Annotated in this window: 21 protein-coding genes; 5 read left to right on the forward strand and 16 right to left on the reverse strand. The window is 75.7% G+C overall.

Annotated features, from left to right (window positions below; all coding sequences use genetic code 11):
- Window positions 1-80: 80 nt before the first annotated feature.
- The 6 genes from ACFXPX_RS28400 to ACFXPX_RS28425 form a co-directional block, all read right to left on the reverse strand.
- The gene (locus ACFXPX_RS28400; RefSeq protein ID WP_380643966.1) at window positions 81-776 is read right to left on the reverse strand and encodes a formyltransferase family protein; all 696 of its coding nucleotides are present in this window, start codon (window positions 774-776) and stop codon (window positions 81-83) included.
- A 63-nt stretch (window positions 777-839) separates the two neighbouring features.
- Window positions 840-2,117, reverse strand: coding sequence for a cytochrome P450 (locus ACFXPX_RS28405; protein ID WP_380643967.1), 1,278 nt, complete (start codon window positions 2,115-2,117; stop codon window positions 840-842).
- Entirely contained in the window at window positions 2,114-3,910 is a 1,797-nt protein-coding gene (locus tag ACFXPX_RS28410; RefSeq protein WP_380529168.1) for a beta-ketoacyl synthase N-terminal-like domain-containing protein, read from the reverse strand. Before ACFXPX_RS28410 ends, ACFXPX_RS28405 begins: the two co-directional genes overlap by 4 nt.
- A gap of 47 nt (window positions 3,911-3,957) precedes the next feature.
- Window positions 3,958-5,784, reverse strand: a complete 1,827-nt coding sequence (locus ACFXPX_RS28415) for an amino acid adenylation domain-containing protein (protein ID WP_380643968.1) — start codon at window positions 5,782-5,784, stop codon at window positions 3,958-3,960.
- Window positions 5,781-11,849 (reverse strand): acyltransferase domain-containing protein, encoded by a 6,069-nt coding sequence (locus tag ACFXPX_RS28420; RefSeq protein WP_380643969.1) that lies wholly within the window; start codon window positions 11,847-11,849, stop codon window positions 5,781-5,783. Before ACFXPX_RS28420 ends, ACFXPX_RS28415 begins: the two co-directional genes overlap by 4 nt.
- A gap of 140 nt (window positions 11,850-11,989) precedes the next feature.
- The gene (locus tag ACFXPX_RS28425) at window positions 11,990-12,274 is read right to left on the reverse strand and encodes a hypothetical protein (protein WP_380529173.1); all 285 of its coding nucleotides are present in this window, start codon (window positions 12,272-12,274) and stop codon (window positions 11,990-11,992) included.
- Window positions 12,275-12,679: 405 nt separating this feature from the next.
- On the opposite strand from ACFXPX_RS28425, the gene ACFXPX_RS28430 reads away from it, so the two are divergent.
- Together ACFXPX_RS28430 and ACFXPX_RS28435 are read left to right on the forward strand one after the other, a co-directional pair.
- Window positions 12,680-14,026 (forward strand): MFS transporter, encoded by a 1,347-nt coding sequence (locus tag ACFXPX_RS28430; protein WP_380643970.1) that lies wholly within the window; start codon window positions 12,680-12,682, stop codon window positions 14,024-14,026.
- Window positions 14,027-14,121: 95 nt separating this feature from the next.
- Window positions 14,122-15,972: an acyl-CoA dehydrogenase gene (locus ACFXPX_RS28435; RefSeq protein ID WP_380643971.1), complete on the forward strand. Its 1,851-nt coding sequence runs from the start codon at window positions 14,122-14,124 to the stop codon at window positions 15,970-15,972.
- Window positions 15,973-16,152: 180 nt separating this feature from the next.
- Here the strand turns inward: ACFXPX_RS28435 and ACFXPX_RS28440 are convergent, their stop codons facing one another.
- The 7 genes from ACFXPX_RS28440 to ACFXPX_RS28470 all read right to left on the reverse strand — a co-directional run bounded on the left by ACFXPX_RS28440 (window position 16,153) and on the right by ACFXPX_RS28470 (window position 25,332).
- Window positions 16,153-16,860: a hypothetical protein gene (locus tag ACFXPX_RS28440; protein WP_380643972.1), complete on the reverse strand. Its 708-nt coding sequence runs from the start codon at window positions 16,858-16,860 to the stop codon at window positions 16,153-16,155.
- Window positions 16,861-17,096: 236 nt separating this feature from the next.
- Window positions 17,097-20,012, reverse strand: coding sequence for an AAA family ATPase (locus tag ACFXPX_RS28445; RefSeq protein WP_380529181.1), 2,916 nt, complete (start codon window positions 20,010-20,012; stop codon window positions 17,097-17,099).
- 92 nt (window positions 20,013-20,104) lie between these two features.
- Window positions 20,105-20,539 (reverse strand): hypothetical protein, encoded by a 435-nt coding sequence (locus ACFXPX_RS28450; RefSeq protein ID WP_380529183.1) that lies wholly within the window; start codon window positions 20,537-20,539, stop codon window positions 20,105-20,107.
- Window positions 20,540-20,703: 164 nt separating this feature from the next.
- A complete protein-coding gene (locus ACFXPX_RS28455; protein WP_380643973.1) occupies window positions 20,704-21,984 on the reverse strand; it encodes an MFS transporter in 1,281 nt (426 codons plus the stop codon).
- A complete protein-coding gene (locus tag ACFXPX_RS28460; RefSeq protein ID WP_380643974.1) occupies window positions 21,981-23,216 on the reverse strand; it encodes a cytochrome P450 in 1,236 nt (411 codons plus the stop codon). Before ACFXPX_RS28460 ends, ACFXPX_RS28455 begins: the two co-directional genes overlap by 4 nt.
- A complete protein-coding gene (locus tag ACFXPX_RS28465; RefSeq protein ID WP_375893197.1) occupies window positions 23,213-24,013 on the reverse strand; it encodes a class I SAM-dependent methyltransferase in 801 nt (266 codons plus the stop codon). Before ACFXPX_RS28465 ends, ACFXPX_RS28460 begins: the two co-directional genes overlap by 4 nt.
- 278 nt (window positions 24,014-24,291) lie before the next feature.
- A complete protein-coding gene (locus ACFXPX_RS28470) occupies window positions 24,292-25,332 on the reverse strand; it encodes a hypothetical protein (protein WP_380643975.1) in 1,041 nt (346 codons plus the stop codon).
- Between the two features lie 449 nt (window positions 25,333-25,781).
- Here ACFXPX_RS28470 and ACFXPX_RS28475 point away from each other — a divergent pair, with 449 nt between their 5' ends.
- Entirely contained in the window at window positions 25,782-26,888 is a 1,107-nt protein-coding gene (locus tag ACFXPX_RS28475; RefSeq protein ID WP_380529190.1) for a LuxR C-terminal-related transcriptional regulator, read from the forward strand.
- Between the two features lie 42 nt (window positions 26,889-26,930).
- Here the strand turns inward: ACFXPX_RS28475 and ssuE are convergent, their stop codons facing one another.
- The 3 genes from ssuE to ACFXPX_RS28490 form a co-directional block, all read right to left on the reverse strand.
- Window positions 26,931-27,470, reverse strand: coding sequence for an NADPH-dependent FMN reductase (ssuE, locus tag ACFXPX_RS28480; RefSeq protein ID WP_375893191.1), 540 nt, complete (start codon window positions 27,468-27,470; stop codon window positions 26,931-26,933).
- A gap of 124 nt (window positions 27,471-27,594) precedes the next feature.
- Window positions 27,595-27,828: a phosphopantetheine-binding protein gene (locus ACFXPX_RS28485; RefSeq protein ID WP_380402165.1), complete on the reverse strand. Its 234-nt coding sequence runs from the start codon at window positions 27,826-27,828 to the stop codon at window positions 27,595-27,597.
- A complete protein-coding gene (locus ACFXPX_RS28490; RefSeq protein WP_380529193.1) occupies window positions 27,825-29,729 on the reverse strand; it encodes an HAD-IIIC family phosphatase in 1,905 nt (634 codons plus the stop codon). The genes ACFXPX_RS28485 and ACFXPX_RS28490 overlap by 4 nt, the downstream gene beginning before the upstream one ends.
- A 194-nt stretch (window positions 29,730-29,923) precedes the next feature.
- Here ACFXPX_RS28490 and ACFXPX_RS28495 point away from each other — a divergent pair, with 194 nt between their 5' ends.
- Complete coding sequence (locus ACFXPX_RS28495) at window positions 29,924-30,202, forward strand: DUF6059 family protein (protein ID WP_380529195.1); 279 nt, start codon at window positions 29,924-29,926, stop codon at window positions 30,200-30,202.
- A 333-nt stretch (window positions 30,203-30,535) separates the two neighbouring features.
- On the forward strand, window positions 30,536-43,895 hold a 13,360-nt coding region (locus ACFXPX_RS28500), incomplete at its 3' end, for an SDR family NAD(P)-dependent oxidoreductase (RefSeq protein ID WP_380643976.1).

Raw genomic sequence — 43,895 nt, forward strand, 5'->3', positions numbered from 1 at the left:
CAAAACCCCCCCCTCCACCCTCGCGGGCGCCGCCCCGGGGGGCGCGGGGGGGGGGGCCGACGGCACTTCGCCGTGCGGGCTCAGTGCTCGTGCAGCGCCCACCGGCTGCCGTCGACCCGCGCCGCGCCCGGCAGGGCGATCAGCTCGGGCTTGAACAACGGCGGCGCGCCCATCGCGGGCTCCCAGGTCGCCAGCGACTCGTCCTGGGGGACCTCGATCCGCCGGTCGGCGGCCAGGTCGGCGACCACCTTGAGCAGCAGCCGCACCCCGAGCGGCGCCAGGTGGTCGCGCCACAGGCTCTGCGCGGTCGAGCCCGGCGGTACGAACAGGTGCTGCTGGGCGGCGATCGGGCCGCCGTCGGTGCGCTCGGTCAGGTGGTAGACGCTTCCGCCGGTCACCTTGTCGCCGTCGCGGATCGTCCACCGGATCGCGTCCCGGCCGCGGTGCAGCGGCAGCAGGCTGGGGTGGTAGCCGATGGTGGCGACGGCGGCCCGGGCGCGGGTCTCCCGGCCGAGGAAGGCGTGCGAGTGCGCGGCGAGGATGACGTCCACCCCGTCGGGGACGTGCCGGGCCCGCAGTTCGGCCGAGTCCGTCCAGGGGATGTCCCTGGGGAACGCCCAGGCCCGTACGCGGTCCCAGCACATCGCGTCGGCCTCGTCGGACCGCCCTCTGCGCAGCCGGGGCGCGGCCGCACCGACGATCTTGTGTCCGCCGTCCAGCAGGGCCTCCGCGACCTGCACCGCGAACGCCCCTTGTCCCGATAGGTAGATGTTCAACCGTCCTCCTGCGCTCACTGGTCGGGTCGGGTCGGGTCGGGTCTCGGTTTCGGCGTCGGCGCGTCAGTCGGCCCCGTCCAGTCCGGCCCCGTCCAGCCCGGCGCGGTCGGGCTCGAAGCGCACCGGCAGGGTGGCGAACCCGGTCAGGAAGTTGGAGCGGATCGGCCGCGGCTCGGCGGTCAGGTCGAAGCCGGTGGTGAAGTCCCGCAGTGCCCCGAGCAGTTCGGCGATCTCCACCTTGGCCAGGTAGGAGCCCACGCAGAAGTGCGGGCCGTACCCGAAGGCCAGGTGCTTGTTGGGGGTGCGGCCGAGGTCGAAGTGCTCGGGCCGGTCGAAGACCCGCTCGTCCCGGTTGCCGGAGGCGTGCCAGAGCGTGACGATCTCGCCGGGCCGCAGCCGTACGCCGTGCACCTCGGTCTCCCGGACGACGCTGCGTCCGAAGTGCAGGGTGGGCGAGGCCCAGCGCAGCACCTCGTCCACGGCCGTCCCGAGCTCGACCTCGCCCCGCTTGAGCCGGTGCCACTGGTCGGGCCGGGCCGCCAGGGTCCGGACGCAGTCGATCATCGTCAGCCGGCTGGTCTCGTCGCCGCCGATGATCAGGCTGTAGCAGTTGAGCACCACGTCCTCGTCGGTCAGCGGCACGCCGTCGATCGAGCTGGCGACCAGCATGCTGATCACGTCCTCGCCGGGGTGCTCGCGGCGCTCCTCGACGACGTCCATGAAGTACATCAGGATCTCGTTGCGGGCCATCTCGGAGTCGACCTCGTCGACGTCCTCGTCGTCCGCCGAGAGCGCCGCCCTGGTGAGGCCGAGCAGGTGGTCCTGGTCCTGCTCGGGCACGCCCAGCAGGCTGCAGATGGTGGTCATCGGGATCCGGGCGGCGATCTGCTCGGCGAAGTCGCAGCCGCCGGAGGCGACCGCCGCGCGGATCCACCGCCGGGTGTTGGCCCGGACGGTGGTGGCCACCTCGTCCAGCACCCGTGGGGAGAGCACCCGTTGCAGGATCTTGCGCAGCTCGTGGTGGCGGTGCCCGTCGGTGACGGCCAGCATCCGGCCCGCCCCGGCGTCGCCGCCCTCCAGCAGGGTGACCAGGACGTTGCCGCGCTCGGAGGTGAAGTGCGCGTCGTCCCGGTAGGTGGCCAGGATGTCCTCGTGCCGGGAGAGCACCCAGAACCCGCGCCGGCCGTCGGCCGGGGGGTTCCAGTGCAGCGGCGCCTCGTCCCGCAGGGTGCGCCAGTACCCGACGAGGTCGAGGCCGGGATCGGCGAAGGTGGCCGGGTCGCCCAGGTCCACGGCGGCCGGGGCGCGGGTCGGGGTCGGGGCCGGGGTGCGCACGGTCACCAGTCCGTGCGCCAGAACCGGCGCGGCTGGAAGGGGTAGGTGGGCAGCGGCACCCGGTGGCTGGCCTCGCCGCGGTGCAGGGCGTCGAAGTCCACCGGCCGGCCGCCCACCCAGGCGGCGGCCAGCTCGGCCAGCGCCCCGGCGTCCCGGCCGGCCGGCACCAGGCCGTGGTCGGTGCGGGCGAACGCGCCCGCATCGACGGCCGGGGCGGCGGCGGTCGAGGTGACGACGCCGCCCGCGGGCTCCCCGGCGAGCGCCGCGATCAGCTCCTCCCGGCTGCGCACCACGGCCGCCCAACGGCGGGGCAGCACCTTGCGGCCGAGGTTGAGGCTGTAGCAGACGTCGTCCAGCCGCAGCGTCGGGTCGGCCGCCAGCCGCTCCCGGAGCCGGGTGCGCTGGCGGGCCAGGGTCTCGTCGTCCAGGGCGGACAGGGTGGCCAGCCGGGGCCGGCCCGCCTCCTCGGGCTCGCGCCGGGCCGGGGCCGGCGGCTCCTCCAGCAGCAGGTGGGCGTTGTAGCCGCCGCCGCCGATCGAGGTGATGCCCGCCCGGCGGATACCGGACTCCGGTTCCCAGTCGGCCCCTTCGAGCTGCGGCACGAACGGCGTGCCGGGCAGGTCGAGGTCCGGGTTGACCTCGGTCAGGTTGATCGTCGCCGGGAGCTGCCGGTGGTACAGCGCCAGCGCGGCCTTGACCGCCCCGAAGCCGCCGGAGACCACGCCGCCGTGGCCCACGTTGCCCTTGACCCCGCCGATCGAGGTGGTCGCGGTCTGCTTGCCGAACGCCATGGTCGCCGCGTGCACCTCGAGCTCGTCGGTCATCGGCAGACCGAGCCCGTTGGCCTCGTACATGCCCACCGTCTCGGGGGCGACGCCGCCGACCTCCATGGCGCTCGCGATGCAGGCGCTCAGCCGCTCGGGCTGGGCCAGGCCGTAGGCCATCGCGCTGACCCCGTTGTTGTTCACGGCCGAGCCCTTGACCACGGCGTAGACGTGGTCGCGGTCGGCGACGGCGTGCCCCAGCGGCTTGAGCAGCACGGTGACCACGCCGCTGGACAGCGCGGTGCCGGTGCCGTTGGCGTCGAAGGGGCGGCAGTGGCCGTCCCGGGACAGGATCCGGTTCTCCTCCCACAGGTGGCCGCGCGGGTGCGGCAGCCGCACCATCGCGCCGCCCGCGACCGCCAGGTCGGTCTGGCCGAGCAGCAGCGACTGACAGGCCAGGTGCACCGCGTAGTGGAAGCCCGCGCAGACGGCCGCGACGGTGACGGCCTCGCCGGTGAGCCCCAGGTAGTACAGGGCGTTGGAGGTCATGGTGTCCGGCGACCAGGCCAGGCTGGCCTCGATCGCCTCCGGGCCGACCGACACCCGGTCCGGCGGGGAGCTGTAGAGCGCGGCGGTCTGCGGGTTGTTGGCGCCGTACATCCCGATCTCGGCGTCCAGCCGCTCCGGGTCGTAGCCGCCGTCCTCCAGCGACTCCCAGGCGCTCTCCAGGAACAGCCGGTTCTCCGGGGTCATCGCGGCGGCCATCCGGTCGCTGATGCCGAACACCGAGGGGTCGAACCTGTCGTAGGTGTCCAGCACGCCGCAGGCGCGCACGTAGAAGGGGCTGTGGATCAGGGTCTCGTCGACGTGGATGTCGTCCTTGGCCAGGAAGGAGATCGACTCCCGGCCGTGGACGAGGTTGTCCCAGAACTGTTCCTTGGTACGGGCGCCGGGGGCCCGTAGCGACATGCCGATGACGGCCACGTCGCCCGGGTCGTAGTCCTGCTCGGGGGCCTGCTCGGGGTGGTCGGTCATGGAAGGCTCCTGCTCCGTGGTGGGGTGGGGCGGCTCGGGTCGCGGGCTCAGCGGTCGCCGGCCGGGCGTCCGCGCAGGGCCGCGCGGCGGGCGCCGGCCCGGCGGCGGGCCGACTGCACCACCTCGGGGGTCGCGCCCTCCTCCTCGTCGAGCCAGCGGGCGAGCGAGGCGATGTCGCGGAAGCTGAACAGGTCGGGCACCCGAACCCGCCGGTCGAAGCGACGGGTCATCAGCCGGGCCAGCCGGATCAGCAGCAGCGAGTCGCCGCCGAGGTCGTAGAAGGCGGCCTGGACGTCGATGCCGGACGGTTCGAGGTCGAGCAGCTGCCCCCAGATCTCGGCCAGGGCGAGCTCGGTGGGCGTGCTCGGCGCGGTCGTCGGCCCGCCGGTGCCGGCGGCCGGCGGCTCGGGGAGCGCGCTGCGGTCCAGCTTGCCGCCCGGCCCGAGCGGCAGCGCGGGCAGCACCACCAGGGTGGCGGGCACCAGGTAGTCGGGCAGTTCGGCGGCGAGCCGGGCGGTGACGGCGCCCTGGAGCGCCGCGTCCAGCCGGGGCCCGTCCGGGGCGGGGCCGTCGCCCGCGGGCACCAGGTAGCCGACCAGCCGGTTGCCGCGGACGGCGGCGGCGGCCTCCCGGACCTCGGGGCAGCCGGTCAGCCGGGCCTCGACCTCCTCCAGCTCGATCCGGTAGCCGCGCAGCTTGACCTGGTGGTCGGTGCGGCCGAGGAAGCGCAGCTCACCGTCCTCGGTGAACGCGACCAGGTCGCCGGTGCGGTACATCCGCCCGCCCGGGTGGAACGGGTCGGGCAGGAAGCGCTCGGCGGTGGTCTCCGGCCGGTTGACGTAGCCGTGCGCGACCCCGGCGCCGCCGAGGTACAGCTCGCCCGGGGCGCCGGTCGGGACGGGCCGGCGCTGCTCGTCCAGCACGTACACCAGGGCGCCCTCGGTCGGCGGGCCGATCGTCGGCTCCTCGGCCGACTCCTCGGGGACGAGGCCGAAGGAGCAGAACACGGTGCCCTCGGTGGGGCCGTAGGCGTTGAACACCCGGGTCGCGCCGGTCTCCCGGTACGTCCGGTCGACCAGCTTGCGGCGCAGCGCCTCGCCGCCGAACACCACGGTGCGCAGGTTGGGCGGCAGCGCCCCGGCGTCGAGCAGGCCGTTCATCACCGACGGCACGGCGTTGAGGTGGGTGATCCGGTCGGCGTACCGGCTCTCCGGCAGGTGCACGGCGCTCTCGACCAGCACCACGGCGCCGCCCCGGCACAGCGCGTTGAAGATCTCCATCACGGACATGTCGAAGCAGACCGAGCTGGCCGCCGCGACCCCGCTCAGGTCGCAGCCCTCCAGGACGCGGTCCATCGCGGCGAGCATCGCCACCGCGCCGCCGTGCCGCACCGCCACGCCCTTGGGCCGGCCGGTGGAGCCCGAGGTGTAGATGATGTACGCGGTGTCCCCGGGCACGACCGGGACGGGCCTCGCGCCCGGCTCGGTGCGCACCGCGGCGCCGTCCAGCACCAGCACGGTCGGGCCGGGCGGGCAACTCGCCCGGGAGGCGGGGGTGGTGAGCAGCAGCCGGGTGCCGCTGTCCTGCACCATGAGGCCCAGCCGGTCGGCGGGGTAGTTCGGGTCCAGCGGCAGGTAGCAGGCGCCGCTGCGCAGCGCGGCCAGGAGGGCGACCAGCAGGTCGGGGGTGCGTTCGACGCAAATCCCGACCGGGACGCCCGGGCCGGCCCCGGCGGCGGTCAGCCGTTCGGCCAACTCGGCCGATCGGCGGTCGAGTTCGCCGTAGCCGAGGACGCCGGCCTCGGCGTACACCGCGATCGCGTCGGGGTTCTTGGCGGCCAGTTCGACGAAGGCGGAGTGCAGGGTGTCGGTCACCGGTCCGCCTCCTCGGGCAGGCCGGCCGGGGCGACGGCGCCGAGGGCGAGGCCGGGCCGGGCGATCGACTCGAAGAGCACGGTGCGGTACAGCGCGAGCAGTGCGGTCACGGTGTGCCTTTCCAGGTAGCTCGGTTTGAACTGGACGTGGCCGGCCACTTCGCCGTCGATGTCGGCCATCGAGATCTCCAGGTCGAACTTGGCGAGGTGGCGGCGCACCTGGAGCGGTTCGAGCGGCAGGGCGCCGTCCGGGGTGAGGGTGGAGCCGACGCCGTGGAAGAGCTTGACCGAGCGGGGGAAGGCCTCCGAGGACAGCCAGTTGACCACCACGTCGAACCACGGGGAGCGGCCCTCGGCGCGCGGCGGCCGGAGCCGGGAGGCCAGCAGGTCGAGGGGGTAGTTCATGTGCTCCAGCAGGCCGAGCGAGAAGTCGTGCACCTCGCGCAGCAGGTCGCGGAAGCTGCGGTCGGCGGCCGGGTTGGCCCGGACCAGCACGGTGTTGAGGTAGTAGCCGACGGCGGACTCCCAGCCGGGCTCGGCCCGTTGGGCGATCGCGGTGGCCAGCACCGCGTCCTCGGTGCCGACCGCGCGGTTGAGGGTGGCGAAGAACCCGGCCAGCACCACGGTGCTGATCGACACGCCCTCGCGCAGCGCGAACTCCCGCAGCAGCCGGGTCTCCTCGGCGCTCCAGCGGAACGCCAGGTCGCGGCCCTCGTAGGTGACGCCCGGCGGCCGCTCCCGGTCGGACAGGTCGAGGTGGGCGGGCGGGTCGGCCAGCTTCGCCGACCACCAGTCCAGCGCCGCCGCGGCGGCCGGCCCGGCCAGCCACTGCCGCTCCCATGCGACGAACTCGGTGTACGGGGCGGCCGGTGCGTCGGCAACCGGGTCGGCGCCTTGGTCGGCGCCCTGGTAGGAGGCCTGGTAGAAGGCCTGGAGTTCGCGGATCATCACATCGGCGGAGGCCGCGTCCGAGGCGATGTGGTGGACCAGCACCAGCAGGTAGTGGTCGGCCGGGCCCCGGCCCAGCAGGACGACCCGCACCAGCGGCCCGTTGTCGAGGTCGAGCGGCCGGTGCCCCTGCCGGGCCAGCTCCTCGCGGGCCTGCTCCTCGTCCAGCGCGGAGCCGTCCAGCGCCAGGAACTCGTACACCGGTTCGTCCAGGACGACTTGGTACGGCCGCCCGCCCGCCTCGACGAAGAGGGTGCGCAGCGCCGGGTGGCGGGCCGTCACGGCCCGGACGGCGCGCTCCAGGGCCTTCTCATCGACCGTGCTGCGGATCCGGGCGGTCACCATGAAGTTGTAGGGGACGGCGTCCGGCGAGACCATCTGCATGAACCAGAGCGAGGCCTGGCCGTGCGAGGCGGGTGCCAGGGCGAGGCCCAGGTCGTCGGCGCGCAGCTGCTCCAGGGCCGGTGCGTCGGTGGCGTCCAGCAGGCCGCGGGCGTCCAGTTCGTCGAGCAGTTCCTCGGCGTCCAGCTCGGAGAGTTCGTCGAGGAAGGCGTGGTCCGCCGGGCGGGCGGGGGCCGGTACGGGAGTCGGCGCGGCAGTCGGTGCGGGGGCGGTTGCGGGCGTGCTCGCGGGGGCGCCGCCGCCGGTGAGCTCGACGAAGTGGCCGACCACCTCGGAGATCGGGCGGCCGTCCAGGAACACCACCGGCGACACCCGGTGCCCGAACAGCGCCTGCATCCGGTTGACCAGCCGGATCCCCACCATCGAGTCCAGGCCGAAGTCCCGCAGGCAGGCGTCGGTGTCGAAGCCGCTCACCGGCACGCCCAGCGCGTCGGCGAGTTCGGCGAGGACGACCTCCGCCACCGGCCGGGCCGCGGGCTCGGGCCCGGCCTGCACGACGGCCTGCACGTCGGCTTGTACGACGGTCGCCGCCGCGGGCGCGGTGGCGACCGGCGCAGCCGTCGGGGCGGCCGGGGCCCGTGGGGCCTGCGGCTCGGTGTCGATCCAGTAGCGCTCCTTCTGCCACGCCACCAGCGGGGTCTCCACCGGCTCGACGTCGTCGTCGAACAGCGGGTCGAAGGTCAGCGGCAGGCCCCGGACGTACAGCGAGGCGGCCGCGCCCAGCAGGCAGCGCAGGTCGCTCTCCTCGCGCCGCAGCGAGTTGACCGCGTGCACCCGCGCCCCGCGGGTGAGGGCGATCTCCTCGACCGCGCCGCGCAGCGTCTCGTGCGGGCCGATCTCGACGAAGGTGCCGACGCCCCGGTCGACCAGCGCCCCGATGGTCTCGGCGAAGCGGACCTGGTTGCGCAGGTTGTGCACCCAGTAGTCCACGTCGGTGGCCGGGTTGACCGCCTCGGCCAGCGCGGTGGAGTGGAAGTCGATGACGGGCGGCAGCGCGGTGATGCCCTCGATGCCCTCGCGCAGCGGCTGGAGCAGCGGGTCCATCCCCGGGCTGTGCACCGGCCGTTCGACCCGGATCCGGCGGACCGACACCCCCTCCCGCCGCAGGTCGGCCTCCAGGGCGTCGACGGCCTCGGGCGAGCCGGAGACCGCCGCGCTGGTGGGGCTGTTGACCACGGCGACGGCCGCGTGCGCGGCGTACGGGGCGAGCCGGGGCAGCAGCTCCGCCTCCGGCAGGTCGACCGAGATCATCGCGCCCGCGGCCGCCTTGCGTTCGAGCAGGTGCGAGCGGGTGACCACGACCCGGGCGGCGTCCTCCAGCGACAGCGCCCCGGCCACGCAGGCGGCCGCGACCTCGCCCAGGCTGTGCCCGACCACGGCGGCCGGCTCGACGCCGAGCCCGAGCCAGACCTTCGCCAGCGACACCTGGAGGGCGAACAGCACCGGCTGCTGGACGTCCATCTCCTCGTACCGGGCCCGCTCGGCCGGGGCGGCCAGCTGCTCCAGCACCGAGCAGCCGCCGGCCGCGCGCACGGCGGCGTCGCAGGCGGTCATCCACTCGCGGAACCCGGCGTGGGAGCGCAGGAGTTCCCGGCCCATGCCGACCCACTGGGTGCCGCCGCCGGAGAACACCAGCGCCACCCGGCGGTCGACGTTCCCGGAGACCGCCCCGGTGACGACCTCGGGGTGCGGCCGGCCGGACGCGACCCGGGCGAGGCCGTCCAGGACGTCCTGCCGGCTGCGGGCGAACAGCGCGATCCGGTGGTTGTGGTGGGTGCGCCGGGCGGCGAGGGTGTACGCGAGGTCGGCGACCCGCAGGCCGGGGTCGCGTTCGACGCGGTTGGACAGTTCGCGGCAGGTGTCGGCCAGCGCGCCCGCCGTGCGGGCCGTGACGGGCACCAGGTGCAGCCGGCCCGCCGGGGCGGGGTCGGCCTGGCCGGGGGCGGTGTGCCGGCCCCGGTCACCGGCCAGGAAGGGGTGCGCCGGGACGGCCAGCCCGGCCGCGTACAGCGCGCCGAGCGAGCCGAGCAGGGTGACGGCCTCGTCCTCGCCGCGCCGCAGCGAGGGCAGGGTGGCGGCGGGGAGCAGTTCCGACACCGACTTGAGCAGCAGCGGGTGCGGGCTGAGCTCGATCACCGCGTCGACGTCGTACCCGCGCAGGCCGGTCAGGGCGTCGACCACCCGGATCTCCCGGCGCAGGTTCTCCGCCCAGTAGTCCGGGCCGAGTTCGGCGCCGTCCACGGCCTCGCCGGTGACGGTGGAGATCATCGGGATCCGGGTGCTCCGGGGGCGGATGCCGTCGAGCTCCACCTTCAACGGGGCGAGCACGTGGTCGACCAGCGGGGAGTGCGGGGCGTGGCCCATCCGCACCCGGTGGTTGGTGACACCCGCGTCGGTGAGCCGCCGGACCAGGCCGTCGATCTCCTGCGGGGTGCCGGTGACCAGGGTGGAGCGCAGGCCGTTGCGGCCGGAGAGGGTGAGCCCGCCGGTCAGGTACGGCGCGACCTCGTCCGCGGCGGTCATCACCACGATGCCCTCGCCCCGCCCGACGGCCAACTGCTGGAGCAGCCGGCCGTGGTGGGCGGCCAGCCGGGAGGCGTCGTCGAAGTCGAGCGCGCCGGCCACGTGGGCGGCGGCGAACTCGCCGACGCTCTGCCCGACCACCACGTCCGGCTCCACGCCCAGCGCGCGCCAGGTCTCGGCCAGCGCGACCTGGAGGGAGAACAGCAGCGGCTGGAAGACGTCCATGTCGTCCAGTCGGCCGTCCGGGGAGAGCAGTTGCTCGACCAGGGAGAAGCCCAGCAGCTCCTTCATCCGCCGGTCGGAGCGCAGCATCGAGCGGCGGAACACCGGCATTCCGGCCAGTAGCTGGCGGCCCATGCCGACCCACTGGGAGCCGTTGCCGGAGAACAGGAACGCCACCCGCGGGCGGCGCCCGGCCGCCTCGCCGACGCTCAGCCCGCGGGCCGGCGCCCCGGCGCCGAAGGCGTCCAGCTGGGTGCGGAGTTCGGCCAGGTCCCGGGCGGCGGCCGCGAGCCGGAACGCCCCCTCGCCGGGTGCGCGGCGGCACAGTTCGCGCAGGTCGGTGGCGTCGCGCAGGGCGCGGGCCCGTTCCGCCAGCGCCTCCGGGGAGTCGGCGGCCAGCAGCAGCAGGGAGCCCTCGGGGCGCGGCAGTTCCTCCACCGCGACGTGGCAGATCGCGCCGCCGAAGCCGAAGGAGCTGACCCCGCCCCGGCGGGCGTCGGAGCGCCGCGGCCAGGGCGTCAACCGGTCCTGGACGGTCATCCGGTACTCGTCGAAGAGGATCTGCGGGTTCGGCGTGCTGTAGTGCAGGCTCGGCGGCAGCACGCCGTTGCGCATCGACAGCGCCAGCTTGACCAGCCCGACGATGCCCGCCGCCGCCTCCAGGTGGCCCACGTTGGACTTGACGGAGCCCAGCCGCAGCGGCTCGGTGCGGTCGCCGCCGAGGACGGCGCCGATCGCATTGGCCTCGATCGGGTCGCCGAGCGGCGTCGCCGAGCCGTGGCACTCGATGTAGTCCACCAGGTGCGGGTCGATGCCGGCCCGCCGGTACGCGGTGCGCAGCATCTTCTCCTGCGCCTGCGGGTTCGGCGCCGTCATCCCGTTGCTCAGGCCGTCGTTGTTGGAGGAGCTGCCCTTGATCAGGCAGTACACCGGCAGGTCGCGCTCCAGGGCCACGCTGAGCGGCGCGAGAACGACGACACCGGCGCCCTCGCCGCGGACGTAGCCGTCGGCCCGGGCGTCGAAGGACTTGCAGCGGCCGTCCGGGGCGAGCGCGCCCATCGCGTCCATCGCGGTGTAGTAGTCGGAGACGAAGCTCAGGTTGACGCCGCCGGCCAGCACGAGGTCGCTCTCGCCGAGCTGGATCGACTGGCAGCCGACGTGCACCGAGACCAGGGAGCCCGCGCAGGCGGCGTCGATGGCCATGCTCGGGCCCTGCAGCCCCAGGACGTAGGAGACCCGGTTGGCGATGATGCCGTCGTGCATGCCGGTCGCGGTGTGCGGGGTGATCTGGGCGTCGGGCCCGCGGTAGTGCGCCAGGGCGGCGTAGTCGCCCCAACAGGAGGCCATGAACACGCCGGTGTCGCTGCCGAGCAGGGTGTGCGGGGCGATGCCCGCGTCCTCCAGGGCCTCCCAGCACAGTTCCAGGACCAGCCGCTGCTGCGGGTCCATCTGGACGGCCTCGCGCGGCGAGATGCCGAAGAACAGCGGGTCGAACCGGTCGATGCCGTCGACGAACCCGCCCCAGCGGACCGCGTCGTTCATCAGCGCCCGGCGCGCGGCCGGGACCGGTCCGACGGCGTCACCGCCCTCCACCAGCAGCCGCCAGAACGCGGACGGGTCCGGACCGCCGGGGAAGCGGCAGCCGATGCCCACGACCGCGACCGGCTCGTGGGGACGGGCGCCGCGCTCGGCGCCCCGGGCGGGCTGCGCCTCGCGCGGACCCTCGACCAGGGCCCGGGCCAGCTCGCCGACGGTCGGGTACTGCCAGAGCCAGGTGGCGGGGACGGCGCGTCCGAGGAACGCGGACAGCTCGGCGGCGAGCGCCACCGACCGCGCGGAGTCCAGCCCGTACCGGTGCAGCGGGGCCCGGGGGTCCAGGGTGTTCGCGGACACGTCCAACAGTGCGGATACGCGGGAGAGCAGGAAGTCCGTGACGGCGGACGGGTCCGGCACCGTGCGTTCTTGGGGCATGGCGACTCCCTGGGCAGGGCGGAAGGAGGGAACGGGGAACGGGGGAATGGACGGGGGAACGGGCGGGGCAACGGGTGGGTCGGGACTGCCCGGCCGGACGGCTCGCGACAGCCTGGATCAGCCGCGTGCGGACGTGCGGATCAGCGGCTCGGATCGCTCGGATCGGCTCGGGTGATCGCGCAACAGCGGCCCACTGTGAAGTTCTCGCCGACGCGTGCGGCGCGGCGCCTGCCGGCCGGTCCGTCGGCGCTGTGGTCGCCGTGGACCGCGCGGAGCTGGTGTCCCGGTCCGCCCTGGATGCGGAGGTCGATCGGAAGGCCGATCGGACGGTCGATCGGGTCTGGCGCAACGAGTGTGCGAACTGTGCGAATCGATGTGCGGCGGATCACCGGGTCTTTACCGACCAGCGGGTACGAGAGTGCCACTTGGCGATTGGTGAGACAAGCGTCGTCTGCGAGCCGGTCCGGGCAGTGGCGGGATCCGATCGCCAAAGTGTCCGATTCGACCTGCTCGATCGAACGGCTCCGGCCGAACGGCGGCGACGGCGGGTGAACCACTGCACGGCGGGCTTTCGTTCGCGCGCGATACGGCTAACCTGCCTGAAAGGTAAGGGAGTTGGAGCACGGTCGGGATTCCCCGCGAGGGGTGAGGGGTGGACAGCGGACGATCAGCGCGGGCAAGCTGACCCCCATGCCAGTTGCGAGCCCTGAGACAGCGTCAGCCTGCGTCGACCGCTCCTTAGCCCCTCGGGGCCCCGCACGGTGCCCGGCGCTTGCACCGCCCGGTGCACCGGGCCGCACCGGCCGGGCCGACCGTTCCGGCGGCCGGGCATGACCGACGTCGCGGTGCAGCCGCTGACCCGACCGGGACTGGCCCTCGGGGTGCTGGCCGGGGCGCTCGCCCTGGACGTGAGCGGCCTCGGGGTGCTCAACGCCGCCCTGCCCTCCGTCGGCAGCCGCTTCGAGCTCGCCGACACCACCCTCCAGTGGGTGATGACCGCCTACGCCGTCACCTTCGCCGGCTTCCTGCTGGTCGGCGGCCGACTGGCCGACGTGCTCGGCCGGCGGCGGGTGTTCGAGGTCGGCGTCGCCGTGTTCACCGTCTCCGCGCTGGTCGGGGCGGTGGCGCCGAACATCGGGGTGCTGCTGGGGGCGCGCGCCGTCCAGGGCGTCGGCGCCGCGCTGTCGGGACCGGCCGCGCTGGCCCTGCTCTCCGAGGCGTTCCCGGCCGGTCCGGCCCGCAACCGGGCGTTCAGCGTCTACGCGGCGGTCGGCGCCGCGAGTTTCAGCGGCGGCGTGCTGCTCGGCGGCGTGCTGACCCAGTTCCTCGGCTGGCGTTCGGTGCTGTGGTTCTCGGTGCTGCTGGGGGCCGCCGTGCTCGCGGTGACCAGGATCGGCCTGCCCGACGGCCCCGGGCACCGCGGCCGGCTGGACCTGCCCGGCGCGGTCGCCGGCACCCTCGGCCTCACCCTGCTGGTGGTCGGGGTGAGCAGCTCCGGCGCCACGGCCTGGACGGTGCTGGCCGCCGCCGCGCTCTGCCTGGTGCTGTTCGTGGTGCGGGAGCACCGCACCGCCGACCCGGTCCTCCCGCTCGGCCTGTTCCGGCTCGGCTCCGTCCGGGCGGCGAGCCTGGCGGCGTTCCTCCAGTACACGGGCTCGGTCGGGATGCTGTTCTTCGCGCCGCTGTACCTCCAGGGGATGCTGGACTACTCCCCGTTCGAGTCCGGCCTGGCGCTGGTGCCGATGTCCGCCGCGGTGTTCCTCACCGCCAACTTCGCCACCGGCCGGCTGCTGGCCCGCTTCACCCCGCGCACCCTGATGTCCGTCGGCCTGGTGCTGATCGGCGTCGGCACCGGGCTCTGGCTGGGCACCCCGCACGAGGGCTCCTATCTGGTGCACGTGCTCCCCGGCCTGGTGCTCAGCGGCATCGGCCAGGGCCTGAACTTCCCCTCGATGACCACCGCCGGGCTGGCCGGCGTCCCGGCCGAACGGCAGGGCGTCGCCGGGGCGGTCAACGTGGTGACCCAGCAGATCGGCGCGAGCGTCGGCGTGGCGCTGCTGGTCCTGGTCGCCGGGACCGGTACGAACCGGCTCGACGGCTATCACCTCGCCTACGTCACCGCCGCCGCGGCCTGTCTCCTCGGCGCCGCCGCCGTCGCCGCGGGTCGCCGCACCTGACGGGCCCCGCAGCTGACGGGCCCCGCGCCTGACGCACCCCGCACCCGGCCCGCGGGCCCCGCTCGCGACGGTTGACGGCTCCGGTCCGGTGGAGCATGCTGCTGACGAAGCCAAGCAAGCGCTTAGTCACTCGCGAAAGGCGCCACCCCGTGCCGTCCCTGCTGCTCTCCCGCCGCGACCTCGACTTCCTGCTGTACGAGTGGCTGGACGTCCCCTCGCTCACGGCGCGCCCCCGGTACGCCGACCACTCGCGGGAGACCTTCGACGCCGCCCTGGACCTCGGCGAGCAGGTCGCCACCCGGCACTTCGCGCCGCACAACAAGCGGAACGACGCCGAGGAGCCGCGCTTCGACGGCGAGCGGGTGCACATCATCCCCGAGGTCCGGGAGGCGCTGGCCGTCTTCGCGGACACCGGGCTGCTCGGCAGCGCCATGGACCAGGAGGTCGGCGGCGCCCAGCTGCCGTCCGTGGTGGCCAGCGCCTGCTTCGCCTGGTTCCAGGCCGCCAACCCGGGGACCTCCGGCTACCCGTTCCTCACCGTGGGCAACGCCAACCTGCTGCTGGCGCACGGCAGTCGGGAACAGATCGACACCTACGTCCGGCCCATGGTCGAGGGGCGGTTCTTCGGCACCATGTGCCTGTCGGAACCGCAGGCCGGCTCCTCGCTCGCCGACCTGCGCACCCGGGCGGAGCCGCGCGCCGACGGCAGCTACCGGCTGTTCGGCAACAAGATGTGGATCTCCGGCGGCGACCACGAGCTGTCCGAGAACATCGTCCACCTGGTGCTGGCCAGGATCCCCGGCGGGCCGCCCGGGGTGAAGGGCCTCTCGCTGTTCATCGTGCCCAAGGTGCTGGTCGGTGCCGACGGCACGCTCGGCGAGCGCAACGACGTCGTACTGGCCGGGCTGAACCACAAGATGGGCTTCCGGGGGACGACCAACACCCTGCTCAACTTCGGCGAGGGCGTGCACCGGCCGGGCGGCGAGCCCGGCGCCGTCGGACACCTGGTCGGCGAGCCGCACCACGGCCTCGCCTACATGTTCCACATGATGAACGAGGCCCGGATCGGCGTCGGCCTCGGCGCCGCCGCGCTCGGCTACACCGGCTACCTGCACGCCCTGGACTACGCCCGCATCCGCCCCCAGGGCCGTCCGGTCGGGGCCAAGGACCCGGACGCGCCCCAGGTGCCGATCATCGCCCACGCCGACGTGCGCCGGATGCTGCTGGCCCAGAAGTCCTACGCGGAGGGCGCGTTGGCCCTGGTGCTGTACTGCGGCCGACTGCTCGACGAGGAGCGCACCGGCGCCTCCCCGGAGGACCGCGCCCGCGCCCACCTGCTGCTGGACGTCCTCACCCCGATCGCCAAGAGCTGGCCCTCCCAGTGGTGCCTGGAGGCCAACAGCCTCGCCATCCAGGTGCACGGCGGCTACGGCTACACCCGGGAGTACGACGTCGAGCAGTTCTACCGCGACAACCGGCTCAACCCCATCCACGAGGGCACCCACGGGATCCACGGCCTCGACCTGCTCGGCCGCAAGGTCGTCATGGACGGCGGCGCGGGCCTGCGCCTGCTCGTCGAGACGGTCTCGGCGACCACCGCCCGCGCCGCGAGCGCCGGGGGCGAGGCCGCCGAGTACGCGGGGCAGCTCGACGGGGCCGTCCGGCGCATCGTCCCGGTCACCCGGCGGCTGTGGGCGACGGGGGACCCGGAGACGGCGCTGGCCAATGCCACCGTCTACCTCGAAGCGGTCGGGCACACCGTCGTGGCCTGGCTGTGGCTGGAGCAGCTGCTCGCCGCCGACGGGGGCACCGAGCCCGTGCACGAGGGGAAGCGGCACGCCTGCCGGTACTTCTTCCGGCATGAACTGCCCAGGACCGAGGCCCAGTTCAGGCTGTTGGAGAGTCTGGACCGGACTGCCGTGGAGATTCCGGACGACGCGTTCTGAGGGTGGTCCTGCCGGGGCGGAGCCACGGCCGCGGGGCCCCCGCGGGCGGGGTGGGCGGGGCCCCGCGGGGCGGGGGGGGGACGCGCGGGGGGTCGGCGACGGCACCGGCGGGCCCGGTTCGTTACCGCTGTTCGTTACCGCTGTTCGCTACCGCTGTTCGTTGTTCTCGGTTCCGGTCGGTCAGTCGAGGGTGTAGCCGAGGACGCCCTCGGCGTTCTGGCCCTCGCAGTTGAGGTCGTTGGAGTCGAAGTGCTCGCCGTTGACGGTGCAGCGGCGCAGCACGCGGGTCGCCACACCGGCCGGCGGGGCAGTGTAGAGGTACCCGAGCGTGGTGACGAACTGCTGGCCCTCGCAGTTCGAGGCCAGCGAGCTGAACGTGTCCGTGCCGCCCCACGCGCGGCACTCGTACAGCGGGGTGGTGCCGGCGACCTGGCTGCCGGAGATCCAGCCGAGGCTGCCCTCCAGGTAGTAGCCCGCGGGCGCCGCCGAGGTGGTGCTCAGGTGCTCGGGGCCGTTGTACCGGTTGAGGTTGACGGTGCCGGGGGCGGGCTGGGTGGCGCACTGGAGCTGGGCGCTGCCCTCCCAGCTGGTGACCGGCCCGATGACGGCGGACTCGGCCGACTTCGCGCCGCGGGCCGTGAGTCGGTTGTTGTTCGGCCAGGCCTGGGCGGTGCCGACCTGGAGGCACTGGGTGCTGCTGAAACCGGCCGCCCGGGCCTGGGCGAGGGCGTCGTTGAGCGCGCTCTGCTTGGCCTGGGCGGACGTCGAACCGAAGCCGTCGCCCGTGTAATTGGCCTGGGACGGGGTCGCCGAGGCGGGGATCGCGGCGGCCAGCAGCATGGTGCCGGCGGCTGCGACGATGCCCAGTGCGCGGGGGATTGCCCTCATGGTGTGGCCTTTCGTCGTGGGATCCGGTCGGGCCGGCGCGGGTGGCGGGGCCCGGAGGCGGCGGCCCGGGCCGGGGGTCGAGTTGCGGGTCCCGGCGTCCGGCCCGGCGCCGGAAGGAAAGCTAGCGAGGTCCCGGCCCGTCGTGGATCGGGGGTTTCCGCAGGCTCCCCGAGGGGGTGCCGGCCCCGGGGACTGCGGGAATCCACGATGGGCACGGACGGCGTCCGGCCGCAGGATCAGCCGTGCCGGACCGGGTCCAGGGCGCGCGCCACGGCGGCCCGGCCGCTGATCCCCAACTTCCGGTAGACCGAGGTGAGATGGGACTCCACCGTGCGGACGCTGAGGAACAGCCGGGCGGCGATGGCCTGGTTGGTGAGCCCCTGGGCGGTCAGGTCCGCGATCTCGTGCTCGCGCGCGGAGAGCGACGGCCCCTCGGGCGGGGCCGGTCGGCCCGGCGGGACGGCCGCGTCGGGCACCGTCCTGGCGCCGCGGGCCTCGGCGGCGCACCGGCCGGCCCGCCAGGGCAGCTCCGCCCGGGCCAGCAGGGCGTGCGCCCCCGCCCGGCCGAACAGCCGCCGGGCCGCGTCGGTCGCGCCCTCGTACCCGGACCGGTCGCCGTGCTCGGCGGCGATCTCGGCGGCCACCAGCTGGGCCATCCCGGCCCTGACCACGAAGCCGGAGGCGGCCAGTCCGTCCGCGGCCCGGCGGGCCAGTGCCGTCGCCCGGTCCTGCTCCCCGCGCACCCGCAGCAGCCGGGCCGAGGCCAGCGACACCACGGCGCCGGCCGCCGGCAGCCCGGCGCTGCGGGCCGCCCGTCCGGCCAGTTCCACGTGCCGGGCCACCAGGGCGGTGTTGCCCTCCGCCGCGTGCACCGCGGCCATCAGGTCGTGGCCGTGGGCGGGCATCGGGTCGCGCCACCGTCCGTCGCCCAGGTTCAGCAGCCGGGCGGCCTCGGCCGCCGACGGCGGCTGCCCGCAGACCACCGAGGCCTCCACCACGGCGTGCCGGACGACCGCGCGCCACACCGCCGTCGGCGGCTCCGGCAGGCCGAGCAGCAGCTCCAGCGCGGGGCCCGCGGCGGCCGGTCCGCCCTGCCAGGCCAGCGCCCGGAGCCGGAGCGCCGCCGCGATCGCCAGGGTCTCGGTCGCGCCGAGCTCCCGCGCCAGCTCCAGGGCCCGGTCGGCGGCGGCCCGGGCCGCGTCCAGCGGTCCCGACATCAGCAGCAACGCCGCCCGCACCGCGTGCAGTTGCGGGATGACGTAGTGGTGCTGGTGGCGTTCGGCCAGGGCGATGCCCCGCTCGATGCGCTCGGCGGTGCGCTGCCGGCGCTCCAACAGCACACCGGCCCAGCCGAGTTCGGGCAGCGCGGCGAGGGCCCGGAGCTGCCCGCGGGCGTCCAGCGAGTCGGCGAGGCGCTCGGCCGCGTCCAGCGCCCGGCGGGCGGCGGGCACCGCCCCCTGGCCGATCGCGGCGAGGCTGGTCAGGCCGTGCGCGGTCAGCCGGGTACCGGCCGAGTCGTCGCGGCGTACGGCGGCCTCGATCCGGTGCAGGCTCCGCTCCGTCCGACCGTTCATCACATCCAGCCTGGCGAGCTGGAGTTGATCGCGGACCCGGCCGCCGCCGTCCCGCTCCAGCAGGCCGTACACCCTGTCCGTGCGGCCGCGCAGCCGTTCCGCGAGGGCGACCGGGCCGGCGGCCCGCTCCCGGTCCGGGGCCGGGCCCGACAGCAGCGGGCCCAGCGCCGCGGTGGCCTCGTCCAGCCGGCCGGTGAGGGTGAGCGCCCGGCCGAGCAGCAGCGTTGTCTCGGTGCGCAGTTCGGCGCAGTCCGCCCGCTCGGGCAGCGCCGCCAGGACGGCGCGCAGCCAGCGGGCGCTGGTCACCGGCTCGGGATCGAGGACGGTACGGGCGGCCGCGGTGAGCCTCGCCAGCAGCTCCCGGTCCGCGCCCGGCGTGGCGTAGGCGGCCTGCCCGGCCCACTCCGCGAGCGGGGCCCCGCAGCGGTCGAGGTGGTCGGCGGCCCGCCGGTGCGCCCCGGCCCGCCAGGCCGACCCGGCGAGCCGGTAGAGGGCGGCGGCCGGCAGCGGCCGGGTGAAGCGGTGGCGGCCGCCGGCCGGGGCGAGGAGGCCGTGCCCGGCCAGTTCGTCGAGTGCCCCGGCCACCGCCCCGGTGGGCAGTTCGGCCACGGCCGCCACCAGCGCCGGGTCGAACTCCGGTCCGGCCACGGCGGCGGCGCGCAGCACCGTGCGGGTCCGCTCCGCCAGGGTGGCCAGTTCCCCGCGCAGCTCCGGCCCGGGCTGCCAGTCGGCGGTGGCGGGTGCCGCGGGCTGCGGCCCGAGGACGCGCGGATCGCCCGCGGCCAGCCCGGCCAGCAGGTCGGTGGGCAGTTCCGTGGGCAGTTCGGGCGGCGGCCCGGTGCACGGCCCGGCCGACGGCTCCGTGAGGGCGCGCAGGTACCGGGGGTTGCCGCCACTGGCCCGCGCCAGTAATCGGAGCCGTTCCGGTGCCGCCCCCGGCACCAGCCGGGCGATCGCGGCCGGGCCCAGGGGTGCGAGCTCGATCCACACCGCGTCGGCGTCGGCGAGGGTCCGGGTCAGCCAGGGCGGACAGCCGCCGCTGCGACAGGCCAGGACGACGGTGAACCGCCCGGTCGGCGGGCTCGCGACCAGCCGGTCGAGCAGCAGCAGCGACTCCCGGTCGGCCCACTGGACGTCGTCCAGCAGGAGGACGGGCGGGGCCCCGGCGAGTGCCTCGCGCAGCTGCCGGTGCTGCCGGTGCCCGTGCTCGGGTCCGTCGGCGTTCCCGGTTCCGGTTCCGAGTCCGTGCCCGGCCCCGCTCCCGGTTCCGGCTTCGGCCTGGTCGGCGAAGGCTTCGAGCAGGCTCCGGGCGCCGGCGTCCCAGAGCGCGTCCAGCAGCAGCCCGTACGGCACCGGGCGGCCGTCCCCGGTGGCCCGGGCCCGCGCCGGGGCCACCGGTCGTCCCGATCCGGCTGCCGTGCGCCGCAGTTCGGCCAGCAGGCGGCTCTTGCCGATGCCCGGCGGCCCCTCCAGCACGCCGACCGCCGGCCGTCGGTGGCCGGTCGTCAGCAGCCCGGTGAGCAGGCCCAGTTCGTGGTCGCGCCCGGCCAGTACGTCGTCGTCCCGAGAAGTCAGCACGAGCTGGGATGAAACCACGTCCGGGCCGCAACGCCCAGGTGTCGCACACGGAAAGCCGCCGGAGACCGCCCTGGGTGGGCGGGGCCCGGCGGTCAGCAGTACGGGACGGGATCGGTCTCGCTGGTGATGTCGGTGTCCCGCACGAAGCCGACCGCGCCGTTGTCGGCCGTGGTCAGCAGCCAGCGGGTCGGGTGCGGTCCGCCGACCCAGGCCTGGTTGTCCTCCTTGCAGGAGAACCAGCTGGGGTCGGTGTTCAGGTAGCCGACGACGGTGTTCGGGTCCGGGTAGACGTGGTTGTCGCCGACGGTGCCGAAGACCGGGGCGCCGGGCACGTTGTGGCAGTACCACCGGTTGGCGTCCCCGGGCCAGCAGTTGTCGGCCGCCGAGGCGGACGGCGCGGCCACCACGCCCAGGCCCACGGCGAGGGCGGTGGCGGCGGTGGCGGCGGTGATCCTGGCGGTGATCCGGGCGGTGGCCCTGGCAGTGGCCCTGGCAGTGGTCCTGGCGGTGCGGAACGGGTTGGACATGGCGTGCTCCTGGTGCTGTGCGCGCGGGTCGGTTCGGCGCGCAGCATGCTCGGCGGCCCCGGCGTGTCACACCTCCGGTGGGCGGGGTGGCGGCAAGTGTCCGGTCTTCCGGTGTTCGTGTCCGAACCTCTCCGACTCCGATCGCGCACCCGGCCGTCGGTCGCTCAGTCCCGCCCGGTGGCGCTCCCCGGGAGCCCTGCGGCGAAGGCGGGCAGCCATCGGGAGAACAGCCCCGCGGTGGCCAGCACCAGGACGCCCATGACGGCGACGGAGCGACCGGTCGTCATCGCCTCGGCGATCAGCCCGGCCGCGACCGGGCTGAGGCCCTGGGCCGTCATCAGTCCGGTCGACTGCAGACCGAAGGCCTGCCCCCGGGAGTGCTCCGGAACCGCGGCCAGGAACGGCCGTTGCAGGCCCAGCGAGTAGCAGAACCCCACGCCCACCGCGACCAGCAGCACCCCGCCGAGCGCCACCGGGAGGCCGGGCACCGCGAAGGCCAGGAGCGGCGCGCCGAGCACGGCCAGCAACGGCAGCACCGAACGCTCCACCGTGCCGGCGCGGACGAACCGCCCCAGCACGGTGTTGCCCACCAGCATGCCGACCGGCAGGCAGGCGAGCAGCACCCCGCCGGTGCCGGTCGACAGCCCCCGGTCCCGTACGTACGGCAGGACCAGGCTCTCCGCCCCGGTGGCGAGGGCCGGCGGGAGCCAGCGCACCAGCAGCAGCCGCCGGACCCGCCGGTCCGCCAGCAGCCGCCGGCTCTCCGCCCAGCTGCCGCCCACGGTCGAGCTCCGCCCGCCCGCCGCGCGGGGCGCCGGATGCGGCAGCGGCAGCGGGCCGAGCCGGGCCGCCACCCACACCCCGGCCGCCAGGTGCGCGAGCGCGGTGACCAGCAGCGCGCGGCGCGCGCCCAGGCCCGCGACCGCCAGGCCGCCGCAGCCCAGCCCCAGCAACTGGGCGCCGGAGGACACCACGTTCAGCAGGGAGCGGCCGGGGACGTACGCGGTGCCCGGCAGCACCTCGGCCACCGCCCGGCCGGTGGCGCCCTGGCTCACCGGCGTGGTGGCGGCCACCGCCGCGACCAGGGCGAGCACGGCCCAGTACGGCATCGCGACCAGCACCAGGACGACGGCGGTGGCGCCCTCCAACAGGTAGCCGAGGCCGATCAGCCGGGCGGGCTGCACCCGGTCCGCGACGTTGCCGAGCAGTCCGGAGCCGATCACCTGGGGGATGAAGGAGATGCCGTAGGCGAGCGCACCGAGCACGGTGGAGCCGGTGGCCGTCAGCACCAGGACGGAGAGGGCGACCGCGCGCAGGCTCTCGGCCACCGTGCCCAGCCCGTAGCCGCACAGCAGCACCCGGTTCGGGGCCACCGCCAGCAGCTGCCGGTAGCCGACGCGCTCGGCGGCCGGTGCCGTCGGGGGCGCGCCCGCGGCACCGGTCACGGCCGCGCCCCCGGCCTCCGGCCGCCCGCAGGAGCCCGTTCACCCGCGAGCTGTCGTTCGCCCGCGGGAGCCCGGTCGGCGCCCGTGACCAGCAGTTGCTGGAGGCCGCGCAGGGTCGCGCTGGGCCGCCGCACCGGCTCCCCGACGATCCGCAGCTCCTCGTACCGGTCGCCGAGCGCGTGGAACAGCGCCTGCACGATCCGGACGGCCAGGTGGTTGCCCAGGCAGGCGTGCACGCCCCGGCCGAACCCGAGGTGCGGGTTGGGGTCGCGTCCGAAGTCGGCCCGGCCGGGCTCCGGGAAGACGGCCGGGTCGTGGTCGGCGGCGCCGAACACCGCGAGCACCACCTCGCCCCGGCGCAGGCGCCGGCTGCCCAGGTCGACGTCGGTGTGGACGGCCCGGCCGGTCGCCTGCACCGGACCGTCCAGCCGGAGCAGCTCGTTGACGGTGGCGGAGTCCGTCCTGCGCAGGTCCGCGCCGCTGAGCGCGCCGTGCCGGTCCAGCCCGAGCAGGGCGTTGCCGATCAGGCTGGTGGTGGAGGTGTAGCCGGCGTGGAACAGCGCCCGCGCCGTGTTGACCAGGTGTTCGGCGGGCACCTCGCGCCGGGCGGCGGTGAGCCCGGCCATCATGCCGTCGGTGTACTCGGCCCGGAACCAGCCGTCGACGAGGTCGTTGAGCAGCACGCGGGCGGCCAGGCCCGGTTCGATCCGCTCCGGCGCGAGGCCCCCGTCCATGCTGAGGACCAGGGCGCGGGAGGCCGCGCGGAACTCGGCGTCCTGGACCGGCGGCGGGGCGCCGAACAGCAGGCAGGTGGCGGACAGCGACAGCGGTTCGGCGAGCTCGGTGATCACGTCGGCCGGTTCGTCGCCGAGCCCGGCGACCAACTCCTCGGCCGTGCGCCGGACCTGCTCGGTCCAGCGGTCCAGGTCGACCGAGCGGAGCGCGGCGAGCACCGGCTTGCGCAGCTCGGTGTGCTCGGGCGGGTCGAGGGTCTGCATGCTGAGCCGCTGCCAGGGGACGTCCCGGCCGGCCTTGCGCAGGTCGGAGCCGAAGGTCCCGGTGTCCTTGACCACCCGGAGGCAGTCCTCGTGCCGGGTGAGCACCCACACGCCGAGCTGCTCGTGCCAGTGCACCGGGTCCTCGGCGCGCAGCCGGGCGTAGACCGGGCGCGGGTCGGCCAGCACGGCGGGGCTGAGCGGGGCGAAGAGTTCCCCGCCGGGCTCCGCGGTCACCGGGCCGCCCCCGTCGGCGGACGGTCGACGGCGCCCGGGCCGCCCGAGCGCCGGGCCAGCACGAAGTCCTCCGGCAGGCCGGGCGGCGGGTCCAGGAGCGCGAAGCCCGCCTCGGCGAGCTCCCGGTGCACGGCGGGCCGCGGCACCGTGAACAGCACCCGGGAGACCGTCTCCTGCTGGACGGTCCGGCCGTCCAGGCTCGCCGTGTACTCGGCCCGGCGCCGCATGGTGGAGTCGGTGAGGGCCTCCGAGGAGGTGCGCAGCCGGTACTCGACCCCGGCCACCGTGGTCCGTGCGGCGGTCCGCAGCTCCCAGGTGCTCGGCCGGCCGTCGGTGAGCATGTCGAGGGCGAGCAGCCCGCCCGGCCGGACGGCACCCGCCAGGTCCGCGAACAGCTTGCGCCGGTCCGGGCCGTCGAGGCACTGCAGCACCCCGGCGCACAGCGCGTAGTCCACCCCGGTGGGCAGGCCGGTCGCGCCTGCCGGGAGCAGCACCGTCCGCGCGGCGAGCTCGGGCCGGGCGGACAGCTTGGCGAGGTGGACCGCGCGCATCCCGCGCGAGGGCTCGAAGCAGTGGACGGTGCAGCCGAGTTCGGCCAGCCGCAGGGCCAGGGTGCCGGTGCCGGAGCCGAAGTCGAGCACCACGTCACCGGCGCGCGCCGGCCCGGCGAACGCGTCACCGTTCGGCGAGGTCTGGTGGCCGGCGGCGGAGGCCCGGGCGAAGAGGTCGTAGTAGTAGGCCATGACGTCGTACGGATCCGGTGCGGCGAGCGCGCTGCCGCCGGTGGGCTCTTCCACTCTGCATCAGTTCCTTCGGGAATCGTGGCGGTGCGCAGGCCGGAAAAAGGTGTTGGCCGTCGGCTCATCAGCCGTCGGCCAACACTCGCGCTATTCCTGTGTTCATGGATTCAACAGGTTTACGGGTTTCAGTGGTCGTAGCTCATGTCGAGCCCCCTTTCCGCTGACGACTGCAGAAACTATCCACCGCGCCGAACCGTCGGACAACGCCGGGAATACGGCAGCAAACTGCATGGCAGCTACTTCCGCCATTTCCGGCGCCGGGCCGACGGGCCTTGCTAGGCGAGCCAGACCGGCCCCCAGGAGAGCGGCTGCGCGCCCAGGATCGGATCCTCGACCACCCTGATGCCCAGCACCCGGAGCCGGCGGGCGGACAGGTAGCACAGCACGTCCTCGGTCAGCCGGTGCAGCGCTCCGTCGGACAGCGCCCCGAGCAGCCCGTCGGCGGACGGCCGCCCGGCCCCGCCGGCCGGCTGCGGGGCCGCCCAGGCCGACCGCTGCGCCCGGGTCACCGCCGCGGCCCGCGCATGGCGCAGGGCCCCGCAGGCGTCGGCGCCCCAGGCCGCCGTCGGCGGCGCGCCGGACGGCCGGTCGAAGAGGCGGACGATCCGCCATCCCCCGGGCAGGCCGGGCACCCGGTGGACCACGAGGCCCCGCCCGTTCCCCGGCGCCCCCGCCCCGACGGCCCGCCGGTCGGCCGCCCGCCGGGACAGCAGGGCGAGGGCGCCGTCGAGCAGCCAGTGCCGCTCGCTCGGCCCCGCCGCGCCGACGCTGGGGCCGCGGGGGGCCGGCCCGCCGCCGGGGTAGGGCGCGGGGGCCAGCGACCGCAGGCCGTCCAGGACGTGGTGGAGGTGCGGGGGCCGGTCGAGCGGGCCCCGGTGGTCCGGCGGCCGGCGGGTCGTGACGAGCAGGCCGCTCCACGGTTCGAGCAGCGGGGCCGCGCCGCGCAGCGGGTCCTCGGGGTCGGCCGGGGTGTCCGTCAGCCGGTCGCCGAGCGCGCGGATCCCGCTCCACCGCGGGCGGCCCGGGCCCGCCAGGGTGACCCGGCTGACCGAGCCGCTCGCCCGGTGCACGACCGCGGCGCCGTCGTGCGGGGAGCGGGCGAGCAGTTCCCTGAGGGTCTCGCGCAGCGCCGTTCCGGCGGTGCCCGGGCCGCCGCCGGGCGGCGCCGGCGGGCTCGGCGCTCCGCCGGCGCGGTGCCACAGCGCGACCCGTCTGACCAGTTCCTCGTGCCGCTCGCCCGGCCGGGCGCCGCCGGGGCCGAGGACGGCGAGGCCGGGCAGCACGGTGACCGGCATCGGCTGCTGCTTGTCGGGCATGCGGCGCGGGGCGTCCTTCATGAGGGGGCGGCGTGCGATCGGCCCCCGCCTCCGACGCTCCGGTGCCCCGCGGCACCGAACGGGGTGCCACGGGTACGGCTTCGACCAAGCTTCGGCCCGGCCGCGGTGCCGCGTCCATCGGGGGAGCGCGGCAGGAAGCTGCACGGCAGTCTTGCCCGCGCGGACGGCGGACGGCGGACGGCGGACGGCGGACGGCGGTGGGGGCCGGTGAGGGTGTCCGCGGGTGGGGCGAATTCCCGTACGGCCTGTGGGGGAATGCCGCGCGCGGGACCACCGAATCATCAATTCCGGTATCGGCATTCCGTTTCCGTCCGGGCCGGTCCGGAAACGGGTGGCCGGTTTTCCATGCTCATGACGACAGTGCGGGCTAGGGTGTCCCGTGAAGCGTCGCTGTTGTCCGACGGTGAGGCGTATGGATTGCGGTGGAAATGTCCCAAAAGGATATGACGTACCTGGACGACACCAGTTCCGCGAAGACCGGTTCCGTGCAGCTGAGCCCGATCGCCGTATCGATCTACGGCGCGGCCCTGCGGCGCGGCCGGATCTCCGAGGCGGACCAGCCCGAGCTGCTCGAAGAACTGCGCGCCACCCCCGCCGAGGTCGAGCTCGGGCTCGCCGTCCTCAGGGAGTTGAGGCTGCTCACCCCGGCCCTCGACGACCCCGGCGCACTGACCCCGGCCAGTCCCGACTCGGCCGCCGCCGAACTGGTCACCCCCATCAAGCAGGAGATCGCCGGCCTGGAGCAGTTGGCGTCGGACCTCGAATCCCGGGTGCTCTCGCTCAAGTCGCTCTACTTCGAGAGCCGTCAGCGGCGCAACCGCCGGGAGGCCGTCGACGTCATCGACGGCGCGGGCCGCGTCCGCTCGGTGCTGGGCGAGGCCTTCCGCCGCTGCGCGGTCGAGGTCCTCGGCGCCCACCCCGGCGTCATCTCCGAGCAGGACATCGAGGGTTCACTGCCCGAGCAGCTGGAGCTGCTGGCCCGCGGAGTCCGCCTGCGCCTGCTCTTCCAGCACCCGGTCAGGACGAGCGCCCGCCGGCGCGAACTGCTCGAACGGCTCACCCGGGCCGGCGGCCGGATCCGCACCTGCGAGGAGATCGCCGACCGGATCGTCATCCTCGACCGCGAGACCGCGTTCATCCCCACCTGCTCCGGCCCCGACGGCGCGGTCGTCCTGCGCGAGCCCTCCACCGTCGACTTCCTCTACCGCTCCCTCGAACAGGCCTGGTCCGCCGCCCTGCCCTTCGAGCCCGACGGCCCGGGCGGTCCCGGCGGCCCCGGCGCGCCCCGCCGTGGCATCGCGGGCGAGGAGATCAAGCGCGCGATCCTGCGGATGCTCGCCGCGGGCGCCAAGGACGACCTGATCTCCCGCCGGCTGAGCATCTCGGTCCGGACCTGCCGCCGCCACATCGCCGAGATGATGGACGAACTGGAGGTCTCCAGCCGCTTCCAGGCCGGGGTCAAGGCGATCGAGGCGGGCCTGATCCGCTGCTCGACGGCCCCGGGTGACCCGGCGTCCCGGGAGGCGGCCTGCTGACCGGTGGTGCGGGCCGGCGCTGCCGGTCGGACAGCCGGCGGGTCAGCCCACCGGGGTCGGCAGGGCGTCGGCGAACCGGTCGACCACCTCCTCCAGAGCGGTGGCGGCGCCGGGGGAGAGCGCGGTGCTGCCGTCCGGCGCGGTCAGGATGTCGCGGTCGAGGACGAACCAGCCCTGGGTGACGTGCGCGGCCCCCATGCTGGTGAGCACCGGCCGCAGGGCGTAGTCCACCGCCAGGACGTGGGCCGGTGAGCCGCCGGTGGCCAGCGGCAGCACGGTCCGGCCCGCCAGGGCGTACTGCGGCAGCAGGTCCAGCAGGCACTTGAGCAGGCCCGAGTAGGCGGCCTTGTAGACGGGCGTGCCCACCACGACGCCGTCGGACCGCCGCAGCAGCTCGGCGACCTCGACGACGGCGGGGTGGGCGACGTCCGCGCCGGTGAGCACCTCCGCGGGCAGCCGGCGCACCTCCAGCGCGGTGACGTGGTGGCCGCGGGCTTCGAGGCGGTGGGCGGCCGCCCCGAGCAGGCGGGTGGTGCGGGAGACGGGGGACGGGCTGCCGGAGAGGGTGAGGATGCGGGCCATGGGAACCTCGATCGGGCGGTGCGGTGGGCGGGTGGGTCGTGACGCGACGTGCGGGCGGGTCGTCGTACGGCCTGCGGACCTGCGGACCTGCGGACCTGCGGGCCTGCGGGCCTGCGGGCCGGTGTCAGACGGTGGCGATCCGGTGGATCTCGGCGAGGGTGCGGGCGTCCAGCAGGTCGGGCAGCGACAGCCGGCGGCCGCTGAGGCGTTCCAGGGCGGTGAGCAGGCTCAGCAGGTGGAGCGAGTCCCAGCCGGGGAGGTCGTCGAAGTCGACCTCGGCGTCCTCGGGGCCGAGCGGCAGGCCCAGTTCGGTGGCGGCCACGGTGATCAGTTCGGCGAGGCCGTCGGGGGCGGTCATGCGGGGTGTCCTTCCAGGAGGCCGGCCAGCTCGGCGTCGAGCCGCAGGTGGCCGGGCGGGGGCAGTTCGGTGGCGAGGTCGTGGCGGAAGGCGAGGCCGCCGTTCGCGGCTGCCGGGTCGTCGGCGGGGGCGAAGCCGTACCGGGGGAGGAGGTCCTTGACCGTGCCGTTGCGCGGGCCGGGCCGGTAGTGGCCGGTGACCGCGCGCAGGCCGGTGCCGGCGGCCAGGCCGAGGACGGCGGAGAGCACCGCCTGCTCGATGCCGCGGGAGAACACCCGGCAGCTCAGCAGGAAGTTGTCGATCCGCAGCGCCTCGCCCTCCCGGGTCAGGAAGACCGCGCCGACCAGGCCGTTGTCGCCGAAGCGGTCGGCGGAGCGCACGGTGAGCACCCCGGAGCCCTCGGCGGCCGCGAAGGCCGCCACCTCGGCGGGCTGGAGGCGGCGGGTGGTCAGGTTGAACTGGTTCGTCCGCAGGGTGAGTTGGGAGACCCGGGGGAGTTCCTCGGCGGCCAGCGGGCGCAGCCTGACCTCGACGCCCAGCTCGTCCAGGTACTCGGCGAGCGAGTCGAACCCCTGGAGGAAGTCGCTGCGGGCGACCTCGCCCCGGTAGAGCGCGGCGCGCTCGCGGTCCTCACCGGTCAGCCGGCGGACGTCGAACCAGCCGTCGGACAGCAGCCGTTCGACGTGCAGCGCCGGTTCCTCGTCCAGCGCCACCACCGCGACCTCGGGCAACTCCCGCCTGACCAGGCCGCGTTCGTAGGGCGAGTCGTCGACGAAGACGAAGCCGGAGGTGCCCAGGTTGAGCGCCTCGGCGAGGTCGGCGATCCCGGCCGGCTTGGGGAGCCAGTCGGCCGTCACCCGGACGAAGTCCGCCTCGCGCAGCGTCATCTCCGGGTGGTCCCGCAGGACGGCCAGGACCGGCTCGGGGTCGTTCTTGCTGACGGCGGCGAGCAGCACGCCCTGGGAGCCGAGCTGTTTGACCACCCGCTGGAACCCGCGGAACGCCTCGCCGCGCGGCGTCCCGCCCGCCTCGACGCCCTCCGGGCCGTCGTCGCCGAGGATGCCGCCCCACAGCGTCTGGTCCAGGTCCAGGACGAGCACCTTGCGGGTCAGCCCGGCCAGGTGGCGGGCCAGGTGCCCGGCCTCGCGGGCGTAGGCGGCGAGCAGCGGCTCGGAGAGGTGGGCCTTCGCGTAGACGTCGAGCCGGGCGTCGGTGACCGGGACGCCCTCGGCGAGCAGCGGGTCGAGGTCGAGGACCACCACCGAGGGGTTCTCCTCGCCCAGCCGCAGCAGCCGGGCGTTGGCCTCCCGCCAGAGCGCGCCGAGCCGGGCCCGGGACTGGTGGTCGACCAGCTGGTGGGTCCAACGCCGGGGCAGGGGAATGGTGTTGAGGACCAGGACGCCGCGGGCCGAGGCCGCGAAGCGGGCCGCCAGCGCGGTGATCAGCTCGACCTTGCCGTCCAGCACCCGGGCCGCGTCCTCCGGCCGCCAGGGCAGCGGGACCTCGTCGAAGACCACGGCCGGGTCGAGCAGGCAGAGCGTCAGGTCCGGATCGGCGGCGTAGAGCGGGCTGCCGGGGTCGGACAGCTCGAACACCCAGCTGTCGAAGTCGCCCCGGTACGGGCGCAACAGCAGTCCGTGCCGGGCTAGTTCGCCGGTCAGCGGGGCGATCAGCGGGGCCACGGTGCCGTGCCCGAGGACGGCGACGGTGAGCACGGGGGTGCCCGGGTGGGCGGCCAGCACCTCCGCCGGGTCCAGCCCGGCCAGGATCCGGCCCGCGTGCGCCGTCCGGGCCGGGTCGGCCTCGGCGAGCAGGGCCCGGACACCGGGGTACCCGGCGGCGAGGCGGCCCTGGCGGCGGAGGTCGAGCAGGGCGTGGGCCGGGTCGGCGGTCGTGTCCATCGGGGGCTCTCCGATCGGTCTTCTCCGGGGCGTGGGGCCGTGGAGCGGTGCCGGGCCATCGTGGCCGGGCGGGCTGAACCGGGCCTGAATCCCGGCCGGGCGAGGGCCGGTTCAGGGCCGGTTCAGGGCCGTTTTCGCGGCACCCCGGAGAGTGGGTGGCTCCCTGCGACCCCGAGACCCCGGGAGGTACCGGGTTGGACGTCCTGCATCCCCGGTCGGCGCGCCGCCGCCGGGCCGCCGCCTGGGCACTGCGCCGGATCCTGCTGCCGATGAGGTGGTTCGCCGTCGGCTGGGCGCCGCTGCCGGGCTGCGACGGCTCGGAGTGGGCCGGCCCGTCGGCGCGGCCCGGTTCGCCGCCGTCGCCGCCGTCGCCGGTCGGCCCGCCGGCCGGGCACCCCGAGCGGCTGCTGGTCGGGGTGCCGCCCACGCCCGTCGAGCGGGAGCTGTGGGCGGGCCTGACCCGGCCGAGCTGAACGCGCCACGTTCAGGGGTGGTTTAGGGCCTGCCTCTTGGATCCTTGCCGGGGTCGCGACGCCGGGGCACGCACCTCGCCGCGTTGTCGTCGGTCGCCAATGCGCTGCATTGGGCTCCCTCCTCCGCCTTGCGATGCACGCACCCCAACGCCGCGACCTATCCGACAAGATCCAAGAGACAGGCCCTAGCCGTCCCGCCGAGCATGACCGCCGGTGCCGGCCCGGCGCGTGCCCTCCGGGCCAGCCGCGACTCCGTCACCACGCCACCCCTGCCCCTCCTGCCGCACCGCCCCGACGCCCCGCACCGCCTCGACGAGGAGCACACACCCCGCGATGACCGCCAAGCCCGAGACCCCTGCCGCCGTTGCCGCCCGCACCGCCGCCCCCGCCGTCGAGGTGCCGCCCGCCGTCGAGGTGCCGCCCGGCGCCGTCGCCGTGGTCGGCCTGGCCTGCCGGCTCCCCGGTGCGCCCGACCCGGCGGCGTTCTGGGAGCTGCTGCGCGAGGGCCGGGACGCCGTCGGCGAGCCCCCCGCCGACCGCTGGCCGGCGGACACCCCCGGTGTGCCGCGCGCGGGCGCCTTCCTGGAGCGGATTGACACCTTCGACGCCGCCTTCTTCGGGATCTCGCCGCGTGAGGCGGCGGCGATGGACCCGCAGCAGCGGCTGGTGCTGGAACTCGGCTGGGAGGTGCTGGAGGACGCCGGCCGGCTGCCCGCCCGGCTGCGCGACAGCCGTACCGGGGTGTTTGTCGGCGCCTTCCTGGACGACTACGCGGCACTGGTGCACCGGCAGGGCCCGGGCTCGGTGGACCGGCACACGCTGACCGGCCTCAACCGGGGCATGATCGCCAACCGGCTCTCCTACCAGCTGGGCCTGCGCGGTCCGAGCCTGACCGTGGACACCGCGCAGTCCTCCTCCCTGGCCGCCGTCCACCTGGCCGCCGAGAGCCTGCGCCGCGGCGAGTCCGACCTCGCCCTCGTCCTCGGGGTGAACCTGATCGCCGCGCCGGACAGCACGCTCGGCGCGGCCCGCTTCGGCGGCCTGTCCCCGCACGGCCGCAGCCGTCCGCTCGACGCGGCCGCCGACGGGTACGCGCGCGGCGAAGGCGGTGTCGCGGTGCTGCTCAGGCCGCTGGCCGCGGCGCTGGCGGACGGCGACCCGGTGTACGGCGTGCTGCTGGGCAGCGCCCTCGGCAACGACGGCGCCACCGACGGCCTGACCGTGCCCGGCGCCGACGGCCAGGCCGAGGTGCTGGCGGCCGCCTACCGCCGGGCCGGGGTGGACCCGGCCGCCGTCCAGTACGTCGAGCTGCACGGCACCGGCACGGCCGTCGGCGACCCGGTGGAGGCCACCGCGCTCGGCCGGGTGCTGGGGGCCGGCCGGGCCGCGGACGCCCCGCTGCTGGTCGGTTCGGCGAAGAGCAACGTCGGCCACCTGGAAGGGGCGGCCGGCCTGGTCGGCCTGGTGAAGACGGTGCTCGCGCTGCACCACGGCGAGCTGCCGCCGACCCTGCACCACCGCACCCCCAACCCGGCCGTCGACCTGACGGAGCTGCGGCTGCGGGTCGCCACCGAGCGCACCCCCTGGCCCGGTGCCGCGACGGCGGCCCGGCTGGCCGGGGTCAGCTCCTTCGGCATGGGCGGCACGGACGTCCACGTCGTGCTGACCGGCGCCCCGCCGGTGCCCGCGCCCGCCCCCCGCCCGGCGCCCCTGCCCGCGCCGGTACTGCTCTCCGGCCGCGGCCGCCCGGCGCTGCGCGGACAGGCCGCCGCCCTGCGCGCGCACCTGGCCGCGCACCCCGCGCTCGGCCCGGCCGAACTCGCCGGCCCGCTCGCCCTCGCCCGGACCTCCTTCGAGGACCGCGCCGTCCTGGTGGCCGAGGACCGGGCCGGGCTGCTCGCCGCGCTGGACGCGCTGGCCGCCGGGCGGGAGGCCCCCGGGGCGGTCACCGGCACAGCGGGCGCCGTCGGTGGCACCGCCTTCCTGTTCCCCGGCCAGGGCAGCCAGCGCCCCGGCGTCGGACGCGGACTGTACGCGCGCTTCCCGGCGTTCGCGGCCGCACTGGACGAGACCCTGGCCGCCCTCGACCCGCACCTCGACCGGCCGCTCGGCAGCCTCCTGTTCGCCGAACCCGGAAGCCCCGAGGGCGAGTTGCTGGACCGCACCGAGTACACCCAGCCGGCGCTGTTCGCGCTCGGCAACGCGCTGCACGCCCTGCTGCGCTCCTGGGGGGTGACCCCGGACGCCGTGGCCGGGCACTCCATCGGCGAGATCGCCGCCGCCCACGCCGCCGGGGTGCTCACCCTGGCCGACGCCGCCGTCCTGATCACCGCCCGGGGCCGGCTGATGGCCGAACTGCCCACGGGCGGTGCGATGGTGGCGGTGGAGGCCGCCGAGGAGGAGGTGCTGGACCGGCTGTCCGGCCGGGAGGGCGAGGTGGGCATCGCCGCGGTCAACGGCCCGCGCGCCGTCGTCCTGTCCGGGGCCGAAGCGGCCGTCCTCGCGGTGGCCGCCGAGCTCGCCGCGCTGGGGCGGCGCACCCGCCGACTGCGGGTCAGTCATGCCTTCCACTCCCCGCTGATGGACCCGGCGCTGGAGCGGTTCCGCGCGGTCGCCGCCGGGCTGACGTACGCGCCGCCCCGGCTGCCGCTGGTCTCTACCCTCACCGGCCGCCCGGTCGCGGCGGACACCCTGGCCGACCCCGAGCACTGGGTGCGGCACGCCCGTGAGGCCGTCCGCTTCGCCGACGCGGTGCGCGCCCTGCACGGCCTCGGCGTGCGCACCCACCTCGAACTCGGCCCGGACGCGGTGCTCACCGCGCTCGCCCGGTCCACGGCGGCGGCCGACGGGCCGGGCGCCGAGGTCGCGGGCGCCGCGCTGCTGCGGCGGGGGCGGCCGGAGCCGGCGAGTGTGCTCGGCGCGGTCGGGCTGCTGCACGCCCGGGGCGGCGAGGTCGACTGGGCGCGGTACTTCGGTCCGGGCGCGGGTGAGGGTGAGGGCGAGGGTGCGGGTGCTGCTGCGGCCCGGGCGGTCGCGCTGCCGACGTACGCGTTCCAGCGGGAGCGGTACTGGCTGGCGGGGGCGGACGCCCTCCCGGGCGGACCGGGCGCGGCGGTCGAGCGCGAGCCCGTACCCGTCGTCGAGCCCGTCGGCGCCACCGAGCCCGTTCCCGCCGCCGCGCCCGAGCCCGTTCCGGCGGCGCCGGTGCGGCGGCCGGACGGCGAGCTGCTGGACCTCGTCCGGGCCCAGGCCGCCGTAGTGCTGGGCCACCCCACCCCGCACACCCTGGACGGCCGACGGACCTTCAAGGACCTCGGCCTGGACTCGCTGGGCGCCGTCGAACTGGCCGACCGCCTGACCGTCGCCACCGGGCTCGCGCTGTCCGCGTCCGCCGTCTACGACCACCCGACCCCGGAGGCCCTGGCCCGGCACCTGCGCGGTGACGAGCGGGAGGTGTCGGTGGTGCGGGCGGTGGTGGTGGACGAGCCGGTGGCGATCGTGGGGATGGCGTGCCGGTATCCGGGTGGGGTGGGTTCGCCGGAGGAGTTGTGGCGGTTGGTGGTGGAGGGCCGGGACGCGATCTCGTCGTTCCCCTCGGACCGGGGCTGGGACCTCGACGCGCTCTACGACCCGGACCCCGACCACCCGGGCACCAGCTACGCCCGGCACGGCGGATTCCTCACCGGCGCGGGCGGGTTCGACGCGGAGTTCTTCGGGATCTCGCCGCGTGAGGCGGCGGCGATGGACCCGCAGCAGCGGCTGCTGCTGGAGTCGTCCTGGGAGGCGCTGGAGTCGGCCGGGATCGACCCGGCCGACCTGCGCGGCAGCCGCACCGGCGTCTACGTCGGCGCCACCGCGATGGAGTACGGTCCGCGCCTCTCCGAAGGCTCCGACGGTGCGGACGGCTTCGTGCTCACCGGCAGCACGACCAGCGTGATCTCCGGCCGGGTCGCGTACGCCTTCGGGCTGGAGGGCCCGGCGGTGACGGTGGACACCGCGTGCTCCTCCTCCCTGGTCGCGCTGCACCAGGCCGCCGCCGCGCTGCGCACCGGGGACTGCGACCTGGCCCTCGCCGGTGGCGTGACGGTGATGTCGAGCCCCGGCATGTTCGTGGAGTTCAGTCGGCAGCGGGGGTTGTCGGTGGACGGTCGGTGCCGGTCGTTCGCGGCGGGTGCGGACGGGACGGGGTGGAGTGAGGGGGTGGGGGTGCTGGTGGTGGAGCGTTTGTCGGATGCGGTGCGTCACGGGCATCGGGTGTTGGCGGTGGTGCGGGGTTCGGCGGTGAATCAGGACGGTGCGTCGAACGGTTTGACGGCGCCGAACGGGCCTTCGCAGGAGCGGGTGATCCGGGCGGCGTTGTCGGCTGCGGGGTTGGGTGCGGGGGATGTGGATGTGGTGGAGGCGCACGGGACGGGGACGCGGCTCGGGGATCCGATCGAGGCGCAGGCGTTGCTGGCGACCTATGGCCAGGAGCGTTCTGTTGAGCGGCCGTTGTGGTTGGGGTCGTTGAAGTCGAACATCGGGCATGCGCAGGCGGCTGCGGGTGTGGGTGGTGTGATCAAGATGGTGCGGGCTCTGGCGGAGGGGGTGTTGCCGGGGTCGTTGTATGCGGGGGAGCCGTCGCCGTTGGTGGACTGGGCTTCGGGCGGGGTGGAACTGCTGGCCGGGGCGCGGGAGTGGCCGGAGGTGGGTCGTGCGCGTCGGGCGGGGGTGTCGTCCTTCGGGATCAGTGGGACGAACGCGCACGTGATCCTTGAGCAGGCGCCGGAGGTCGCGCTGCCTTCGGAGGAGGTGGTGGAGCCGTCGGGGGTGGTGGCCTGGCCGGTGTCCGCGCGCACCGACACGGCGTTGCGCGCCCAGGCCGTACGACTGCTGGCCTACACCGAGCGGCACCCGGACGTGGACCCGGGTGTGTTGGGTCGGGCCCTGGTCTCCACCCGCTCCGCCTTCGAGCGGCGGGCGGTGGTGCTGGGCTCGGAGCGCTCCGAACTGCTGGACGGCCTCCGGGCGTTGGCGACCGGTACGGATGCCTCCGGCTCCTCCGGGCCGGTCACCGGCTCTGCCCGTGACGGTGGTCGTACGGCGTTCGTGTTCACGGGTCAGGGCAGTCAGTGGTCGGGTATGGGGCGTGGGTTGTACGGGGCGTTCCCGGTGTTCGCGGCGGCGTTCGACGAGGTGTGCGCGGCGTTCGATCCGTTGTTGGGGCGGTCGTTGCGGGAGGTGGTGTTCGAGGGCGGGGAGTTGCTGGACCGTACGGAGTTCACTCAGCCGGCGTTGTTCGCGGTGGAGGTGGCGCTGTACCGGTTGGCGGTGTCGGCGGGTGTGACGGCGGATGTGGTGGCCGGGCATTCGATCGGCGGGGTGGTGGCGGCGTTCGTGGCGGGTGCGTTCTCGCTGCACGATGCTGCGGTGTTGGTGGTGGCCCGGGGCCGGTTGATGGGGTCGGCGCGTTCGGGTGGGGCGATGGTGGCGGTGGAGGCCGCGGAGGGGGAGGTGCTGGCCGAACTGGTGGGCCTGGAGGGGTCGGTGTCGTTGGCGGCGGTGAACGGTCCGCGTTCGGTGGTGCTCTCCGGCGACGACGGACCGGTGCTGGAGCTGGCTGGGCGGTGGCGGGAACGCGGCCGCAGGGTGAAGCAGTTGACGGTCAGTCATGCGTTCCATTCGCCGCACATGGACGGCGTGTTGGAGGAGTTCACGCGGGTGGCGGGCGGGGTGGTGTTCGCGGAGCCGTTGCTGCCGGTGGTCTCCGACCTGACCGGCGCTCTCGCCACGGCGGAGGAGTTCGCGGACCCGGCGTACTGGGCGCGGCACATCCGTTCGGCGGTGCGCTTCCACGACGTCGTGCAGACGCTGCACGAGCAGGGCGTCACCCGCTACCTGGAACTCGGCCCCGACGCCGTCCTCACCCCGCTCGTCCGGGAGGCGCTGGACCAGGACGCCGACCCCGTCGCCGTCCTCCCGCTCGCCCGTCGCGGCCGTCCGGAGGTCCGCGTCCTGGCGGACGCGCTGGCCCGGCTGTACGCCGCCGGCGCCCCGGCCGAGGTGCTGCGGCCGCTGCTGCCCGGCCCGGCGGTCCCACTGGACCTGCCCACCTACCCGTTCCAGCACACCCACTACTGGTCGGCGCCCCGCCCGGTCACCGACGCCGCCGCCCTCGGGCTGGCCGAGGCCGGCCACCCCCTGCTGGCCGCCGCCGTCGGGACCGCCGAGGACGGCGGACTGCTGCTCACCGGCCGGATCTCCCCGGCCGGGCAGGCCTGGCTCGCGGAGCACGAGATCCTCGGCACCCCGCTGCTGCCCGGCACCGCCTTCCTGGAACTGGCGCTGGCCGCCGCCGCCCGCATCGGTGCCGACGGCGTCGAGGAGCTGACCCTGCACGCCCCGCTGCCGCTGCCCGCCGGCGGCGCCGTCCAACTCCAGCTCGCGGTCGGCCCGTCGGACGGGAACGGGCGCCGGACCCTGGCCGTCCACGCCCGCCCCCAGCGCCCCGGCCAGGAGGACGGCGAGGGCTGGACCAGGCACGCCGAAGGCCTGCTCACCGAGGGCTCGCTCACCGAGGCCCTTCCGGGGGCGGCTCCGGCGGCCGCGCCGGAGCTCGCCGCCTGGCCGCCGGCCGGCGCCGAACCGCTGGACCCGGACGCCCTGTACGCCCGGCTGCTCGCCCGGGGGTACGCGTACGGCCCCGCCTTCCAGGGCGTGCGCGCGGCCTGGCGGCTCGGCCCGGAGCTGTTCGCCGAACTCGCGCTGGGCGACGAACAGGCGCTCTCCGCCGAGGCGTTCGGCATCCATCCGGCCCTGCTGGACGCCGCCCTGCACCCGCTGGTGGACGCCGAGAGCGCCGACCGGGCCGCCGGGGGCGGCCTGCCGCTGCCGTTCTCCTTCGGTGCCGTCCGGCTGCACGCCCAGGGAGCGGCCCTGCTGCGGGTCCGCTGGACACCGGGCGCCGAAGGGGCCGCCCTCGCGGCCTTCGACGTCGAGGGCCGGCCCGTGCTGTCCGTCGGCTCGCTCGCCCTGCGCACCGCGACACCCGCCGACGCCGCCGACCGGTCCGCCGAGCGCGGGGCGCTGCACCGCCTCGACTGGATCCCCGTGCCGGTCGACGCCCGGCCCGCCCCCGGGCGGACCCTGCTGCTCGGGCCCGCACCGCAGGGCCTGTCCGCGCTGCCCGCCCTCCCGGACCCGGCCGCACTGCGCGCCGCCCTCGACGCGGGGCAGCCCGCCCCCGGGACCGTCCTCGCCGTCCTGCCGGACACCGGCGCCGACCGGCCCGCCGCAGCGCGCGAGCTCACCCGCGAAGCGCTGCGGCTCGCCCAGGACTGGCTGGCCGACGAGCGCTTGGCGGACACCGTCCTCGCCGTCCTCACCCGGCACGCGGTCGCCGCCACCGCCGCCACCGCCGCCACGGGCGCCACCGCCGCCACGGCCGACGGTCCCGCGCCCGACCCGGCCGCGGCCGCCGTCTGGGGGCTGCTGCGCAGCGCCCAGAGCGAGCACCCCGACCGCTTCCGGCTCGTCGACCTGGACGACGACCCGGCCTCGGCCGCCGCGCTCCCGGCCGCCCTGGCCACCGGCCTGCCCCAACTCGCCCTGCGCGCGGGCGCGGTACTCCGACCCGTGCTCCAGCCCGTGCCGTCACCCCGCCCGTCCCGACCGGCCGACAGCCCCGCGACGGGCCGGACCGACGGCGCCGCACCGGCCCTGGCCGACAGCCCCGCGCCGGACCTGACCGGGGGCACCGTCCTGATCACCGGCGGCACCGGCGGCCTGGGCGGCCTGCTCGCCCGCCACCTGGTGGAGCGGCACGGCGTCCGACGGCTGCTGCTGGTCAGCCGCCGTGGCCCGGCGGCCCCCGGAGCGGCCGAGACCGCCGCCGAACTGACCGCCCTGGGCGCGGAGGTGGTCCTCGCCGCCGCCGACACCGGAGACCGGGCCGCGCTGGCCGCCCTCCTCGCCGACCTGCCGACCGACCGTCCGCTGCGCGCGGTCCTCCACCTCGCCGGAATCGTGGACGACGCCACCCTCACCGGACTCGACGCCGACCGGATCGCCCGGGTGCTGCGGCCCAAGGCGGACGCCGCCTGGCACCTGCACGAGCTCACCGCCGACCTCGACCTGGCCGCCTTCGTCCTGTTCTCCTCCGTCTCGGGCATCACCGGCACCGCCGGCCAGGGCGGCTACGCGGCCGCCAACAGCTTCCTGGACGCGCTCGCCCAGCACCGCCGGACACTCGGCCTGCCCGCCCTCTCGCTGGCCTGGTCGCTCTGGGCCGACCAGGACGGCATGGCCGGCGCCCTGGACGCCGAGGCCCTCCGCCGCTGGAGCCGCAGCGGGCTGCCGCCGCTGGACACCACGGCCGCACTGGAGCTGTTCGACGCGGCGCTCGCCGGAACCGCCCTGCTCGCCCGAGCCGACACACTCGCCGGATCCGCCCCGTTCGCCGGAGCCGACCCGCTGCTGGTACCGGCCAGGATCGACCGGGCCGCACTGCGCGCCCGCGCCGCCGAGGGACCGCTGCCGGCCCCGCTGCGCGGCCTGGTCCGCACCCCGCTGCGCCGCAGTGCCGCCGCGCGCGCCGGAGGACCGGCGGGCGGCACCGGCTGGGCCGAGCGCACCGCCGCCCTCCCCGAGGCCGAACGCGCCCGGACGGCAGCGGAGTTGGTGCGCGGAGCGGTGGCCGCCGTGCTCGGGCACAGCGGCACGGACACCGTCGACCCGGACCGTGCCTTCAAGGACCTCGGCCTGGACTCGCTGACCGCCGTGGAACTGCGCAACCGCCTCAACACCGCGACGGGCCTGCGACTGCCCGCCACCGTCGTCTTCGACCAGCCCTCCCCGGCCGCCCTGGCCCGGCGCCTGCTCGCCGAGCTGGACGGCACCCGGACCGTGGACCGGGAGGTGTCGGTGGTGCGGGCGGTGGTGGTGGACGAGCCGGTGGCGATCGTGGGGATGGCGTGCCGGTATCCGGGTGGGGTGGGTTCGCCGGAGGAGTTGTGGCGGTTGGTGGTGGAGGGGCGGGATGCGATCTCGTCGTTCCCCTCGGACCGGGGCTGGGACCTCGACGCGCTCTACCACCCCGACCCCGACCACCACGGCACCTCCTACGCCCGCGAGGGCGGCTTCCTGCACCGAGCGGCCGACTTCGACGCGGAGTTCTTCGGGATCTCGCCGCGTGAGGCAGCGGCGATGGACCCGCAGCAGCGGCTGCTGCTGGAGTCGTCCTGGGAGGCGCTGGAGTCGGCCGGGATCGACCCGGCCGACCTGCGCGGCAGCCGGACCGGCGTCTTCGCCGGGGTGATGTACAACGACTACGGCTCCCGGCTCCAGCGCGCCCCCGAGGGCTACGAGGGGTACCTGCTGACCGGCAACACCTCCAGCGTGATCTCCGGCCGGATCGCCTACACCTTCGGGTTGGAGGGTCCGGCGGTGACGGTGGACACGGCCTGCTCCTCCTCGCTGGTCGCGCTCCACCTGGCCGCCCAGGCCCTGCGCAGCGGCGAGGCGGACCTCGCGCTGGCCGGCGGCGTCACCGTGATGGCCCGGCCGGACACCTTCGTGGAGTTCAGTCGGCAGCGGGGGTTGTCGGTGGACGGTCGGTGCCGGTCGTTCGCGGCGGGTGCGGACGGGACGGGGTGGAGTGAGGGGGTGGGGGTGCTGGTGGTGGAGCGTTTGTCGGATGCGGTGCGTCACGGGCATCGGGTGTTGGCGGTGGTGCGGGGTTCGGCGGTGAATCAGGACGGTGCGTCGAACGGTTTGACGGCGCCGAACGGGCCTTCGCAGGAGCGGGTGATCCGGGCGGCGTTGTCGGCTGCGGGGTTGGGCACAGCGGACGTTGATGTGGTGGAGGCGCACGGGACGGGGACCCGGTTGGGTGATCCGATCGAGGCGCAGGCGTTGCTGGCGACCTATGGCCAGGACCGTTCTGCTGAGCGGCCTTTGTGGTTGGGGTCGTTGAAGTCGAACATCGGGCATGCGCAGGCGGCTGCGGGTGTGGGTGGTGTGATCAAGATGGTGCGGGCTCTGGCGGAGGGGGTGTTGCCGGGGTCGTTGTATGCGGGGGAGCCGTCGCCGTTGGTGGACTGGGCTTCGGGCGGGGTGGAACTGCTGGCCGGGGCGCGGGAGTGGCCGGAGGTGGGTCGTGCGCGTCGGGCGGGGGTGTCCTCGTTCGGGATCAGCGGGACGAACGCCCACGTGATCCTGGAGCAGGCGCCGGAGGTCGCGCTGCCTTCGGAGGAGGTGGTGGAGCCGTCGGGGGTGGTGGCCTGGCCGGTGTCGGCGCGTACCGACACGGCGTTGCGCGCCCAGGCCGTACGACTGCTGGCCTTCGCTCAGGACCGCCCGGAACTGCACCCGGCCCGCCTGGGCCTCGCGCTCGCCCGGACGCGTGGTGCGCTGGAGCGCCGGGCCGTCCTGCTCGGCGCCGACCGTGCCGAACTCCTGGACGCACTGGCGAAGTTCGCCTCGGATGAGGAGAGCGCGGCCGTGCTGCACGGCCGGGTCGCGCCCGGTGGTCGTACGGCGTTCGTGTTCACGGGTCAGGGTAGTCAGTGGTCGGGTATGGGGCGTGGGTTGTACGGGGCGTTCCCGGTGTTCGCGGCGGCGTTCGACGAGGTGTGCGCGGCGTTCGATCCGTTGTTGGGGCGGTCGTTGCGGGAGGTGGTGTTCGAGGGCGGGGAGTTGCTGGATCGTACGGAGTTCACTCAGCCGGCGTTGTTCGCGGTGGAGGTGGCGCTGTACCGGTTGGTGGTGTCGGCGGGTGTGACGGCGGATGTGGTGGCCGGGCATTCGATCGGCGGGGTGGTGGCGGCGTTCGTGGCGGGTGCGTTCTCGTTGCACGATGCTGCGGTGTTGGTGGTGGCCCGGGGCCGGTTGATGGGGTCGGCGCGTTCGGGTGGGGCGATGGTGGCGGTGGAGGCCGCGGAGGGGGAGGTGCTGGCCGAACTGGTGGGCCTGGAGGGGTCGGTGTCGTTGGCGGCGGTGAACGGTCCGCGTTCGGTGGTGCTCTCCGGGGACGAGGAAGCGGTGCTGGAGCTGGCTGGGCGGTGGCGGGAACGCGGCCGCAGGGTAAAGCAGTTGACGGTCAGTCATGCGTTCCATTCGCCGCACATGGACGGCGTGTTGGAGGAGTTCACGCGGGTGGCGGGCGGGGTGGTGTTCGCGGAGCCGTTGCTGCCGGTGGTCTCCGACCTGACCGGTGGCCTGGCCACGGCGGAGGAGTTCGCGGACCCGGCGTACTGGGCGCGGCACATCCGTTCGGCGGTGCGCTTCCACGACGTCGTGCAGACGCTGCACGAGCAGGGCGTCACCCGCTACCTGGAACTCGGCCCCGACGCCGTCCTCACCCCGCTGGTCGAGGCGGCCCTCGGCGCGGACGCACCCGTGGCCGCTGCGGCCGCCCTGCGCCGGGACCGACCCGAAGCGCGGGCCGTGGCGACCGCCCTGGCCCGGCTGGCCGTCACCGGGACGGCCGTCGACTGGCCGGCCCTGACCGGGGTGACCGGCCGCATCGCCGACACGCCGGAGCTGCCCGGCTATCCGTTCGAGCACCGGCGCTACTGGCTCGACGCCGACGCCACCCCGGCGGACCCGCGTGAGGTGGGCCTCGACCAGGCCGACCATCCGCTGCTCGGCGCGGAACTGCAACTCCCGGACAGCGGTGGCCTGGTGCTCACCGGCCGGCTGTCCCCGGCCGCGCTGCCCTGGCTCGCCGAGCATGAGATCCTCGGCACCCCACTGCTGCCCGGAGCCGCCCTGGTCGAGCTCGCGCTCCGGGCGGGGCAGCGCGTCGGCGCCCCGCACCTGGCCGAACTGACCCTGGAGTCCCCGCTGCCGCTGCCCGCCGAGGGCGCCCTGCAACTCCAGCTCGCGGTCGGTCCGTCCGACCCGTCCGACCCGAACGGCCTGCGCGTGCTGGCCGTGCACACCCGGCCGGCCGGGGACGGGGACGCCCCCTGGACCAGGCACGCCACCGGAACCCTCGCCCCGGAGGGCCAGGGAGCACCAGGGTTCGCCGACTCCGCCGACTTCGCCGCCGTGCGGGTCTGGCCCCCGGTCGGCGCCGCACCCCTGGACACGGACGCCCTGTACCCGGAGCTCGCCGCCGACGGCTACCGCTACGGCCCCGCCTTCCAGGGCCTGCGCTCCGCCTGGCGGGCCGCGGACGGCACGCTCTTCGCGGAGGTCGGGCTGCCCGAGGGCCCGGCGGCCGAGGCCGGCGCGTACGGGCTGCACCCGGCGCTGCTGGACGCCGCCCTCCACCTGCTCGCCCGGTACGGCCGCGCCGCGGGTGCGGAGTCCGCACTGCTGCTGCCCTTCGCCTGGCACGGTGTCTCCGTGCACGCCACGGGCGCCACCGCGGCCCGGGTCGCGCTGCGACCGACCGACGGCGGCTACCGGCTGGTCCTCGCCGACGCCCAGGGCGCGCCGCTGGCCGAGGTCGCCCGGCTCGACCTGCGGCCGGTCACCCGCGAGGCGCTGGCCCGCAGCCTGCGGACCGTCGCCGACCGCTCGCTGTACGCGCTCTCCTGGGAGCCCGTGCCTCCGCCGCCGTCCGTACCGCCCGTCCCGTTCACGGATCCGGCCGCCGCCGCGGTCGCCGTCCTCGTCCCGGCCGGGCAGCGGCCGGACCTCGACCTGCTGCCCGCCGCGACCCCGGTGACCGCGCTCGCCGAGCTCCCGGAGCCGGTGCCGTCGACCGTCCTGATCCCGTACGCCACCCCGGCCGACGCCGGCTCCCCGGCGGAGGCCGCCCACGCCGCCGTCCGGCTCCTGCTGCCGGTGCTCCAGGAGTGGCTGGCCGAGCCGCGCACCGCCGGCTCCCGGCTGGTCCTGCTCACCCGGGGCGCCGTCACGACCGGCGCCGACGAACCGGTGCGCGATCTGGCCGCCGCCTCGGTGCGGGGCCTGTTCCGCTCGGCGGCGGCCGAACACCCGGGCCGGGTGGCGCTATTGGACGCCGGGGAGGGCGAACGGGTGACGCCGGACCTCCTCCGGTTCGACGAGGAGCCCGAGCTGGCGGTCCGCCAGGAAAGGATGCTTCGCCCCAGGCTGACCAGGGCCGAAACCTCCGACCGGCAACCGGACCTCGGGGCGGGAACCGTCCTGCTCACCGGGGCCTCCGGGGCGCTCGGTGCGACGGTGGCCCGCCACCTGGTGCACTCCCACGGCGTCCGGGGCCTGCTCCTGCTCAGTCGCCGCGGCAGCGTGGAGCCGGGCCTGGTCGAGGAGTTGACGGCGGCCGGGGCCGCCGTGGCGACCGTCGCCGCCGACGTCGCCGACCCCCGGGCCGTACGGGCCGCGCTGGACCGGGCGCCCGCCGGGCTGCCGGTCACCGCCGTGCTGCACGCGGCCGGCGTGGTCGACGACGGCGTGACCGAGGGCCTCACGGCGGAGCGGGTCGCCGCCGTGCTGCGGCCCAAGGCCGACGGCGCCTGGGCGCTGCACGAGGCGACCGGGGAACTGCCGCTGCACGCCTTCGTGCTGTTCTCCTCGGTCGCCGGACTGCTCGGCACCGCAGGCCAGGGCCCGTACGCGGCCGCCAACTCCTTCCTCGACGCGCTCGCCGCCCACCGGCGCGAACTGGGCCTACCCGGGCTCTCCTTGGCCGGTGGCGCCGGCGGTCTGCCAGAGGGTGCGCCGCAGCCGGCCGCCCCCGTCGTCGGTGACGGTCACCTCGGTGACGCCGTCCGGGCGGGGC

Source organism: Kitasatospora sp. NPDC059146, assembly GCF_042786665.1.
In the GTDB taxonomy this organism is placed as follows: domain Bacteria; phylum Actinomycetota; class Actinomycetes; order Streptomycetales; family Streptomycetaceae; genus Kitasatospora.

Bases quoted from the DNA above. Each gene is read 5' to 3' on its own strand.
- ssuE (WP_375893191.1), bottom strand. From the start codon at position 27,470: ATGGCCCGCATCCTCACCCTCTCCGGCAGCCCGTCCCCCGTCTCCCGC.
- ACFXPX_RS28420 (WP_380643969.1), bottom strand. From the start codon at position 11,849: ATGCCCCAAGAACGCACGGTGCCGGACCCGTCCGCCGTCACGGACTTC.
- ACFXPX_RS28470 (WP_380643975.1), bottom strand. From the start codon at position 25,332: ATGCCCGACAAGCAGCAGCCGATGCCGGTCACCGTGCTGCCCGGCCTC.
- ACFXPX_RS28440 (WP_380643972.1), bottom strand. From the start codon at position 16,860: ATGAGGGCAATCCCCCGCGCACTGGGCATCGTCGCAGCCGCCGGCACC.
- ACFXPX_RS28490 (WP_380529193.1), bottom strand. From the start codon at position 29,729: ATGGACACGACCGCCGACCCGGCCCACGCCCTGCTCGACCTCCGCCGC.
- ACFXPX_RS28435 (WP_380643971.1), top strand. From the start codon at position 14,122: ATGCTGCTGACGAAGCCAAGCAAGCGCTTAGTCACTCGCGAAAGGCGC.
- ACFXPX_RS28410 (WP_380529168.1), bottom strand. From the start codon at position 3,910: ATGACCGACCACCCCGAGCAGGCCCCCGAGCAGGACTACGACCCGGGC.
- ACFXPX_RS28450 (WP_380529183.1), bottom strand. From the start codon at position 20,539: ATGTCCAACCCGTTCCGCACCGCCAGGACCACTGCCAGGGCCACTGCC.
- ACFXPX_RS28430 (WP_380643970.1), top strand. From the start codon at position 12,680: ATGACCGACGTCGCGGTGCAGCCGCTGACCCGACCGGGACTGGCCCTC.
- ACFXPX_RS28475 (WP_380529190.1), top strand. From the start codon at position 25,782: ATGTCCCAAAAGGATATGACGTACCTGGACGACACCAGTTCCGCGAAG.
- ACFXPX_RS28485 (WP_380402165.1), bottom strand. From the start codon at position 27,828: ATGACCGCCCCCGACGGCCTCGCCGAACTGATCACCGTGGCCGCCACC.